We start from the raw sequence: 56,947 nt of genomic DNA, 5'->3' as shown, positions 1-56,947 counted from the left end.
CAGCCGGCACGGCGTGGTTGATGAGCCCCAGACGCGCCGCCTCTTCCGCGGTGAGGAGGTCACCCGTCAGGAGGTATTCCTTGGCCTTCGCGTAGCCGACGAGCTGCGGCCAGATCACCGCGCCGCCATCGCCCGCTACGAAGCCGACTTTCACGTGCGGATCGCCGATCTTCGCGTGATTGGCCGCGTAGCTCAGATCCGAGAACAACGCGATCGTCGCGCCCAGACCAATTGCATGACCATTGATCTTCGCGATGACCGGCTTCGGACAATCGAGCATCGAGAAGACGATTTTTTTGGCGCGCTGCATGCCTTCCAGAAACAACGCCGGGTTGTCGATGACCTGCTGCATGTGCTCGATATCACCGCCCGCGCTGAATGCGCGCCCAGCGCCCGTCAACACGACAACACGGGTCTCGCCGTCCTCCGCGACATCGAGAAAGAGCCGCGACATCTCAATGTCCATTTGCTCGTCAAACGCATTCAGCGTTTCGGGGCGGTTGAGCGTGACGGTCAGGACGCCGCCGTCGCGTTCGAGCAATAACGCCTTATAGTCCGAAATATTCATGGCTTACCTGTTCACAAAGAAGAGACAGCGCGGGACGACGGGTCGCGCCGCCGCGCAAACGCCGGATGCGATTCCCGCTGCACCGGCGCCCCGCGCGACTTCGATTACACCTGCAGCGGAATGAACCTGCGACCGTTGTCGTACATGATCTTGCGCGTGTCTTCTTCGGCAAGCCCATTGAGCGCTTCCGCAGCGAAGTCTTTCGGCTCCGGCACGCCTTCCGCGTGCGGATAGTCGGAGCCCATCAACAGAAAGTCCGACGATCCGGTTTGCGCGATGATCTGGCCGATGTCGTCCTCGGGATACGCGACCACAAACACGTTTTCCTTGAAGATCTGGCTCGGGCGCTTCTTTAGTTGACCGCACGGCCAGTAACCATTCTTCGCCATGCCCCGGCACTTGTCCATTTTCACGAGCAGCGACGGCACCCATTCGGCACCGTTTTCCGCGCTGCACAGCTTGACGCGCGGGAAACGCTCGAAGAAATTGTAGAAGATGAACGACGACAGCGTTTCCATCACCGGACGCTCGCCGTAACCGTGCATCCAGACAAAGGCGGTTTGACGCTGGCGCGACTGCTGCACCGGCTCGCCCCACACCGCCATGTGATCCTTCATGTAGATCGCTTCCGACACGTGGAACGTGACACGCACGCCCGCTTCGTTGAGGATCGACCAGAACGGATCGAAATACGGGTCCGCCGGCGCACGGCCATTGAACGGCCCCATCGGCATCAGGATTACGCGGACGCCGTTCGCGACCAGCCATTTTGCCTCGGCGACGGCGGCGTCGAGATCGTCGAGCGTGACGACCGGCGTCGTGTAGATCCGGTCCTTGTAGTTGAAGCCCCAGTCGTCGAGCATCCACTGGTTATACGCATGCAACACGGCATTTGCGGCGGCAGGCTCGTTGAGGTACGAAATGCACGCGACCATTTCGCCGATGTACATCGTGCAGGCTTCCACGCCGAATTCGTCCATCTTCTTCAGGCGGGCGTCGCGATTGAACATGTCCGGCGTCGGGGCGACACGCATGTCGACGTTGTCCTTGCCGTCCTTCATCGCGCGCAGCCATTCATGCAGCTTGCCCGGCGGCGGCACGTGCCCCTCGGCCGAGGTGTAGCCTTCGCTGATTTCCACCTTGCGGTCGCCGACATACATGCAGCGGTTGCCGTCGGCCGTGACACGGCTGGTGAACGACCAGTCCTTCTTGAACTTCTCGGGCAAGTGGCGGCTGTATGCGTCCTCGACTTCGTAGAAGTGCGTGTCCGCGTCGTAGATCTTCCCTTGGTACGCTTGCATGAACTCTCTCCTGATTGTGGGGGAGCGCTGCTCAACGTGCGCCCTTGAGAGAAGTATCGGCTCAAGCCATCAGCCCAAAAACTCTCATATCGAACACAGAAACGTCGATATCGAATTGATATCGATCGGCGCCCTCGCGATTTCCGAAGCTCGCACATGGCATCCTCCGGAAAACATCAATACGAACATCGTTCGCATATGAGTATACTCGAAACGATACATACAACCGGAGACGCTCATGCAAGTTGAAGTCCTCTCGCAGCAGGCACACCGAGCACAACCCGTAGCCGGTCCGCCGCGCGGGTTCACGATGGCGATCCTGCTGGCCGCAGTGGCCGCCTCGTCGGGAATCACCGTTATCTATACGGTGCTGGTCACACTCTACAAAGCCTTTCCCGCTTCGAACTCCGTGAGCTGGACGGTTACCGCATACTGGCTCGGCTCGGCCGTCTTTGCCGCGGTGAGCGGGCGGCTCGGTGACCTGCTGGGCTACCGTCGCATCCTGCTCGTGGTGATGTCGGTCGCTGCCGCCGGCGCGGTCGTCGCCGCCTGTGCAACCCATGTCGGCATGCTCGTCGCCGGGTGCGCGATGCAATCGATCGCGGCAGGCATTACACCGCTCTCCATCGGCCTGGTCCGCGAGAACCTGCCGCCAGCGAGGCTGCCTGGCGCGGTGGGCCTGATCAGTGCTGCAGGCATGGTATCCGCGGGGCTGGTCTACATTTGTGCGGGCGTCGTCGTGGATCACTATTCCTGGCAAGGCGGCTTTTGGTTCAAAGTCGCGCTTTGCATCGTGGCAGTCGCTGCCGTACGCGCATGGACGCCGCCGTCGCCACAGCATCCCAGCGTCCGGATCGACTACCTTCGAGGCCTTGCGTTCGCTCCAGCACTTTGCGCGATCCTCTTCGCGGTGCAACAGATCCGCGCGTGGGGGCTCGGGGATGCGCGGCTTTGGGGTTTGATCGGCGGCGGCGTGATCGTGCTGGGACTATGGGCGCGGCATCAGCTCAAGGCGCGTCATCCGCTCATCAACGTGCGTCTGCTGAAGACGCGCGAGGTCGTCCTGGCGAATGCCTGCATGGCATTCCTCGCGGCAGGCGCCATGCAACTGGGACAGGTTTTCTCGCTGCTCGCCCAGCAGCCTGCCGGCACGCACGCTGGATTCGGACTGAGTGCAACAGCAGCCGGATTACTGATGTTCAGCGTCAACATCGTCGCGATGGTCGCGAGCCCGTGGAGCGGCCGCGTTGCGGCCCGCTACAAGGCGCGTCGCGCCGCCTTGATCGGCATGGTCATCCTGGCCTTTGCCTGGGCCTCACTGATCGCGCTTCATCGCAGCCTGCTGCTCTTCGTTCCAGGCGCGGTCCTGTGCTCGTTCGGGCTCGCCTTCGCGAGCACGGCGCTGTACAACCAGATCGTGGAAACGACGCCTGCGCATCAGACAGGCGAGGCAACGGGCATGCTCTACGTCTTCTTCTCGTGCTTCTTCGCGGTAGGCGCCCAGGTGGTATTCGTGCTGTTACGCGGCGCGACGGGGGGACATGACGGTGCGTCGTTTCCCGCCGACAGTGGCTATGTTTCGGTGTTCGTCTACATCGCCTGCAGTTCGATTGCCGGACTGCTGATCGCTTGCATGCTGCCGAAGCGTCACGCCCGTTGATCGTCGTTGCGAACGACCTGTTACACGCCGGTCCGACGCTTCTTCGAATTCGCCATGCGTGCCGAGCATTGAAGCATGTGCTTCAATGCTCGGCACGCTGGCCGGTCACTCATCTTCGGCTTGACCCAATGCAGACGCACGCTGCGCCACCCTGATCATGTTCTGCTCGAGCTGCGGGCGTTCGCGATCGAAACGCTCGAGCGGCGCACCAATCGCCATCGCCGCAATCACGTTACCGTTCGGCCCGAAGATCGGTGACGACACACCCGCGGAGTCCGGCAGCAATTCGCCGCGGCTCACCGACAAACCGGTTTCGAGGATGTGATCGAGTTCGTCACGCAGCGCCTTCTTCGTCGCGACGGTTTGCGGCGTACGGCGCTCGAACTTGACCGTCTTCATGTAGTCGGTGACGAAAGCTTCCGGCGCATGAGCCAGCAGCACGCGCCCCGCAGCCGTGCAGTAGAGCGGACGGCGCAATCCGATGTGCATCGAATAGCGCACGGATTGTTCGCTCTCGATCACATCGACATAGGTGATCTCTTTGTGCTCGTGATCAAGGACGCCGATATAAACGGTTTCATTGGTGCTCTTCGAGAGATCCACCAGGAACGGGCGCAGCATCTTCGAGAAATTCCACGCGGCCATCACGCCGGCGGACAAGCGGAAGATCGAAGGCCCCAGGCGATAGCGGCCTGCGTCGTGCATCAAATACCCTTCCGCCACGAGAGGCCTCAGCAGATTGAGCAGGCTGCTCTTCGGCGACTCGAGGGCAACATTCAGTTCTGCCAGCGACATCCCTTCCGGAGACTTCGCCAGCACATCGAAAATTCCGAGGAGTCGGGTCAGCGAGCGCGGCCCGCTGACATCCCGGTCCGCCGGCGCTGAGGTCTCTTTCAACATGATTTTCCCCATGAATTGACTGTATCGATTATACGGGAACTATTCACATAGTTTTACAACGATCACAATTTGGCACACTTTTTCACCGCCTGAATTCGGGAATACGCCAGGGCGCCTCCGCATTCAGGTTAAGATATAGTTGAACGGCGTTCATAAAATTGCAATGCAGAAGCAACGCTTTCCGGACCATCCACGCGGCACGCTCGCGCGTCGAACTGCAGCATCAAACTTCACTTCTGGATCACACATGCACACGAAAAAACTGGCAGAAAAGGTCGTCATCGTGACCGGAGGCGGGCAAGGCGTTGGACTCGGCATTGCCCGCGCGCTTGCCACCCAGGGCGCGAGTCTGGTGCTGACTGGCCGCACGGAGAGCAAACTCAAGCACGCTGCTGACGAATTGAGTGCCCTCGGCTCGCAAGTGCTCGTCGTGCCTGGTAACACGCGCAATCGAGCCGACGCCGTGCGCACGGTCGAACTTGCCATTGAGCGTTTCGGACGCGTGGACGCGCTTATTGACAACGCACAAAGCAGCAGCCCGGGTGTGCCGCTCGAGTCCGTTACCGACGACGACTGGAGCGACACACTCGAGTCTGGCTTGTACGGCACGCTGTATTTCATGCAGGCCGTATTGCCGCACATGAAGGCACAGGGCCGCGGCACCATCGTCAACTTCGGCTCGCGCACAGGCATCGAAGGGCTCAAGGGATTCGGCGCGTACGCCGCAACCAAGGAGGGCATTCGTGGACTTTCACGTGTTGCCGCGCGCGAATGGGGTGCCTATGGCATCACCGTCAACGTCATTTGCCCGGCAGCGCTCACGCCAGCCGCTGAAGCCTACCTCGAAGCCAATCCCCAGGAACGCACGCGCTATCTCGGTGAAATCGCTCTTGGCCGCTTCGGCGATCCTGAGCTCGATATTGGACGAACAGTTGCATTTCTGTGTAGTGACGACGCTAATTTCATAACCGGGCAGACTATCAGTGTGGACGGCGGACAGTCAATGCTTTAGTGCGTCTTTTTGAACACAGTTGCAATATATGAAACGAGAAGTTGCATTTCTCAGCGGCGCAGAGAATTTAATTGAACTAACAGCTGCATTAACTGAGATACCTCGATCCGACGGCGAGTTCGCACGAGACGCCTACCAAGACGATCGAAAGTGGTCACATATTTCTCCTCCGGCACACTTCGCGAGAGCGTGTGGAGTTTGACCTTGGCTGCGGGACACCGAGCCAAGGTTTTTTTTGCGCCGTTGTGTCAGGCGATTTTCAACGGGGGCACCGCGACGTCGAGACCCACCCGAAACCGTAAAGCGATGAACGGATTTGGGCGACGGCGAAGAGGACGCTCACCACGACAGACCGAATCGGCCTGTGGAAATTGCGATCTCGATGCCGCTTTTCAAGAAAGCAATCAGTACCATTCCGATGTGAAGAACGGCAAGTGCACGTCCATCCAGTCGTATTCGCTGCGGCAGACCGCCCATGCCCACTGGGGTGACTTTCGACGGCCGTGGGCAGCGTCCGATCGTTGATGCAGGCGTGAATGATTTGAAGCACCCCCGCCCGCTTCGAGATACCCGACTTCGACCTCGGTTGTGCCTGCGATACCGCTATTGCTATTCTCAGTCGTCATGATTCGTCCTTTAGCTACCGCTTACTCCACCGCCTTCACCATCTCCTCGATCACCTTCTTCGCGTCGCCGAACACCATCATGGTTTTATCCATGTAGAAGAGTTCGTTGTCGAGGCCCGCGTAGCCGGCCGCCATCGAGCGCTTGTTCACGATGATCGTGCGCGCCTTGTACGCCTCGATGATCGGCATGCCCGCTATCGGCGACTTCGGATCGTTCTTCGCCGCCGGGTTCACCACGTCGTTCGCGCCGAGCACCAGCACCCGGCGCGATCCTCTCGTACATCATGTGCCACGCGATGAACCGCTCGTGTCTCCGGCGTCGCGGCCACGCGGGTTTCGTTCGCCCGAGTTTCTGCGGGTATTCCAATGTGCATCAAAGAACCCCTGATTGCAAAAGCGTGATGCGAAACAAGCCAGTTGGCCGCCGAGGGTTCGCGCAACCCCGCAACCATCCTCGAATGTCTCGCAACGACAGTGAAATTCGTTGTCCTGATTGATATGGATAGTCCGCAAGAGAGCGCAGCCCCGAAGGGCTGCGCTTCGCAAGATCGTACTTTCTAAATTACCTTCTTTTCGCGCAAGGTATCGATATCGGACTGCGACATACCCAGCACATCGTGCAGCACGGCGTCCGTGTGCTGCCCGAGCATCGGCGGCGCGCCGTACGAATCGATCGGCGTGCCCGACATCTTCACCGGATTGGCAACCATACGGACCGCCTCGTCGGTGAGCGGATGCGCGACTTCAACACACATCGCACGCGCCTGCACGTGGGGATCGGCGAACACTTGTTCCAGATTGTTGATCGGCCCCGCCGGCACCCCTGCCGCGTCGAGAGCCGCCAGCAGTTCATCGCTTTGCCATTCGGCGATCAGCGGTTCGAACACTTCGCCGAGCGCGCGGCGATTCTTCACTCGCAGTGCAATCTCGCTGAATCGCGGGTCGCTGGCGAGTTCGGGATGCCCGAGGACCTGGCACATCCGCGCGTATTGTTCGTTGTTGCCCGCAACGATCATGATGTCGCGATCGGCACAGCGGAACATGCGCGACGGCATGCCGCCGTTTCCCTCCGTACCGCGCCGGACCGGAACCTGCCCCGAAACGAGGTACTGGCTCGCATAGTGCGAGGTGGCGGCGATCATCGCGTCCAGCAGCGCCAGGTCGATGTACTGCCCCTCCCCACTGCCGCCTTGTGCCGCGTCGCGATGATAGAGCGCGGCGATGATCGCGGACGCCGCGTACTGTCCACAAAGGATGTCCGCGAGACTGGGCCCCGTTTTCATCGGTCCGCCGCCCGGCACGTCGTCGCCGTTGCCCGTGACGCTCATCAGACCGCCCATCGCCTGGAAAATCGAGTCATATCCGGGGCGGGGACTGTACGGCCCGGTTTGTCCGAACCCCGTTATCGAGCAGTAGATCAAGCGAGGATTGACGAGTTTGAGGCTCTCGTAGTCGAGCCCGTAGCGTTTCAGGTCGCCAACCTTATAGTTCTCGAGCAGCACGTCGCAATGCGCAGCCAGCGAGCGGATCAGCGTCTGGCCGTCGGGCGTCGAAATATCGCACGTGATCGACTTCTTGCCACGGTTCGCGCTGATAAAGAACGTCGATTCGCGCGTAACCTTGCCCTCCCGATCCATGAGAAACGGCGGGCCGAACTGCCGCGAATCGTCCCCTTTGCCCGGACGCTCGACCTTAATGACCTCCGCGCCGAGATCCGCCAGCATCTGCGCCCCCCAGGGCCCCGCGAGAATACGGCTCAGGTCGAGTACGCGAACTCCCGTCAACGCGCCTTTTGTCATATCAAACTGTCCCCTTGAATTCATACCCGCCGCGCCGCAAGCCATGCATCAGCGTCCGACGAACTTCGCCGTACGTTTTTCGATGAAGGACTGAACGCCTTCCTTTGCATCTTCCGTGTTGTAGAGAAACTGCTGCGTCGACTGAATCGTCGCGTAGGCGTCCTGCCAGCCTTGCCCCAGTGAAACACGCGCGTTCTGCATCGTGGCCTGCACGGCGAGCGGCGCCTGCGCGGCGATTCGCTCTGCGATAGCCAGCGCGCGGTCGAATTCCTGGCCCGCCGGCACGACGTCCTGAACGAAGTTCATGCGGCGCGCCTCCTCGGCAGTGAACTCGTCGCCGGTGAGCAGCACCTTCATCGCGTTGCCCCAGCCGGCACGCTGGACCATGCGGAACGTCGCACCACAACCTGCCATGATCCCCCGCTTCACTTCAAGTTGGGAGAAACGGCAGTTATCGGCGGCCACGGCCACTTCCGATGCGAGCATCAATTCGACCGCGACCGTAAAGCAGATTCCCTTGAGAGCGATGACGACCGGCTTGGTGCGCAGCGGCGCGCGCAAATTGAACGGATCGACCTCGCCCTCCGGAAGCAAGGGTTTGCCCTCACGGCGCAGCGGCGCGATCTTCGGCATGTCGAGCCCCGCCGTAAAGTGGTCGCCTTCGGCATAGACCAGACCGCAGAACAGATCGCTGCTGTTCTCCAGCCGCGTGTAAGCGGCGGCCAGTTCCCTGAACATCTTCGGGGTAAAGCCGTTGCGCTTTTCCGGCCGGTCGATGCCTATCAAAAGCAGGTTCCCGCGTTGTTCAACGCGAATCTGTCCGTCCTCGTGACGAGTCGTCATGCACTGTCTCCTCGCGGTGTTTTCCATTAGCGAATCTGACCATTGGCTCAATTGACAAAGCCGGGTCACACATTCAGAATCATAAACGTCGTTCACAAATTTGGCAACGCGCGGCACGACCTGACGCAGTCTGCACGGGGTGCCACAGCCAATACAAGCAAGGCCGGGCAGATACCGATGCTGGCTTAAGTGTTCACCCTGATTCCCGCAAGGAAAGACCATGGCCTACGAGACGATCATCGTCGAAATTCACGGCAAGACCGGCTTGATCAAGCTGAACCGTCCGCATGCCTATAACGCGCTGAACAACCAGTTGATGGACGAGCTGACGGCCGCACTCGACGGCCTCGAGGCCGATCCTGCCATCGGCGCGATCGTGCTCACCGGCAGTGAAAAAGCATTCGCCGCCGGAGCCGACATCAAGATGATGGGCGAATGGACGTACATGGACGTCTACAAGAACCAGTTCATCACTTCGAACTGGGAGCGCACCTCGCGTTGCCGTAAACCGGTCATCGCCGCCGTCGCCGGTCTCGCGTTGGGCGGAGGCTGCGAGCTGGCCATGATGTGCGACTTCATTCTGGCCGCCGACAACGCGCGTTTCGCCCTGCCCGAAATCACGCTCGCAACCATTCCCGGCGCCGGCGGCACGCAGCGCCTCACGCGGGTGCTCGGCAAATCGAAGGCGATGGAGATGATTCTCACCGGCCGCAAGATGGACGCTGTCGAAGCCGAACGATGCGGACTCGTGAGCCGCATCGTTCCTGTCGATACGCTCGTCGGCGAAGCGCTGAAAACAGCCGACGATATTGCCCGATTCTCGCAACCGGTCGTGGCGATGGCGAAAGAGTGCGTCAACCGTGCTTACGAATCGAGCCTCGCCGAAGGCATCCTGTTCGAGCGGCGCATGGCCTATTCGACCTTCGCCACCGAAGACCGCAAGGAAGGCATGGCGGCCTTCGCCGAAAAACGCAGGCCGCAGTTCCGCGATTGTTGAATCGCTGAAAAAGCCACTTCTGCCGTGGCTAACCGAGCACGCCAGGCCGCGCGCATCCAGCGCCCTCCTCTGGCACCCACACTCCCTCCCCAGACTACAGGCACGTGATGAAACCCTACGTCAACCGCATTACTGAATTACTCGGCATCCAATACCCCATCATTCAAGGCGGCATGCGCTGGGTGGCGCGCGCCGAACTGGCAGCGGCCGTAGGTAACGCGGGCGGTCTTGGGTTCATCTCCGCGCATACACATGCAAGCGCCGACGCGCTCGCGCGTGAAATCGACAAAGTGCGTTCGCTCACGGACAAGCCGTTCGGTGTGAATCTGACCGTACTCGGCGCGAATGCCGGTCTCGACTATGACGCGTATGTGCGCACCATCGTTTCGCAGGGTGTCAAGGTCGTGGAAACGGCAGGTAGCAATCCCGCGAAATACATTGCCGAATTCAAGGCGCAGGGCGTCAAGGTCGTCCACAAGTGCGTCACGGTCCGCCACGCGGTGAAGGCCGAATCGCTCGGCGCAGACGCCATCAGCATCGACGGGTTCGAATGCGCGGGGCACCCCGGTGAAGACGATATCCCGGGACTGATCCTGATTCCCGCCGCCGCCGACAAGCTGAAGGTGCCGATTCTCGCCTCCGGTGGTTTCGCCGATGGGCGCGGTCTGATGGCGGCTCTGGCGCTCGGTGCGGACGGCATCAATATGGGCACGCGCTTCATGCTCACGCAAGAATCGCAGGTCCACCCGGCGATCAAGCAACGTCTGCTGGAAGCGACGGAGCGCGATACGGTGGTGGTCGGCCGCTCGCTCGGCGATTCAAGCCGTGTGATCAAGAATAGCGTGAGCCTCGCCGCGCTCGAACTCGAGCGCAGCAGGCACGTGACGCATGCCGACCTCTACGCGCTGACCGGAGCCAAGCGTTGGATGGACGCATTCGGCACGGGAGAAGTCGAAGGCGGCGCGTTCCCCGCCGGGATCGTGACCGGTCTCATCCACGACCTGCCGACTTGTGCGGAACTGATCGAACGCATCGTGAAGGAGGCTGCCGCGATCGCGCAACGCCAGCTCGGCTTCGGAGCCGCTCTCGCATGAAACTCACCGGTCTTCGCGTCGTGGACCTGTCACAGTTCATGCCGGGTCCGTTCCTCGCCGCCAATCTCGCGGAACACGGGGCGCAGGTCATCAAGATCGAACCGGTCACCGGCGACCCCACACGCGGTGCACCGGGCACGGATGGCGCGTTCTTCGCCGCAATCAACCGCGGCAAGCGCAGCATCGCCCTCGACCTGAAGCATCCCGACGGACGCGAGGCGGCGCTCAAGCTGATGAACGAGGCCGACGTGGTGATCGAATCGTCACGGCCGGGAGTCGCCGCCCGCCTTGGGATCGACTACGACACGGTGAGCCGGACGAACCCGCGACTCGTTTATTGCGCGATGACCGCATTTGGACAGAATGGCCCGCTCTCTCAACTGCCCGCCCATGATCCGGTGATTCAAGCGCTCGCGGGCACGCTGCCGCGCGATAGCCGCGGGATGCCCGTTACCACGGGGCCGTCGCTCGCGGCGCTCGCCGGTTCGTTGACGGCGTTGTCCGCTGTGTTGATGGCACTCCTGCGCGCGCGGGAAACCGGGCGCGGCGACTATATCGACGTCTCGCTCTTCGATGCGGCGCTCACGGCGCAGCCGTATCTGAGTGGCCGCTTGCTCAACACGCCGGACGTTTCATCTCAGGAAACGCCAGACGACGACAGCGGTCTCGCACTGCTCAGCAGCTATGAGACCGCCGATTCGAAATGGCTCTGCCTCGGCGGCCGGGAGCGCAGTTTTGCCACTAACCTGCTTACGCCACTCGGCCGCCCGGATCTGGTCGGCGACGCCATCGGTCCGGCCGGCGACGGTCAGACGCGGGTGCGCGCATTCCTGACGCGTACCTTCCTGACCCGCACTCTCGATGAATGGCTCGACTGGTTCGAGGGCCGAAACATCAGCGTCGCGCCGGTGCTCTCGCTCGCCGAAGCGCTCGACCATCCGCATGCGCATGAGCGCGCGATGATTCAGAGCGATCCGTCCGGACGCAAACACGTTGCAAGCCCGATTCATTTCCGCATGGAGCCTGCAGCGCCGCCGCTCGCCGTTGCGCGCCTTGGCCAGCATACGGAAGACGTGCTGCGCAGCATCGGATACAGCGAAGAGCGGATCGCGGAAGTCATCGCGTCGGGCGCCGTGCGTGGGCAGCACGACGACACCTATGCCGTTGCGCCAATGACTCAAACTACGCACTGACGCGAACAACATCATGCCTTTACTGCTAGAGGCGGACTCCGTCGACTTCGCATCCATCGTTCGTCCCGGAGATACCGTCGCGTGGGGTCAGTCAAGCGCGGAGCCCCTCCCGCTCACGAGAAAGTTGCTAGAGCAACGGCACGGCATCGGCGCGTTTCGGATTTTTCTGGGCGCTAGTCGTTTCGACACGTGCCGGCCGGAGCACGCTGACTGCATCGATTTCGTTTCGTACTGCGGCACAGGCGCCAACCGCGCTTTGGCCAAGGCTGGCGCACTCGACATTCTTCCGTGCCACTACTCGCAGTTTCCCCAGATGATGGAGTCGGGCCAGTTTCCCATCGACGTCTTGCTGCTGCAGCTGGCGCCGCCCGATTCCCTGGGTCGCTACAGCCTCTCCATTGCGCATGAGTATCTGATTCCGGCACTGAAGCACGCGCGCGTCGTCGTCGCAGAGGTGAATGAGCAGGCGCCCTGGACGTACGGCGAGCGCTACCTTCGCGACGATGAGATCGACTTCATCCTGCCGACGTCGCGCGCTCTACCCGAAAGTTCGCCCAGCGCAGCAAGCGCAACGGATCTGGCGATCGCGCGGTACACGGCAAGTTTGATCGAAGACGGCGCCACGATTCAACTCGGTCTCGGCGCGATTCCAGAGGCGATCCTTGCGTGCCTCTCCGATCGTCGAAACCTCGGCATTCATTCTGGGACGATCGGAGACAAAGTCGCCGACCTCATGCAAACCGGCGTGATCAACAATGCGCGCAAATCCATCGACATGGGCAAGACCATCGCCGGCGTGATGATGGGCGGCCGCCGCATTCACGAGTTCGCGCATCGCAACGACGCCATCGAGTTTCGTTCGACCCGCTACACGCACGACCCGCATGTGCTCGCGAGCATCGATCGCTTCGTCGCCATCAACTCGGCGGTCGAAGTCGATCTGAGCGGACAGATCAACGCCGAAATCGCGGGGGGCGTGTACGTGGGCGCGGTGGGCGGCGCGCTGGACTTCCTGCGCGGCGCGCGACGCTCTCGTGGCGGCGTTCCCGTCATCGCACTGCCCTCCACGGCTGGCAAGGGCGCCACCCGCATTGTCGCGTCGTTGACCGGCCCGGTCAGCACGCCGCGCAGCGACGCCGGGATCGTGGTGACGGAATATGGCGTTGCCGATCTGCGCGGACTGACGCTGCGGCAACGGCGCGAGCGCATGCTTGCGATTGCCCATCCGGACCATCGTGGCGCTCTCGACCAGATGGCCGGCGCCCCGCCTTCCAATCGTTCCGGAAGTGCGACGCTCGTCGCCTGATTGCCATCGGGCCCGAATCAGAAACTCGAACCCTGCAAGGAACTGTCCCATGAAACGCGCAGCAATTGTGTCCCCCGTACGAACGCCCGTCGGCACCTTTGGCGGTAGCCTGCGCGGTGTCTCCGTCGAAGAACTCGGCGCACTCGTTGCGAACGAAACGATCTGGCGAGCGAGACTCGATCCCGCTCGCATCGACGACGTCGTGTTCGCACAATCGTACGCGAGCAGCGAAACGCCCTGCGTGGGCCGCTGGATCGCGCTGCAGGCGGGCCTGCCCGTGGAGGTGCCGGGCATGCAACTGGACCGTCGCTGCGGCGGCGGCCTGCAGGCGCTCGCCACCGCAGCGATGATGGTGCAGACCGGCGCCGCCGACGTGGTGCTGGCCGGCGGCGTAGAAAGCATGAGCAACATCGAGTACTACAGCACGGACATGCGCTGGGGCGCCCGTTCGGGCTCCGTTCAGTTTCACGACCGTCTCGCACGCGGCCGCGAGCGCTCGCAGCCCGAATCTCGCTTCGGCTATATCTCCGGAATGATCGAGACGGCGGAAAATCTCGCCACCGACTATGGCATCAGCCGCGAGGCCGCCGACGAATTCGCGTTACGCAGCCACCAGCGCGCGGCGGCGGCGTGGGAGTCGGGCCGCATGGCCGAGGAAGTCGTTGCGGTCAGCGTGCCCCAGAAGAAGGGCGAGCCGCTCCTTTTCTCCAGGGACGAAGGATTCCGGGAGGACGCCAGCATGGAAAGTCTCGGCAAGCTTCGCGCTTTGATGCCGGGCGGCACGGTGACCGCCGGCAATTCCAGCCAGCAGAATGACGCCGCGGCCGCCTGCCTCGTCGTCGCGGAAGACCGTCTCGAAGCGCTCGGGCTCGAACCCATCGCCTGGCTGACCGGCTGGGCCGCCGCCGGCTGCGAGCCTTCGCGTATGGGGATCGGACCCGTGCCTGCGGTCCAGAAGCTCATGGCGCGCACGGGCCTCTCGCTCGATCAGATGGATCTCGTCGAAGTGAACGAAGCGTTCGCATGCCAGGTGCTGGCAGTCCTCAAAGGCTGGAACTGGCACGATACCGACCGGCTCAACGTGAACGGCTCCGGCATATCGCTCGGCCACCCGATTGGCGCAACGGGCGTGCGGATCATGACGACGCTCCTGCACGAACTGACGCGTCGAAAGGGGCGTTATGCGCTCGAGACCATGTGCATCGGCGGCGGCCAGGGTATCGCCGCCGTCTTCGAGCGCGTTTGACACTGGGCGACGCAGCGCACGGCCTGGTGCCGTGCGCGTGCCCTCAGGCCTCCACCTCGACCATCACGAAGTCGGCCCTGGTCGCGCCGCACTCGGGGCATGCCCAGTCATCCGGGATGTCTTCCCAGCGGGTACCGGGCGCGATGCCCTCCGCCGGAAGTCCCACTGCTTCGTCGTAGTAAAACCCGCAAAAAATGCATTGCCACTTTTTCATGATCGTCTATGAGTCGTTGAGGTGGGGTTGTGTCAGGGCGCTACGTCCCAGGCGAGCGGCAGATAAAGCATGCCGTTGACCGAGCCCGAGCCGCATCGTGGCTTGTCGCCCTCGCGAATGCGGAAATCGGGAATGCGTTTGAGCCATTCCTGCAGGAACACCTTGATCTCCGTGCGCGCGAGAAACGAGCCCGGGCAGCGATGCGGTCCGTTGCCGAAAGCCGCGTGCATCACCGGCTTGCGCGTGAGGTCGACGGCAAGCGGGTTGCTGAACTTGCGGTCGTCGAGGCCGAACAGAGAGTTCGGCAACTGGATCTGGTCACCCTTTTTGAACTGGACGCCTTTGTATTCCATGTCCTGAGTGATGAGTCGCGCGGTATTCGCCACGCCAAAGCGCCGGATCAATTCGTCGACCGACGACACCATCAGTTCCGGATTCTCGATGAGCTGCCGCCGGTGCGCCGGATTCTCGGCGAGGAAACGCGCGATGAAACCCATCAACGAGGCGACGGTATCCAGACCGCCGAACAGCACGACGATAAACATCCCGAACATGCGCGCGGGGCTGATCGGCTTGCCATCGATCTGCGCGTTGACGATCAGGCTGACCAGGTCGCCACCCGCCTGGGCCTTGCGCTTTTCCACCCACGTGGCGATATAGCCGCCAAGACGGTGCTGGGATTCGATGCGTTCGTCGAGATTGCCGCGTACGGCCCACTCCGCCCATTCGAGCAGTTGCTCGCGATCGCTCAACGGAAGGTCTGCGAGACGCAGGAAAATCACGATCGGCAGGATCTTCGAAAACTCCGAGACGAACTCGCATTCGCCTCGCGGAGCGATCTTTTCGATCAACTCGATTGCGAGGCTGCGCACGTCGCTCTCGAGCGACGCGATTGCCTGCGGAAGAAAAGCGGGCGTGATCAGGTTGCGGTACGCAGTGTGCTCAGGCGGGTCGAGTTCGAGCGGCACCAGCCGCGACTCGTTGAGCGGCGGAATGTTGACGCTTTGATGCGAGAAGCGCGTATGGTCCTTCTGCATCGCGTCGATATCTTCGCCTCGCGTGGCGATCCAGTGGCCGCCATAGTAAGGGGACCATACGATGTCGGGCCCCGCGTGCAGCGACTTCCATGCCAGATGAACATCGTCTTGCGCGCCAGGCGGGTTCATATAGTCGAAATCGACCACGAGTTCTCGCGGAACATGGTCCGGCACGGTCCAGTCTTTCGTATGATTCATCTTGCGTCTCCTTTCATTTCGTCGTCTTCGAATGGATGAATCGCCACACTGCGCGTCAATGCGTCAGCGTTCATATTATGCAACGTCGTTCAGTTTTGCTATTATACCGAGGCGAGCTTTTCTACATCAACGCCTGTATCGAACGGAGACAAGAGTGAGCGATTTCGTCAAGGACAAGGTGGTAGTGGTAACGGGTGCGGGTGCCGGCATCGGGCGCGACTTCGCGCTGCAATTCGCGGCGAACGGCGCCAAGGTCGTCGTCAACGACCTCGGTCGTAACGCCGAAACCGGCGAATTCGCCGCACAGCGCGTTGTCGCGGAAATCAAGGAGGCCGGCGGACAAGCGGTTGCCTCGATGGACAGCGTCGCCGAATGGGATTCGGCGCAGAAGATCGTGCAGGCCGCGCTGGACACGTTCGGCCGCATCGACTGTGTGGTCAACAACGCCGGCATCGTGCGCGACCGCATGTTCTTCAACATGAGCCTCGACGAGTGGAAGGCCGTGGTCGACGTCCACCTGAACGGGTCGTTTTTCGTGGCGCGTGCTGCGGCTCCGCACTTCAAGGCCCAAAACGGCGGCAGCTTCGTTCATATGACCTCCACGTCGGGTCTGATCGGCAATATCGGGCAAGCCAACTACTCGGCCGCCAAGATGGGTGTCGTCGGTCTGTCGAAGTCGATCGCGCTCGACATGGCCAAATTCAACGTGCGCTCTAACTGCATCGCGCCGTGGGCATGGACTGCGATGACTGCCTCGATTCCCTCGGAAACGCCCGAGCAAAAGGCACGCGTCGAGATTCTCAAGCGCATGGAATCGCGCAAGATTGCGCCGCTCGCCGTGTACCTTGCCTCCGACCAGGCCACCAAGGTTTCGGGGCAGATCTTCGGTGTGCGCGCCAACGAAATCTACTTCTTCAACCAGATCCGCATGATCCGCTCGCTGCATCGCGACGGCGGCTGGACGCCCGAAGCGATTGCCGAGCAGGTCATGCCGGCGTTCGAATCGAGCTTCTTCCCGAACGTGCCCTCCATGGCGCTGACGCCGTGGGATCCGGTGTAAATTCAATCGGACCATGCCCGCGCCACATCATGCGGTGGCGGCGCGGGCGCCCCGCAGTTCTCCTTACGCTTCTGCCGAACCGCGCACGCTTTCGGTCTTTTCGGACAAACCGACTATGCGTCTTGCCTTGAGCAAGACCGGCAAGTCCACCATCCGTCCATCCATGGACACTGCCCCGCCTTCAGCGCGCTCGTACGCCTCGACGATTCGCCGCGCCTTGGCAATTTCATCTGCGCTCGGGCTGAACGCGGCATTGACCGCTTCAACCTGGCGTGGATGAATGCACAGCTTGCCGCCGAAACCCAGCGATCTTGCCTTCGATGAGTCCTCCGCAAGTTGCTGTTCGTCATTGATCGCCACGGTTACGCCATCCACCGGAGACTGAATTCCGGCTACACGCGAGGCCAGCACGATGCGCGAACGCGCGTGCAGCAACGCGTCCCATGAACCATCGCAATCGAGATCGAGTTCGAAGTCCACCGAGCCGAAAATGAGCCGCTCGACACCGGGCATGCGCGCCACTTCCAACGCGTTCCAGACGCCCTCGGCGGATTCGATGATCGGCCATATCGGCTTCTGCGTTGCCGTGGCGACAGCGGTCAGCGCTGCCGAATTCTCCGCCTTGGGCAGCACGATGCCATCGATACCGTCGAGCGCTGCAAGCGAGAGGTCATCCTCGAACCACTGAGTGCCTGCGCCGTTGATGCGCAGCAGCACGCGAACAGGCGCAGCCACAAATGTTCGCGCGGCATCGGCAACATGTGCCCGTGCTGACGCCTTATCCGCGTCAGCGACGGCGTCTTCGAGGTCCACGATCACTGCATCGGCGCCTGCCGCGAGCGCCTTGGCGAATCGCTCGGGTTTGCTCCCAGGCACAAAAAGAAACGAACGCATAAAACTCCAGTTCAGAGACCGGGCCGCGGAAGTTAAGACACGTTGGCGGACCGGATTCAACACATCAGGCGAGCACGGCCGATGCTTCCATGCGCAACGACCCATCGCTACCCGAAATCCACAACATCACCTTGCCGGGGTCCGATTCGTCCCGCTTCCCGCAGACGTAGAAAGGTGACGTGTCCACCACCGGCTTGATCGCGCGGAACGAAAACGATCGCACGCGCGCGCCCGGCAGCTCGGATCTCAGCGAGTCCATAAGTAGCGTGGCGAGCAGCGGGCCGTGCACGACGAGCCCCTCATATCCCTCTTCGCCGGTCGCGTATGGCCGATCGTAGTGAATACGATGACCATTCAAGGTGAGCGCCGAATAGCGAAACAGCAGCACGGGATCGGGAACGACCTCGCGCGCCCACTGAGCGCTCGCGGGCGCGGCCTGTGGCGCAGCCGGCTTTTCACTCCCCGCCGGATGATCGCGATAAACGATATCCTGGCGTTCGACGATCGCAACGCCGGCCACATCGCCAACCTCGTGCTTGACGTTGACGAACACCAGGTCGCCGGTGCGTCCCTGCTTGTGCGCAACGCTTTCGATGCGCGAAAGACGCGTAATCGCGCTTCCCGCCTTCAGCGGCCGCAGAAACTCGAGTTGACTGCCCGCCCACATACGCCGCGGCAAGTCGACAGGCGGCAGGAAACCTCCACGCTTTGGATGACCGTCCGACCCGACCATCGACTGACGATGAACCGGCAGAAAATAAAGCCAGTGCCACAACGGCGGCAAGTCATCGCCCGCCGCAGCAGACGGGTCGTCGCGGTCGAGCATGGCGCCGAGCGCCGCCATCGGCGTGAGAGTGACCTGGTCCCGCACTTCCTCGGTGCGTCCGGTCCATTGCTGCAAATACGTGATATCCATGACCATTGCGGTGATCACTCCAGATCGAGTGCTTCACGAATCGCAACAGCAATCGGGAGCAGTGGATCTTCTTCCGGCGTGGTCGGATTGAACAGCTTGTTGTGGCAGATTGCCACCGCGAGTCCCGTGTCCGGGTCCGCCCAGCCGATCGAATTGCCCTGCCCCGGATGACACAATGCGCGCGGCGAACGCGCCGCCGTTACCGGCGGATGATTGCCGCCGAACCAGAAGCCGCCGATCGTGATCGGAATCGGAAAGCCGAACATCACGGGGTCCGGCTCTTCGCTGTTGGCGCGGGGCGTATTCAGCGTGGCCACGCGTTCCTTCGAAAGGATCCTCACCCCGTCCAGCTCACCACCGCACGCAAGCATCGCCCAGAAACGCGCTTCACTACGCGCATTGAAGATCCCGCCCACGCCCGCCACCTCGGCGCGCCGTACGTCCGGGCGCTCGAACACATGCGGCGTCAGTGCGACCTGCTGCGGCATCGAGCGCAAGAACAGCGGCGGCAGGTATTCCGCGGGAACCGGCACCATTGCATCGGTAAGACGAGCAATGCGTGGCTCGACTTCATCAGGAATGCCAATCCAGAGATCGTGTATACCGAGCGGCTTCGCAATCTCCTCCTGAACGAAGCGGCCCAGCGAGCGCTTCTTCGGGTCGGCGCGTCGGACCAGTTCCCCAACGATCCAGCCGAAGGTCATCGAAAGATAAAGCGTCTTCGTGCCCGGCTCGGCGAGCGGCTCCAGGTTCGCGATGGCGCGCGTCATCCATTGCCAATCGCACATCAGTTCCGGCGTCACGCCGTCCGGCATCTGCGGCACGCAGGCGCGGTGAGTCAGCACATCGCGTACCGTCGTCTTGTCTTTCCCGTGCGCACCGTACTCCGGCCAATAGCGCGCGACCGGCGCGTCGTATTCGATGAGCCCGCGGTCTGCCAGAATGTGCAGCGCGGTTGCCGCGACTGCCTTCGTCACCGAATAGACGTTGAAGAGCGTATCGCCGTCAACGAGGCGGCCGGTGGCCGGATCGGCCACGCCGCTCCATGCGTCGATCACGAGTTTGCCATTGAGATAGGCCGCCACCTGCACGCCGATCTCGCCACCCTCCCGCGTCGCACGGTCGAGCGCCTTTTGAACGATCGCGTTTCGCCCGGTTAATGTATGCACTGCCAGGTCCATATCGTGTCTCCCATTCGTGAACATGTCGCTTTGACGGCTAGGTCTTGCCAGACTGCGCGGCAATACCGGCGATCCCTTCGAGCGCGAGTCCGTAGCCCAGTTCGTCGGCCATGCGGCGCTTGAACGGCTGAGCAAAGACCGCGCGGGTATAGCGCAGGGTTTCGATCGGCTTCGCCGCGAGGCTGCGGGCGATCTCGCAGGCGCGATCGAGCAGCGCTTCCTGCGTGACGACTTCGCCGACCACGCCAAGCTCCCACGCGCGTTGCGCCGTCATGCGCTCGCCGGTGAGCAGAAAGTGGCGTGCGCGGTTATGGCCGACCAACATCGGCCAGACGATCTGCACACCATCCGCCGGCACGACGCCGTGAACGAAGTGCGCCTGATCCGAGATTTCAGCGTGACTGGACGCGAGCACGATATCGGAGAGCACGAGCAACTCGGCGTGAATGAGCGCCGGGCCGTTGATCGCGCCGATAACGGGAACCGGAATGTCCAGCAGTTGCATGAGCAAGTCCTGCCCCTCGCGCTGAAGGCGCGGCCAGATTTGCGCAAGCGGTTCCGCCGGCAGCTCGGCGTAGTTCATGGCGTCGCAGAACGCATCGCCGGTGCCCGTCAGGATCACTACGCGATTTTCGAGGTCGCGTGCAATCTGATAGAACGCCTCGCCCAGCTGGCTGTGAATGCTGCCGTCGAGCGCGCCCCACTTGAGCGGGCCGCCGTTCGTGTGCAGGCGTACCAGAAGAACGCCATCGCGCCGCTCGAATTCGATGTTCGCAAAGCGCCTGCCGTAGTCCTCGAGGTGGCTCATCGCGCATCCTCGAGGATCAGGCCGGCGGCACGCCATGCCATCGCCATCATGGGGCCATTGGTGTTGCCGGAGATCATCGTGGGCGTCACGGAGAGATCCATCACGCGCAGGCCTTCAACGCCCCGCACCCGCAAGCGCGAATCGAGCACGGCAAGCGGACCGGAGCCCATCTTGCAGGTGCCGCAGGCGTGATAGCCGGACTGCCCCTCGCGCCGGTAGAGGTCGAGGATCTCGGCGTCGGTCTGAACGGCGGAACCTGGACGCGTTTCTCCTTCCAGCAGGCCGGCTAGCGGCTCGGCGGCCAGCACGTTGCGCATGAGCCGGAATGCGCTGACGGCCATCCGCTGGTCGTACGAATCGGCAAGGTAGTTCGCAACGACCTCGGGCGGCACACGGGGGTCCGCCGACTGAATCCTCACATGTCCTTCACTGCGCGGACGCAGTGGATAGCTGAAGAGCTGCATGCCAGGGAACCTCTCGAACGCGTAGCCGGCTGCGCCGAAATCCATCGAGTACGGCGCCATCATCAACTGAACGTCGGGGCGCTTCGCGTCGGGAGCAGTCTTGACGAAGCCGCCCACCTGATACGAGCCGAGCGACATCACGCCACGGCGGAACAGGAAATACTGCATCGCGTTGCGCCACAAGCGCAGGCCGCTGAACTGCCGGTTCTGCGAGTCGCGCCAATGCCGCAAACGCGCCTGCACCATATACAGATAGTGCTCGCGCATGTTCAGCCCGACACCCGGGATCGCTGCCACGATCGGGATGCCAAGCGACTGCAGATGACCGGGATCGCCAATGCCCGACAACTGCAAAAGCCGCGGCGACTCGATCGCTCCGGCCGACAGAATCAGTTCGCGGCGTGCACGATAGACGATCTGCTGCCCCGCGCTTTCGCATTGCACGCCTGTTGCGCGCGTGCCGTCAAAAACGATTCGCACAGCCTGCGTCGCAGTAACGACCGTGAGATTCTTGCGCGAACGAACGGGCTTCAGAAACGCTTCGGCCGAGCTTTGCCGCCGCCCGTTGCGTATCGTGTAGATCAGATAAGCCACGCCCTCGTGATCGAGCCGGTTGATATCCTCCACGCGCCGAATACCAAGCGACCGGCACGCCTCGAGAACAGCGTCGCCAATGCGGTTGCGCTGCGCATACGGCGAGACTTTCAGTGGGCCGCCCGATCCCCGCAGTTCGTCGGCGCCCAGCGCGTGATCTTCGATCTGCCTGAAGCACGGCGCCAGGTTTTGCCAGCTCCAGCCCTCCACGCCCAGTTCGCTCCATCCGTCGTAGTCCTCGGGATGTCCGCGCATGTACACCATGCCGTTGATGCTGCTCGAACCTCCGAGCATCTTGCCGCGTAGCCAGATTTCATTGCGGTGCCCGTTGCCGTCGTCGGGCTGCACGGGGATGAACCAGGCGTGAGCCGGATCGCCCAGCAGCTTTCCGAATCCCTTTGGCATCCGGATCAAGGGACTGCGGTCCTCGGGCCCTGCTTCAATGAGCAGCACCGTATGGCGCCCGCTTTGCGAAAGACGGTTGGCGAGCACGCAACCTGCGGCGCCCGCGCCAACCACGACATAGTCAAACTCCGTCATCAATGCGTTCTCCACCGTCGGTGCGCGCCGGGCAACTCAATATGCGAGCTGGCCAGCGGCACCTGTCTTGTCGGTCGGCCTCGTGAAAAACCCATGAGGCCGGCTTTGTTCTGATTAGCCGAAGACGACGGGAATCGAATGCGGAACGCGCATCATGATGCCGTTGATCTGCGGAGCCTGCGCGGCCGGATCGAGACGAAGATTGGGCAGTCGGTCGAGGATCGCGTTGAGCGCGCGCGTCATCTCCACACGCGCGAGATGTTGACCAATGCACACGTGCGGTCCATACGCAAACGCGAAATGGCGGTGAGCCGATTTGCGATAGATGTCGAACTTGTCCGGATCGGGGAAGCGGCTGGGATCGCGATTGGCGCTGCCCGCCAGCACGTCCAGAAATGCGCCCGCGGGAATCTCGACGCCACCGAGCGTGACGTCACGCGTCGCCATGCGCGACTGCATCAACACCGGACCGTCCCAGCGCAGAGCCTCTTCGATCGCCTGGGCGACCAGCGTACGATCCTGGCGCACCGCTTCGAGCTGTGCCGGATCGCGCAGCAGTGCGAGCAGCAGCACGCTGGTTGCGCGATAAGTGGTGTCGCCGCCCGCATTCACGAGTTGGCGCAGGAACGAAATGACGACCTCGTCCGGCAGCAATTCGCCATCGACTTCCGCGGTGGCCAGCGCGCTGACGAGATCGTCGCCTGGATTGCTGCGGCGCGCCTCGACGAGTTGCGCGAAATAAGCGCCCAGCTTCGTCGATGCCTCCACGCCGTGCGCCACGTCGATCGAAACCAGCGTTTGCGCGATCGCCAGCTTGTGGAAGATCTTCACGTCCTCCGGCGGCAATGCGAGCTGGCGGTAGATGATATTGAACGGATAGTGAAGCGTGAACTCGTTGACGAGATCCGCATGCCCGCGATCCACGAACTTCGACATCAGTTCGTTTACCACAGGATCGACCAATGTGTCGCCCCATGCCGCCACCGTGTGCGGCAAGAACGCTTTCTGGAAAATGCGGCGGTAGCGCGGGTGCTCTGGCGCATCCATCGTCGAAATGCTGCGTCCGAAGCTGATGCCGATATTGCGCTCGTAAGACTTGTTCGAGAACGTCGCCGGATCACCCAGCACCTGCGATACCTCGTCGTATCCGAATACGCAGTAGTGCGCGACATCGGACATCGTCAGGTCCGCGGCACCGCCCATCAGCACACGATAGTCCCCTTCCTGAACCATGCCTTTTTCGCGCAGCTCGGCAATGCGCGGATACGGGTTGGCATCGGCTCCGTAAGCGAGCGAATCCTCGAAAAAGGGGTTGAACGTCGGATCGTCGAAGTCTTCAAGTCGCAGCGCGCCAGCCATGGTTCCAGTCTCCATTAGTCGTTCGATTGCAGGTGCACGGCCTTGCCGTTTGTACCTATAGTTGAACTATGTTCGATTTTGCACGATTGTGCAAGAACGTTTTATCATTCGGTTGAAGGGGCCTCCGGCGTTTGACCGGGTTGCGCCTGTAATGAAAGGGAAACTATGTCGTCGAGGAATACCCAAGCCGCCAGCAGCCTGGCAGCCGATAACAAGGAGCCTCGCGCTTCGGCTCGCAGCGCAACGCCCGAGCGCATTCTCGATACGGCCGAAAGGCTGTTCGCGATGCATGGTTACTTCGGTACGTCGATTCGCGACATCATGCAGAGCTGCGGCATGGAGCTGAGCCTCGCGCGCTACCACTTCGGCAGCAAGGACGCCCTGTTCCAGCAGGCGATAGGCCGCCGCGCGGCCGTGATCAGCCAGCAGGTGATCGGATCGCTGGAAGCGGCGCTCGCGCCGCAACATGGCGAGCGCCCCGATGTGGAAGCCATCGTGACCGCGCTTTCCGCGCCGGCCTTCGCGCATCTGAAAAGCGGCGACCCGGGGTGGCGAAACTACCTGCGCCTGCTGACCCAGATCGGCTGCCTGCTGGAGCGCCCCGACCTCACGGCGCCGTTCTACGACCAATACGCGCCGGCCGCGGCGCGCTACCGCGACGCCTTCGCGAAGGCACTGCCCGGCACGACGCGGGAAACCGTCGAACTCGTGCAGCATTTCGTCGAGTCCGTGTTTCACCTGGTGCTCAACGAGCTGTACGCGAAAGAAGCCCGATCCGGAACGCGCGCACTGACGGCACCACATATCGAGCGCATGCGCACCTATTTGATCCGCTTTGCGGTTGGCGGCATAGAGGCGATGGTCGACTCCGCGCGGGACCAACGGGGTGCGTGAGCGGGGTTGATGAGCATTGACAGCCGCGGCGACCGTCGTTCACAATTTAGAACAATATTCAAAATTACTGAGGCCGCAGCGAGCGCGGCCGTGCGAGACGGAGTTCGCCTTATGACAGCTGTAGACGCAGAAAACACCGCGCTGATCGTTGGAGCGGGTCACGCTGCGGGAGAATGCGCGACCGCGATCCGCGAACAGGGTTGGACGGGACGCATCGTGATGGTGGGAGAAGAACCGCATTTGCCGTACCAGCGGCCACCGCTTTCGAAGGCATTCCTGTCGGGCGAATCGACCGCCGAGCAGCTCTACCTGAAACCGCTTTCGACTTACGACAAGGCACGCGTCGAGTTCGTTCCGAATACGCGCGCGGAGCGCATCGACCGTGAGGCGAAACGGGTCACACTCTCCAATGGCAGCGAGATCAGCTACGCGAAGCTCGTTCTGGCCACCGGCGGCCGCGCGCGGCGACTCGCGTTGCCGGGTATCGAAGCCATCGAGAAGCTGCAGAACTTTCACTACCTTCGCACGCTCGATCACGTCGCGCGCATTCGTAACCAGTTTCATGCGGGCTCGCGCCTCGTGATCATCGGCGGCGGATATGTGGGCCTCGAAGTGGCTGCCGTGGCCGTGAAGCGCGGCTTGCACGTCACCGTGCTCGAGGCATTGCCGCGTGTGCTCGCGCGCGTCACGGCGCCCGAGCTTTCCGCGTTCTACGAGAAAGTGCACCGCGAGGCCGGGGTCGACATCCGCACGAAAGCGATCGTGAGCGGATTCGAACTCGACGCGTCCCGCGACGCCGTCGCCGCAATCTGCTGCGCGGACGGCACGCGTGTCGCGGCGGATCTCGTCATCGTCGGCGTGGGACTGGAGCCCGCCACCGAACTCGCGCAGGCCGCGGGTCTCGCCGTCGACAACGGCATTGTGGTGGACGAGCATACGCGTACCTCCGATCCGGATATTTTCGCGGTCGGCGATTGCACCAATCATCCCAATCCCGCGCTCGGCCGGCGGCTGCGCCTGGAGTCGGTGCCGAACGCACTCGAGCAGGCCCGCACCGCCGCGGCGTCGCTGTGCGGCAAGGAGCGCGTCTATAACAGCGTGCCGTGGTTCTGGTCCGATCAATACGATCTGAAGCTCAAGATGGTCGGGCTGTCCCAGGGCTACGACGAACTCGTCTTGCGCGGCAGTCCCGAGAGCCGCTCGTTTTCGGCGTTTTATCTCAAGGACGGCGTGATGCTCGCAGCCGACACGGTGAGCCGCGCGCCCGAATTCATGCTGGCAAAGCGGTTCGTCGCCGAGAAAATTCCGGTTCGTGCGGCCGATCTCGCCGACGAGTCGATCCCGTTGAAAAGTCTGCTTCCCCAGTCCAACTAAATTTTCAGAGGTCCAGAAGCCATGCCGCTCATTCGATTCATCCAGCCGGACGGCAACGAAGCCAGTGTAAGCGCCAACGTTGGCGACTCGGTCATGCAAACCGCCGTGAACAACCAGGTCCCGGGCATTCTCGGAGATTGTGGCGGCAGTTGCAGCTGCGCGACCTGTCACGCCTACGTCGACGAAGCCTGGCGCGGCCACATGCCAGCGGCCGAGTCCTACGAAGTCGACATGCTCACCTGCGCGATGGACGTGCGCGAAAACAGCCGTCTGACGTGCCAGATCTTCATGACGCCGGAACTGGACGGCCTGGTGGTGCGTCTGCCCGGCTCGGCGGCTTGAGCGTCATGACCACGACTGCCCCACGCACGACGCTAATCACCGGCGCGGCATCCGGCATGGGCGCCGCCCTCGCCCGGCATTTGTCCGCACTCGGCGAACGGGTGATTGGCGTCGATCTGAACAATGCCGAAGTGTGTTCGGACCTCTCCGACCCGGCGGAACGTGCAGCGCTCGTCGCGCGCGTGCAGGAGATTGCGCCATCGATCGACGCGGTGGTCGCGTGCGCCGGCGTATCTCCCCCCGTCGTCGGCGATACGCTCGTGTCGGTCAACTACTTCGGCGTTGCGGACCTGCTGCCGCGCCTGTTGCCGCTCCTGCAGCGTGGAAAGCAGCCCCGCGTTGTGGTGATCTCTTCACTGGCCTCGCTTCATCCCGTCGATACGCGGCTCGTCGAGTTATGCCTCCACGGCGACGAAACCGCCGCGCGGGAACAGGCCGCGAAAATCGGCGCGCAATGCTATGCGTCGTCCAAACGCGCGCTGACCCAATGGATACGGCGCACGGCCGTGCTGCCTGGCTGGGCCGACCAAGGGGTGCTGCTGAACGGCATCGCGCCGGGCATTGTGAAAACGCCGATGGTCGCGCCGATGCTCGAAACCGCCGAGGGCCGCGAGGCGCTTGCAGCGGGTGTACCCACCGCCGTGCGGGACTATGCGAGCGCGGAGCAGATCGTTCCGCTCCTTGCGTTCCTCGCCGGTCCGGCCAACGCCTACATGGTGGGCCAGGTACCCTTCGCGGACGGTGGCGCCGACGTGCTCCTGCGCGGGGAAGCGGCGCTTTGATGCACTCGCCCGCGCACTAGCGCCGAAGGCGCAAACACGATTACGGCGGCGCTTACGGCGCCTTCGTCAATGCGTCGATGGCGTGTTGTTCGCTCTTGCTCCAGAACGCCGCCCACGTCGGAAAGCCCTGAGGAAGACGCGGCTGGTACCGGTCGCCCTCATATTTGCCAGGCCAGTTCTGGAAGCGCGGCGCGCCGGGACGTGCGAGCCAGTCCGTCGAATACCAGTGCTGCTCTTCGCGGCGCTCGAAATACCACTGCCCGTCGCGCCGCACATAGTGATCGAAGTAACAGATCGCCATCACCACCCACGAGCCGTTGTCCTCGTGCTCCGCGCGGCAATATACGGTACCCGTCGCATGGTCGGCGTCGATGAAATCGACTGCGTGGCCGCAAATCTGGTGGATACTGCGATAAAACCCGCGCAGGATATGTTCGGATCCGTAGAACGTTTTCAGCGCGGCGCGCCCCACGCCCCAGCGGCCGCAATCGACGTCCTCGGCGAACAGTTGCACGAGGCTGTCCAGATCGCGCGAATCGACCGCGAGCGCGTACCGCACCGGCAACTGCTGAATGGCGAGCTGCGCCTCGATGCGTTCGACACGCGCAAGAAGGCTGAGGTCCGTCGTCATGCCGCCCCCTTGGCCGCGATGGCCGCGTTGGCCGAGCGTGCGCGGATTTCATCGGCATAGTACGGCTGGTGCGAAAGCAGTCCACCGTCAACGTTGAATACCTGGCCCGTGACGAACGCGGCTTCATCCGAAGCGAGATACACGACCGCGTGCGCAATGTCTTCGGGCTGCCCAAGGCGAGGCGTGAGATGGTGGCTCAGCATCATTTCCCCGAGTTCGCCCACGTAGTAAGCCTCAGTCACCGGCGTGACGATCAGCCCGGGAGCAATCGCGTTGCACCGTATGCCCTCCTTGCCGTGCTGCGCGGCTAGGTAGCGCGTCAAATTCTCGATGCCTGCCTTGCAGACGCCATAGGCGCTGTACCCGAGCGCACCTGCCTGAGCCGAGCCCGAAGAGGTATTGATGATCGAACCGCCGCCGCGCGAGCGCATGAGCGGCAGCGCGCGCCGCGAAGCCAGCATCGTGCCGCGAAGATTGATGCGCATCGTGTCGTCCCACACCGCGACGTCGACCGCCTCGACCGCCGCATCGACCGTACTGGAAAGCGACGTGGCGGCGGCGTTGTTGTGCAGGATATCGAGGCCGCCCCACGTCTCGAGCGTGAGATCGAACAACGCCGCGATCGAGCTTTCGTCGCCGATATCGACACGTGCCGCAACCGCCTGGCCGCCCGACTCCTTGATACGGCGAACCTGCTCCTGCGCGCCTTCGAGATTCAGATCCGCCACCACCAGCAACGCGCCTTCCTGCGCGAGCCTCGCGGCACAGGCGGCGCCGATACCCGATGCGGCCCCGGTCACAATCGCAATCTTGTCTTTCACGCGTTGCACGATCTGCTCCTCCGGGCTCACACCGTTACCAGTGTGCGGTTACTTGCCGCAACGCGGTCGAGATGAAAGTCGATATCGCCGAACATCTTTTCCATCATCGCCATCTTGCGGAAGTAATGGCCGATCGGATATTCCTCGGTCAGCCCCATGCCGCCGTGCAACTGGATGCCCTGCGCGCAAACGAAGCGATTGGCACGCGCGGCAACGGCCTTGGCCGCCGAGATGGCCCGGCTGCGTTCGGCCGCCGGATGGTCCAGGTGCGCGATCCCGCAGTACAACATCGAGCGCGCTTCCTGCGTGGCGACGAACATCTCCGCCATGCGGTGCTGCAATGCCTGGAACTTGCCGAGGGGCTGGCCGAACTGCGATCGCCCCTTGATGTACTCCGAAGTGATGGCCATCACCGCCTCCATCATGCCGAGGCTCTCGGCCACGCTCGCCATGGCGGCGAGTTCCGTTGCCTGCGTGAGCACCTCCAGCGCGCGCTCCGGTCCGACGATCAGCGCATCGTCGCCGACCTCGACGTCGTGCAAGTCGAGATCCGCCGCGCGGGAGCCGTCGAGCAGGCGATACGACCGGCACGTGACGCCCGCAGCACGACGGTCGACAAGAAACACGGCCACGCCTTGCGATGCGGTTTCCACTCGCGCGGTCACGAGCAGTTGGTCTGCCGACTCACCGGCCACCACCAGCGTCTTCGCACCGCTGATCAGGTAACCCGAGGAGGTTTTACGAGCATGGGTTCGCCCATGGCAACCCACCTTGTAGCGGCTGCCCGCTTCACTATCCGCGAGCGAAAGCAGCAGCTTGCCTTCGATGACGGCGGGCAGCAGCGTTTCGCGCTGTGACTGCGCGTCGCCCCGCTCGATGATCGTGGCGCACAGCAGTGCCGTTTGCACGACCGGCTCGAGCGCCATGCCGCGGCCGAGCGCCTCCATCAGGATCGCCATTTCGACAAACGAACAACCCAGGCCGCCAACATCTTCCGGCATGGTCAGCCCAAGCCAGCCAAGCTCCGCGTATGCGCGCCAATGCTCGCGGCTGAAGCCCTCCTGCTGCGCCGCGATGTGCGTGCGCGCCTCGAATCCGTACTCCTGATGGACGTAGCGCTCGGCGCCATCCTTCAGCATCAATTGTTCTTCGGAGAAGTTGAAGTCCATGGCTACAGTCCGAATGCGAGTTTCGCAATGATGTTCTTCTGCACTTCGCGCGCACCGCCGTAAATGGTGGATGCGCGCGCGATGAGATAGCCCGACGTGCGGCCGCCCACGTAATCTGGCCAGTTTTCGTCGACCGCGGGATCGGCGTGCGCGACGCTGTGGTCGTCGAAGCGCATCACGCGAGGACCCAGCGCGTCCATCTGGAGTTGCGTCACGCGCTGCTGCATTTCCGACCCGCTGATCTTCAGCGCGGACACCACGGCGTCGAGGTTGCGCTCGCTCTTCTCTTCGGCGAGGATGCGTAGCACCGACCACTCGAGCGCCATGAGATCCGTTTCGATCTCCGCAACCTTGCGCGCGAACCCGGGCGTATCGATCAGCCGCACGCCGTCGACCATCTCCTGAGCAGCGATGTCCTTCGCGCGTTGCAACTCACGTTTGTTGAAGTACAGGAACGCGCTCGTCGTGCGCTCCTTCTCGAGCAGGTACTTCGCATAGGTCCAACCCATGCCCGCCTCACCCACGAGATGCGCCTTCGGCACACGGACGTTCTCGAGGAACACCTCGTTCAGTCCCCTGCCGCCTTCGATCGACACGATCGGACGCACGGTAATGCCCGGCGTGTCCATCTTGACGAGCAGGAACGAGATGCCACGCTGCGGCTTGACCGTCGTATCGGTCTTGACGAGAAAGAATCCCCAGTCGGCAATCGTGGCGTCGCTCGTCCAGATCTTCTGGCCGTTGATGACGTACTCGTCGCCGTCGAGTACCGCCGTGGTTCTCAGTCCGGCGAGGTCGGAGCCCGCGTTCGGTTCCGAGAATCCCTGGCACCAAAATTCGTCGCCACGCAGGAGCGGCTTCAGGAAGCGCTCCTTTTGCCAGGCCGAGCCGAACGCGATGATGACGGGCGCGACCATATGCGTGGACTGCCAGCTGTAGTCCATGGCATCGGCGTTGTACAGCTCTTCCATGAAGATATGCTTGCGAAACCCGCTCCAGTCGGTGCCGCCATGCTCGACCGGCAAATGGGGCGCGCCCCAGCCACGCTCGTACAGAATGCCCTGCCACTTGCGAATGTCGTCGCGCGCAGGCGGATGCACGCCAACGCGCCACCGGCGTGAAATATCGGCGGGTGCATGCTCCTTGAAGAACTGCATCACTTCCTGGCGAAACGCTTCGTCTTCCTTGCTATAAGCGAAATTCATGTTTCCCGACTCCTGAATCCTTTACGCACCCGTATATCAGACCGGCCGGGCTCGCCCTGCTCGTGGAGGAGCCCCATTTAGCGGCCACGGAAGGCAGGCGCTCGTTTTTCTCTCGCGGCCAGCCGGCCCTCCGCTGCGTCTTCTGAATTCACCGCGAGCGCTACCGCGTTCAGCTCCTGGGCCAGAAACTCTTCCATGCTTGCGGTGTTCAGCCGGAACAATTGCTTCGTCAGGCCAAGCGAAAAGGTCGGGCCGGCCGCCAGTTCGCCGGCCAGCTTCGCGGCTGCCGCGTCGAGTTCGCCGTCCTCGACGAAGTGGCTGGCAAGGCCCATATCGAGCGCTTCCTGGCCTGTCAGCCGGCGATTCAGATACATGATTTCCTTGGCGCGAAACTCGCCGCAATGACGCGCAAGCAGATGCACCATGCCGCCTTCGGGCAGCGTGGCGCGCATCAGGAACGCGGGAATGAACTGCGCCGTGTCGGAAACGACCAGCTGGTCCGCGCAGAGCGCGAAGCTCCACGCGATACCCACCGCAACGCCCCGCACAGCCGCGACCATCGGCTTGTTCAGGTTGTACAGCCTGAGCGCGATCTTCTGATAGACGGCCATCGAAGCACGAGCATGGGCAACGCTCATCTGCGGCGGCGCGGCGCCGCTGCCTTTGATATCGGCGCCCGCGCAGAAAGCGCGGCCTGCGCCGGTGAGAATGACCGCGCGAATCTCCGGGTCCTGCTCGATGCGATCGAGGTGGCCGAGAATCAGTTGCAGCATTTCCGGCGTCAGCGCATTGAGCTTCTCGGGGCGGTTCAGGCACAGCGTCGCAACCGCGCCGTTCAATGTGAGTTCAACGTCCATGATGTTCGGATCTTCGTTCGAGTTCGGTTCGTCAACTGCCACGAGCGTGCAGGCGGATCATCCCGTCGCCGAATGGCTCGTCGCGGCGCTTGAGCGCTTCCTTCAGCCCAACCGCTTCCATATCTGCCTTGAACTGCGCGCGGCGCGGTCCCTGGCTCTGGTGAGCCCGCGAGTCGTTCTCCACGGCGAGCCGCTGAAGCGTGCGCGAACCGGCCAGTTCCAAGCCGATGTTGACGATGCGCTTGTTGGCCGCCAGCAGATCGGCGTCGACGAAAGACAGACGGCGCGCCAGTTCGCCCACCTCCGCCTCGAGTTGCTCCGCCGGCACCGCGTCCATGACGAGGCCGATTTTCGCCGCGTCTCTTCCTGACAGCGAATCTCCGGAAAGCAGCAGACGTTTCGCCCACTGAGGGCCGACGTGATAGAACCACATATGCGCGGGGGGGGAGCCGTTGGCGCGCGTGGCGGGAAAACCGATTCTCGCGTTGTCGGCGGCGATCACCATGTCGCATGCAAGCGCGAGATCCGTTCCGCCTGCAAGACAGTTGCCGTGAACCTGCGCGATGATCGGCTTGTGGATCTCGGCCATCAGATTGACCGTCTCTGCCTGCCGCTCCATCGACCAGCAGTCGTCGTCGAAACTGCGGATCGTGCCACGATACTCACCCGGATCGATGGCTTCCGCCGCCCGGTCCGTATACGTCGTCACGAGGTCGTATCCCGCGCAGAAGTCACGGCCCGCCCCCGAAAGCACGATCACGTTGACCGACTTCAAATCGTCGGCTTCGAGCAGCGCCGCCTTGAGTTCATGCAACAGCGGATTGTTGATGGCATTGCGCTTGTCCGGGCGATTCAGCGTGATGCGTGCAACGCGCTCCGCGACTTCGAACTGTACGCACTCCGTACTTTTTAGCCATTTTGCCATGATCGGTTCTCTCTGAATGAAGCGATTGCCGGTTCAACTACGCAAACTGCTTGCGCAGAATCACCTTGCTGATCTTGCCTGTCGGCAACCTCGGTAGCTCGTCGACGAACGCAATGGCTTTCGGGCACTTGTAGCTCGCGATCAGGTCGCGACAAAATTCGATCAGCTCGGCTTCGCTGGCTTGTTCGCCCCGACGCAAAACGACGATCGCCTTGACACATTCGCCCCACTTCTCATGCGGAACCCCGATCACGGCCACGTCGACGACGGCGGGATGCTGCACCAGTGCGTCCTCGACTTCACGGCTGTAAATGTTCTCCCCGCCCGAAATGATCATGTCCTTCTTGCGGTCGACGAGGAAGATGTAGCCGTCCTTGTCCTGATAGCCCATGTCGCCGGATCGATACCAGCCGTCTCGCAGCGCTTCCACCGTCGCGACGCTGTTATTCCAGTAGCCGCTCAATTGCGTCTGCGAGCGCAGCCATACCTCGCCCGTCCGGCCTTGCGGCAAGTCGTTGCCGTGGTCGTCGACGATGCGTAGTTCGATGCCGGGACACGGGCGCCCGACCGATGCGAGGCGCCGAACCTGTTCCGGCGAGCCGTGCGGCTTGACCTCGTGAGAAGGCAACCAGCATGCGTTGCTCTCGGTCATGCCGTATTGGACCGAAAACACGGGGCCGAGCACCCGAATGCCACGCGAAAGCAGCGGCGCAGGCACGGGTGCCGCCGCGGTGACGATGTTCTCGATGCTCGATACGTCGTAGCTCGACAGTTCCGGCACGTCGAGCACCGCCTGAAGCATGGCGGCCACCATGAACGTGAAGGTGATACGCTCCTCGGCGATCGTTTCCAGCATCTGCTTCGGCTCGAAGCCGCGATGCACGACCGTCGTGCCGCCCATCCAGGCCACAGAATTGACGAAGCCAATGCCGCCGACATGGAACGCCGGAGTGGTTTGCAGCACGCGCGTGTTGCCGGAAAACTCCGTGACGAGCGCGCAACTTTCCGCGGTGACGCACATGGCGTGGTGCGTGCGAACGACGCCCTTGGGACGCCCCGTGGTGCCGCTGGTGTACATCAGGTAAGCGTAGTCTTCCGGGTTCGATCGGATCGGCGGCCCTTCCAGCGGGCCCTCGTCCATCACCGCTTCGAATGAAACGGCCCACTGCGGCGTGTCGCCGATGCAGATGTACTGCTCGATTTCCGGCAATTGCGAACGCAGCTCATCCACGACATCCGCGTACTGCGCCTCGAAGACAAGCGCCTTGGGGGCCGCATCCTTGAGGATATAAAGAATCTCCGCTGGCGCCAGCCGGAAGTTGACGGTTGCCAGAATGAAGCCTGCCCACTCGCATGCGCGGTAACTCTCGTAGTACTCCGCACAATTCATCGCGAGGATCGCAACCCGATCCTGACGCCGCAGGCCGCGCTCATAGAGCGCCCCAGAGAAGCGGCGCGCGCGCTCGGCCAACTGAGCGTGCGTCAAACGGCGCTCAGCGTACACGAGCGCCGTGTGGTCGGCATGCAAGCGAGCGTTTCGCTCAATCATCTCGCCAAGGGTTCTCATTTCAGTCCCGTCGTTGTTTGTCACTTCGTTCTTTTAGCCTGCGAGCGCCTGCGGATCGGCCAGCACGGTCCCGATGAATGCGGCGAAGCGCGCCGCATCGGCTCCGTTGATGACGCGATGGTCGTAGCTCAGCGAAAGGGGCAACATCTTGCGCCAGCTAATTCCGCCACCGCCGTCTTCTGCGGGTGCGGCCGCCAGCCGTGTTTTGGTCACGCCGAGAATCGCCACCTCCGGCGCATTGACGATAGGCGTGAAGCCGGTACCCCCAAAGCCGCCGAGCGAGCTGATCGAAAAGCAGCCGCCCGACATCTCCGCCATCGAAAGGCCCTTTTCGCGCGCCTTCAGGGAAATCGCCGCGAGTTCGGTTGCGAGTTCCTCGACGCTCTTCTTGTCGCAGTCACGCAGCACCGGCACGAGCAGTCCAAAGCGGGTGTCGACCGCGACCCCAATGTGGAAATACTTCTTGAGGACGATGTTCTTGCCATCCCCGTCGAGCGAAGCGTTGAATTGCGGAAACTCCTGCAAAGCGCGCACCACCGCCTTGATGAGAAACACGAGCGGTGTGAGCTTCACTGCCGCATTCGCCTCGTTGCGCGCCTTGCGCCAGGTTTCGAGCGATGTGATATCCGCGTCGTCGTGGTGCGTCACATGCGGAATCGTGAGCCAGTTGCGCGACAGGAAGGCCCCCGTGAGTTTCTGGATGCGCGAGACCGGCTTGATCTCCACCTCGCCGAATTCGGCGAAGTCGACCTGCGGCCAGGGCGGCAAATTGGCACCCAATGCAGGCGTTACGGGTTCGCCGGGTCCGGCATTCGCATTGGCCTGCGACCGGTTAGCAACGGATTCGACACTCATCGCGGATGCCTCTTCAAACGACCTTTGGGTACTTGACGGCGTGAAGCCGATCAGACGATTTCCGCCAGCAGCGTGCCGACGGGATACACCTCGCCAACCTGTGCGACGATGCGCAGCTTGCCCGACGCCGGCGACTCGACTTCCTGAATCGACTTGTCGCTCTCCAGCGCGTAGAGAATCTGGCCTTCGTTGACGGTCGCGCCGTCTTCGGCCAGCCATTCGGCCAGCGTGCCTTCGTTCATCGAAAAGCCCAGTTTGGGAAGCAGAACTTGTGTGGTCATGACATTGCTCTATTGATGATGAAAATCCTTGGGGTGCGCCGCTCTTATTTCAACGTGGCGCGAACCGCCGCTTCGATATCGGCCACGCCCGGAACGAAGGCGTCCTCAAGCGGCTTGGAGAACGGCACAGGGCAGAATTGCGCGCCCACGCGCTGCACCGGCGCCTTGAGTTCGCGGAAAAGGGCTTCGTAAATGCGCGAAGCGATTTCCGCGCCCACGCCGAACGGCCTGACCGCCTCGTGTACGACGACGGCACGTCCCGTTTTGGCAACCGAAGTCAATATCGTTTCGGTATCCAACGGAGAGACAGTGCGCAAATCGATCACTTCACACGCGATGCCATCTTTCGCGAGCGCCTCCGCGGCAACCATGACCTCTTGCATGCGGCGGCTGTAGCTGATCACCGTCACGTCGGTGCCTGCGCGCACCACGTTTGCCTTGCCAAGCGCAATCGCCACGCCGCGCTCCGGCGCATTGCCCGGATTCCAGTAGGACGGCATGTTCTCGATGAACAGGCAGGGGTCGTCGTCGCGGATGCAGGACAGCATCAGGCCATAGGCATCGGCCGGGTTGGAAGGCGCGACGACCTTGATGCCCGCAACGTGCGCGAACCATGCCTCCAGGTAATCGGCATGCTGTCCGCCCGTGCCGAACCCCGCGCCCGTCATGGTGCGAATGACGAGCGGCACGTTGGTCTGTCCGCCCGACATGAAGCGCAACTTCGCGGCGTGATTGACGATCATGTCCATCGCGACCGTCGTGAAGTTCATCAGCATGATTTCCGCAACGGGACGCATGCCGACCATCGACGCGCCGATCGCGGCGCCGATGATGGCCTGCTCCGAGATCGGCGTCGAACGCACGCGCGACGTGCCGTATTTCGAAGACAGTCCCTTCGTTACGCCGACAATGCCGCCCTCCTGGCCATCGGCAACGTCTTCACCCAGCACGATCACATTGGCGTCGGCCGCCATTGCGTCGTCGAGCGCGTAGTTGACGGCCTGGATAGTGTTGATGTTCGTGGGTGCCTGGCTCATGCGATCACCTCGTCCTTGAAGATGTCACGGCGAAGCTCCGCAACGTCGGGATATTCGCTCGACAACGTGAATTCGACAGCAGCATCGATCTGCGCCTCGTGATCGGATTCCATCGCGGCCAGTTGCTCTTCGGTTGCGTGCTTCGCTTCGATGAGCCACTGCCGGAAGAGCGGCACGGGATCCCTGGCCACCCAGGCGGCCTTTTCGTGCTTGTCCATGTACGCGTCCGGGTCGCCGAACACGTGCCCCTGAAAGCGGAAGGTATTCGCTTCGATGAGCGTCGGGCCGCCGCCGTTGCGAGCGCGTTCGACCGCCTCGTGTGCCGCCCTGTGCATCGCGATCGGATCGTTGCCGTTGACCGTGACGCCGGGCATCTGATACGCGACGGCACGCTGCGCGATATTCGCCACAGACGTGCCGTAAGCGTATTTCGTGTGCTCGGCGTAGCCGTTGTTCTGGCACACGAAGATCACCGGCAACTTCCAGACGGAAGCCATATTCAGAGACTCATGGAAAGCACCGATATTCGACGCGCCGTCGCCGAAATAAGCCACGGCCACCCGCGGCTCGCCACGAATCTGCGCGGCCAGCGCGAGTCCGTTTGCAATGGGCATGGAACTGCCCACGATGCCCGTCGTCACCATGACGCCGGATGCGGGATGGGTAACGTGCATCGGGCCGCCCTTGCCCTTGCAGGTGCCGGTCACGCGGCCGCCGAGCTCGGCCCACAATTCCTTGAGCGGCACACCCTTGGCGATCATGTCGTGAACGCCACGGTAGATCGTGCAGATGTAGTCGTCGTCGGTGAGGCACACCGACATCGCGGAGGGAATCACCTCCTGGCCGCGCGGCGAGTAGTACGGCATGACCAGCTTGCCGGACTTGATGACGGCACGAAAGCGCTCATCGTTCTGCTTGATGAGTGCCATGCGCCGGTAAATGTCGACCAGGACTTCACTGTTGGGCGGCTGATAGGCGTTCATTCGTATCTCTCCTGTCTCACCAGATTTTTGGCGCGCCGCTTGCATGGAGCGCCGCGATATAACCAAATACGAACGACGCGCCGATACTGCTGCCGGCACCGGGGTAGCAGCGGCCGACCACGGATGCCGTGCAGTTGCCGGTGGCGTACAGGCCGGCAATCTGCGAGCCGTCTTCCCTGAGCACGCGAGCGTATTCGTCGGTCACGAGGCCGCCCGCCGTGCCTACGTCGCCGGGGTACATGCGCACGGCGTAGAAGGGGCCCTCTTCGATCGGCCCGAGGTTCGGGTTCGGCTTGATGGTCGGGTCGCCATGACAGCGATCGAATGCGCGCGAACCACGCCCGTAGTCTTCGTCGACGCCCGTTTCGCAGAAGCCGTTGAAGCGCTCGATCGTTTTGAGCAGACCAGCGCGGTCGATATGGCATTTCGCGGCCAGTTCTTCGAGCGTATCGGCCTTGATCATGTAGCCGCTGTCGAGCCACTTCTCAGGAATCTGCCCCGGCATGGCGGTGCCCCATGGGTAATACTTGCGCTGCCGGCTGTCCATGACGACCCACGCGGGCACGGCCTTGCCGGTCTCCTTGTGGCGCTGGTACATGCGCTGGCCGATTTCCATGTAGGCGCCCGCTTCGTCGCAGAAGCGTTCGCCATCCTGATCAACCATGATGGAAAACGGCAGCGAGAGATCGAGGTGATGCATGAACGGCAGCGGTGAACCGTCCGGCGCGCGCGCGCCCTCGGGCAGTTCTTCGTTGGGGCCGAGCGACGTCACGACCCACCACGCCTCCTCCATGCAGTCCACGGCGCCGCCGAGCGCGATGGCGGCTTGCAGGATTTCGCCGGTATCGCCCGGATTCGCGTTCGTCCAAGCCGCCGATGAAGGCTGCGGCTGGTATTTGCGGCGCATTTCCGCGTTGTGCGAAAAGCCGCCGGTGTTGAGCAGCACGCCTTCGCGAGCCTGGATGCGCATTTCGCGGCCGCTGCGGACCGCAACGATGCCGGTCACGCGCCCGTCCTCGACAATGAGTTCGCGCACTGGCGTGTCGGTCCAGATCGGCACGTCCGCACGCAACGCCATCTGCAGCATGCGCCCCTGAATCGCCGCGCCGTTGGCAACCAGCTCTTTGCCCGTGATCTTCTGATACAGCATGCGGCCGCCAAGCTGCATCGCCTTGCGCTTGCCGCCCCACGTGCGCTTCATCAGAAAGAGTTGCGGATACTCGTCCGAATTGGCCGGCATCGAAGGGCCCTTGTAGCGCGACAGACGCGGCGCCCATTCGCCCAGCTCCTTCACGTCGAACAGCTTTGCCAGCAGCGAACGGCCACGCGGCTCGCCACCGGGCAGCGTGTCGTAGTAGTCGGACCAGCCGTCCGCGTACACGAACTGCATACCCTGCTGTTCGAGGAACTCGGCCATCTTCGGTCCGGTGCGCAGATACGCCTCGCGCCGCGCCTCCGATGTGCCCGGGCCTTGATAGGTCACCGCCGCGTCGAAGTACTGGCGCGCGCGTTCATACGAATCGCTCACGCCGTGACGCTTCATCACGTGATTGTTAGGCAACCACCACACCCCGCCCGAATAACCGGTCGAGCCGCCGACCTTCGGCAGCTTCTCGATGATGAGCGCATCCTTGCCCACCGACTTGCAGGCAAGCGCAGCGCACATCGAACCGCCACCGCTGCCGACCACCACGAAATCGTAGCTAGCGTCCCAGGTCCCCGACATCACTCCTCCTGCGCGATGAATTCGCGCAGCGCGCGATGGAAGTTCGACACCGACGTTTCCTGCAGCGGATTCGTGCGCGAACCCTTGAACCCGCGCGACTTCATGCCCTGCTGCACGTTGGCCATGTTCTGGAAGTCCTGCCACAGGATCAGGCCGAAGTTTTCCTGCGCGTTCTCTTTCCAGTCGTCCACGCCGTAATAGAACTCACGCTTCAACGGCGGCTCCGCACCCGGCGCGAAGCGCTGAAGCGACCAGATGTCGTAGATGCACGAATCGGGGTTGTCGCCGTCCGGCCGCGCACGATAGAACAGCGCGCCATCGGGGTACGGGAGAAACACGAGATTCGGAAACACGTGCCAGTCCGCACCCGCGCGACCGAGCTGCTCGAACGTAATCTCGGGCCAGCCCGCACCTTCTGCGATGGCCGCTTCGCGCTGGAACTCCATCGCCTTCCCCAAGACTTCGAACTGGTTGCCCGACGGCGACATTTCGTGCATCAAACGCTTCGCGGCTTCATAGTCGCGAGCCGTGTTGATCGCCTTGAGCGTTTCTTCCATGACGCGGAAGAAGTTCACAAGACCCTGGCGCACGTCTTCAGGCATGGGCTTGCCAGTGCGCGGCGACGGCGCGCCGATCATGCGCGTGGCCGTCGAGTACCCGAACATGCCGTGGCGGCCGTAGGCGAAGCTGCGCGTCACGTCGTCGCCTGCTACGTCGAGCAATTGCGGATGCGTTGCCGCAACGTGATAGCCTTCGTTGAACGCTTCGAGCGCGACCTTCCAGTTGCACGGCAGGCGAATCGACTTGTACCAGCGGTAGCGCATCTTCTCGAACTCAAAGCAGTTCGTGATCTCCGGCACCGGATCGAGGAATCTTGCGAGCGGTTCGGCGTTCGGATCCATGTTGATGAAAACGAAACCGCCCCACGTGTCCACCAGAACGTCGGTGAGACGCAGATCGCCATCGGCCATTTCCGGGCAGCCTTCCCAGTCTTGCCGGTCGAGCACGCGCGCCACGCTGCCGTCCAGATTCCACTGCCAGCCGTGATAGGCGCAGTGAAACTTCGCGGCCTTGCCGCAACCGTTGGTCAAGCGGCGCCCGCGATGCTGGCAGACGTTGAAAAAGGCCTTGATTTCTTCAGCCGACTTGCGCACGACGATGATCGACTCGCCCGCCACATCGAAAGTCACGTAGTCGCCGACGTTGGGAATCTCCTCCAGGCGGCAGGCAACCTGCCACACGCGCGGCCACAGGCGCTCGTTCTCCCGCTCGAGAAACTGCTTCGACAGGTAACTGTCCTTCGGGACGAAATCGAGTCTGACCGTGTGCGCACCCGAATCGGGACCTCTGTTACCCATGGATATCTCCTTGATGTGGCCGGCGTAGGCGCCGGTTCCGGCTTTTTATGTCGCGGCCGCTCGTTTTGCAGCCCGGTCGGTAACCAATATGCAACTATCGGTGCAATTTTCGTGAACGGCGTTCAGATGCTAGGCCTGCGCCCGGATTGCTGTCAATCCGGACGAACGTCAATCGAACTCAATCGAGCGCCGCGGTCAGTGCGGGTACCGCTTCGAACAGATCGGCGGTGAGACCGTAATCGGCCACCTGAAAAATCGGGGCCTCGCTGTCCTTGTTGATTGCGACGATGACTTTCGAGTCCTTCATGCCCGCAAGGTGCTGAATAGCGCCGGAGATGCCGACGGCGATATACAACCGGGGCGCGACGATCTTGCCGGTCTGCCCGACTTGATAGTCGTTCGGCACGAAACCGGCATCGACGGCCGCGCGCGAAGCGCCGACGGCCGCACCAAGCTTGTCCGCGAGCGCATCGAGCAGCTTGAAGTTATCGCCGTTCTGCATGCCGCGACCGCCCGAAACGACGATATTCGCCGCGGAAAGCTCCGGGCGGCTCGACTTCGTGAGTTCCTGACCGACAAAACGGGCCCTATCGAAGGCCTGTGCCGTGGCAATCGCGCGCGCGGGCGCGGTGCCCGAACCGGTGGCCGCCGCATCGAAAGCGGTCGGGCGGATCGTGATGACCTTGATGGCATCGGACGATTGCACCGTTGCGAGTGCATTGCCCGCGTAGATCGGACGCACGAATACATCGGGCGCCCTGACGGCGACGACATCGGAAATCTGCGCGCTGTCGAGCAACGCCGCCACGCGGGGCATGAAGTTCTTGCCCACGGCCGTCGAAGCGGCAATCACATGCGTATAGCCGCTGGCAAGTGAAACAACGAGAAAGGCGAGATTTTCCGGCAGCGCGTGCGCGTACTCGGGTGCGTCCGCCACCAGCACCTCGCCGACGCCGGCAATGCTGGCCGCTTGCTCCACCACGGCCGCGGCGCCGTGGCCCGCCACCAGCACATGAATGTCGCCGCCCGCTGCGCCCGCCGCCGTGACGGCGTTGAGCGTGGCCCGCTGCAGGGTTGCGTTGTCGTGTTCGGCGATTACGAGAATAGTCATGATCAGATCACCTTCGCTTCGTTGCGAAGCTTTTCAATCAGCGCTGCAACATCCGGAACCATTACGCCGCCTTTACGCGCCGGCGGCTCAGTCACTTCGAGAACCTTCAAACGAGGCGCGACGTCAACGTTCAGCGCTTCGGGACTCAGCGTCTCCAGCGGTTTCTTCTTCGCCTTCATGATGTTGGGGAGCGTCACATAGCGCGGGCTATTCAGGCGCAGATCGGTCGTGACCACCGCTGGCAGATCGAGCGCGACACGTTCAAGACCACCGTCGATCTCACGTGTAACGAGCAGTTGCCGCTCGTCTACTTCCGTCTTGAACGCGAATGTCGCTTGCGGCCAGCCGAGCAATGCGGCGAGCTTTTGACCGGTTTGACCAGCGTCGTTGTCGATGGCCTGCTTGCCGAGCAATACCAGCTGCGGGTTTTCCCGCGACGCAACGGCGCTCAGCAGTTTGGCGACTGCGAGAGGCTGCAGGTCGGCATCGCTTTCGACGAGCACTGCGCGATCCGCCCCCATGGCGAGCGCCGTGCGCAACACCTCCTGCGATTGCGCAGTTCCCGCCGATACCACGACGACTTCACTCGCAATACCCGCTTCCTTGAGGCGCACCGCCTCCTCCACCGCGATCTCGTCGAACGGGTTCATGGCCATTTTCACGTTGGCCAGATCGACGCCCGAACCATCGGCTTTCACCCGCGGTTTCACGTTGTAGTCGATCACGCGCTTCACCGCGACCAGTATCTTCAATTTGACGCTCCGAACGCTTTGTTGAACAATGTTCTATATTCTGAACTCATCTTTTTGCGGCTGTCAACGAGAAGAATGAACAAGGCGTCATTCGGCAACGAATTTGGCGCTCTCGTTCACCACCATGGAGACAACGAATGAAGCTCTATCGATGCGAACGTTTTGAGGGAATCTCAGGCTTGGCGCTACACGAGGAACCCGATCCACCGCAGCCTGGCGCGCATGAGGTGCTGGTGCAGGTCAACGCAAGTTCACTGAATTTTCGCGAGCTCTTGCTGATGAACGGCGCATTTCGCGACTGGATGGCGCCCAACTTCATTCCCGCCTCGGACGGCGCCGGCGTCGTGCTTGCAGTCGGTTCTGGCGTTCGGCGTTTCAAGCCCGGCGACCGGGTGATGGCGAATTTCGCGGAAAACTGGCATGGCGGCGCCCGCCCGCAACACGCGGATATGCTGGGCCGCGGCGCGATAGTCGAAGGCATGCTGCGCGACAAGGCGGTGCTGAACGAGGAGGAACTGGTTAGCGTTCCGGATCATCTCTCCGACGAGGAGGCTGCAACGCTGCCTTGCGCCGCCGTCACCGCATGGAACGCGTTGTGCGGGCATGCGCCCCTTCTGCCGGGCCAGAGCGTCCTCGTGCAAGGGACGGGCGGCGTATCGATTTTCGCGCTGCAGCTTGCGCGTCTGTTCGGCGCTCGCGTGATTGCCACGTCGTCGAGCGATGCGAAGCTCAAACGCCTCGCGCAATTAGGCGCCGACGCCACCATCAACTACCGCGAGACGCCGCAATGGGACGACGCCGTGCTGCGCTTGACCGATGGACTGGGCGTCGACGTCGTCGTCGAGGTGGGAGGCGCGCAAACGTTCGGCAAGTCCGTTGCCGCCACACGGGATGGCGGCCGGATCAGCGTCGTGGGGCTGCTAACCGGCGCCCCCTCTGCGGGCGAGGGATTCTTCACGCGCGGCCTGTCGATCGCGCCGATCCGCGTCGGTTCCCGTCAGGATTTCGAAGCGATGAATCGCGCGATCGGACTGCACAAACTGCGGCCCGTAATCGACTCGGTTTATGACTTTGCACATGTACCGGATGCGCTGCGGCACCTCGAAAGCCAGCAGCATTTCGGCAAGATCGTCATTCGCCACCCGCAAGCAGCCACTGCATGATCGATGGGAGTCAGACTATGAAACTGTTTTCACTGGAAGGGCAGATTGCGCTCGTCACCGGAGCGTCACGCGGCCTCGGCTTCGCCATGGCAAGTGCGTTGGCGTCGGCGGGTGCGACCGTCATTCTTTGCGCGCGATCGCGCGAGAGTCTGGAAACTGCCGCGGAATCGATCAGGAAGACGGGCGGTAGCGTCGACGTGGAACCGTTCGATCTCACGGATCAAGACGCGATCAGAAGCGGCGTACGCAACGTCCTTGCGCGTCATGGACGCATCGACGTCCTGCTCAACAATGCCGGCATTTGCGAATGGAGCGATTTTCTTCAGTCGAACGTTGAAATGTGGCAAAGGACGATGGATACCAACGTCACGGCCGCGTATCTGCTCGCGCAGGAAGTCGCTCGTCCCATGATCGAACGCGGGCACGGACGCATCATCAACGTGGGTTCCTACGTTTCGGTGCTCGGCCGGGAGAAGCTCCAGGCATACGTGGCCAGCAAGCACGCGGTCGCCGGGCTCACGAAATCGCTCGGCGCGGAGTTGGGCCGCCACGGCATTCGTTGCAACGGTATCTGTCCCGGCTATTTCCTCACCGATATGGCCGAGCCCGTTACATCGAATCCGCAAATGAAGGAGATCGTCCGCTCGCATATCTCGGTTGGACGCTGGGGGAACCCGGAAGAACTCGGCGGCGTAGCCGTGTTTCTCGCCTCCGAGGCCAGCTCCTACATGAATGGCCAGATGCTGATGGTGGACGGCGGCGTCTCGGAGATCCTGAGCTTCTCGATGTCCGTGGTGTAGGCCTGCCCAGCACCGTCCGCCCCGACGTTTCCTGACTTGCACGCAATTCGGCCGCGATCTTCGCAGATGGCGGCCCGCCACATTCTTTCTGCAGGCAGTGCCGCGTAACGCGGCACATGCGACACGGTCACGACCGCAGGGTCACCTCGGCACTGCGGGCTTCGACCTGCGACGAACCCTTCGCCGCGGCTTTCGCCACTGCCTTGCGGGTAATCCCTTGCAACAGGAAATGCGACAGCGCCGGGATCAGGATCAGCGCACCGATCATGTTCCACAGGAACATGAACGTGAGCAGGATGCCCATATCGGCCTGAAACTTGATCGGCGAGAACGCCCACGTCACCACCCCCGCGGCCAGTGTCACACCCACCAGCGCCACCACCTTGCCCGTGAACTGCACCGCGTGGCGGTAGGCCACCTTCAGCGGCTGCCCTGTGCGCTGGTACGCGAGCTGCACGCTCAGCAGGTACAGCGCGTAGTCCACCCCGATCCCGACCCCCAGCGCAATCACCGGCAGCGTCGCCACCTTCACGCCAATACCCAGCTTGACCATGAGCGCCTCGCACAGCACCGACGTAATGCCGAGCGGAACGACCGCCACCACCACCGCGCGCCAGCTGCGGAACGTGATGAAGCACAGCAGGATCACCGCCGCGTACACCATGAACAGCATCGTGCGGTTCGCCTTCGCAACGACCACGTTCGTCACCGCGTCAATACCCGCCGAGCCCGCCGCCATCAGGAACTGGTGGTCCGCGTCACTGTGCGCCTTCGCGAACTCCTCGGCCACCTCCATCACACGCGAGAGCGTTGCCGCCTTGTGGTCCGTCAGATACGCAATGACCGGCGCCGTACCGCACGTCTGGCTGATCAGGTCCGGATGGTCCAGCAGGATCTGCCAGACCGTCTTGTTGATGATCGACGGCACACGATCGATCGTGTACCACTTCGGATAGCCCTCGTAGAAGCCCGAGGTCATCCAGCGCGTCAGGCCGCCCACCGAGGTCGTCGTCTGCACGCCGGGAACGCCGCGCAGTGCGGTCTCGAGGCGGTCCGCCTCCAGCACGAGCGGGAAGTTGTTCGCGTCGCAGGTGCCGTGCGACGACTTGCCGATCACCACGAACAGGTCGCTCGACAGCCCGAAGTGCGCGTTGATGTACGCGTTGTCGAGGTTGTAGCGCGAGTTCGGGCGCAGCTCCGGTGCGCCGCTATCCAGGTCGCCGATCTGCAGGTGCTGGCTGATCGACCAGCCGACTGCCGTGAGCGCCGCCGCGCACACGATCGCGCCCACCGCCCAGCGGCGCTCGGTAAACCGGTCCAGCAGGTTCCAGAGCGCACCCGCGGACGAGGTGCCGCGTTCGTCGTTCTGCTCGCCACGCACACTGCGACGTGCCGCCGACGGACTCACACCCACATACGAGAGCAGCACCGGCAGGAGCAGCAGATTCGTGAAGACAAGCACGCCCACGCCCACGCTCGCCGTGAAGGCCAGGTCCTTGATCACCGGAATGTCGATCACCATCAGCACGGCGAAGCCGACGACGTCCGCGAGCAGTGCCGTGAGTCCGGCCAGGAAGAGCCGCCGGAACGTATAGCGCGCAGCCACGTAGCGGTGCGTGCCGCGCCCGATGTCCTGCGTGATGCCGTTCATCTTCTGCGCGCCATGCGACACGCCGATCGCGAACACGAGGAACGGCACCAGCACCGAATACGGATCAAGCACGTAGCCGAGCGTGCTGATGATGCCCAGCTGCCAGACCACGGCGATGAGCGAGCAGGCCACCACCAGCAGCGTGCTGCGATAGCAGCGGGTGTACAGAAAGATCACGGTGAGCGCAATCGCCGCGGCGATACCAAAGTACATCGCCACCTGCTTCAGACCCGCGATCAGGTCTCCGATCAGCCTGGCGAAGCCCACCACGTGCACGCGCACCTCGCCCCGGCCTTCGGTCTTGATGACCTCGTCGATCTGGCGCGAGAGCTTTGCGTAGTCAAGCGCCTTGCCCGTATCGGCGTAGTGGTCCAGCAGCGGCAGCTGGATCATGCTCGAATGCAGGTCGTTGGATACGAGGCTGCCAACGATATTGGCGCGCGCCACGTTCGTACGCAGCTGTGTAATCGCCTGAGTCGAACTGTCGAAGCCGTCCGGCATGACGGGACCGCCCGCGAAGCCCTTCTCGGTCACCACATTCCAGCGCACGATCGGCATCCACAGCGATTTCACACCCGGGCGATCAACGCCTGGAATCAGGAACAGGGCATCGTTGATGCGACGCAGTGCCGCCAGGTACTTCGGATCGTAGATGTCGCCGGAAGGATTCTCGACGACGATACGCAGCGAGTTGCCGAGTCCCTTCAGGTCCGCCTTGTTGGCAAGATAGTTCTTGATGTACGGATGCGAGAGCGGAATCATCTTCTCGAAACTCGCATTGACATCGAGCCGCGTCGCCTGAAACCCGAGCACCGCGGTGATGATCGCGCAGATGATCATCAGCCAGGGACGCCGGTTGAAGATCAGCCGCTCGAGCGCATTGCCAGAACGCGAATCGAACTGGGCAAGATCCGCCACGACGGGCATCTTGTCGAATTGGGCATTGTTGCCGCCAGCCATGTCTGCTCCCCCTTATTGCGACTTCGCCAATGTGACGCGCGTCAGGCCTGCTGCGCCGGCCAGCACCGCGGTGTCGTCGCGCAGCGCCATGGCGAAGACCCCGCCCGGCTGGCTCGCGCCCAGTGTGTGGAACGTTGCGCCCTGATCGGTGCTCTCGAGCAGTTCGCCGGCCTGCGTGGCCAGCAGCAGACGACCATTCGGGAGCTCGGCTGAGGCGAGGATGCTCGCGCCGGTCGGCAGCGTGATCTTGCTCCAGGTGGCGCCGCCATCGGTGGAGCGGTAAGCGTTGCCGAGCAGGCCGTACACGACCATCGCGTTGCCCGCCGCGGCGAGTCCGAAGAGGCTGCCCTTCGACGGCGAGGACATCGCAACGAAGCGCTGCCTGTCGGGGTCGAGTTTGAGCAGCAGCCCCTGCTCGCCCACGATATAGAGCGTCCCGTTAATACGCCGCATCGCATGCAGGTTCAGGGCGTCCGGGTTGTCGACGCGGTCAAACCATGGAACCCAGTTCTTGCCGCCGTCTTCGGTATGGAAAATGATGTTGAACGAACCGATGACCCAGCCCGAGCGCTCGTCGTCGAACCAGACGTCGAGGAAAGGACGTCCGCCCTGGTCGGCCACGAAGCGCTGGGCCTCCTCGCGCGAGGCCTTCAAGTCCGGCGAATCGCCCCGCTGCTGCGCGTAATAGTCGGTCATCAGCTTCGCGGCCTGCTCGCCGTCAAGCTGGCGCGTCCAGGTATTGCCGCCATCGGCCGTGTGGAGCACTTCCCCATCGTGTCCGACCGCCCAGCCCAGCGTCGAGGACTTGAAGGTCACCGCAACAAGATCGGCGCTCACTGGCACGTTCACCTGGCGCCAGTGCGCCGCGTCGTCGTCCGAGACGAGAATGACGCCGCGTGGCCCCACCGCGACCAGTCGCTGGCCGGCCTGGGCAACGGCCATCACGGGTTCGTGTGCAGCGCGTGGGTTGGTGATTGCCGGCGAGTGCATCGGGTCGGCAAACCCCGCATAAACCGCACTGCTCGCGAGGCCTGCTGCCGCCACCAGGGCGAGCCAACGAAACATGGTATTGCGCATTGCGTCTCCTTCACAGTTACTGCCGATCGACTCCGCGAACTGTCCTGGGCTTTATGTAATTTTGGCGTGCAGTGCCGGGTCGAACCGGCACTGCAAGTTTGCTGCGCTTACTGCTTTACCGCCTGCTACCGGATACCGCTTGACTGCATGTGCTCCGGCGTAAAGAAGTCATGCGAAAAGCTGCTATTGAAGAAGACGCCCGGCGATTCGGCCGGATGGCTTCCGAAGATATACACACCGCTATTGAAGTCGTAGAACCAGTTGCCCAGCGAATACGGCACTTTGTAATCGTAGGCAGGCACCGTGGTCTGGAAGCCCCCACGATAGAGCTTGCCCGACTGGTCGTACGCGTCCATCATTCCGCCGCCGCCGTCCTCGTCGAAGTACATCGTCTTCTTGCTGTAGATGTGGCGCGAGCCCGGCTTGAGCGTCAATTCCACAACCCACACCCGGTGCAGTTCCCAACGCACATCGTCGGGATTCACGAAGTGCGGCGTCAGGATCTTGCTCGCAGGCGTCTCGTACTGTTGCTTGTAGTCGTTGTACGGGATGTACATCTCCTTCTTGCCGATCAGCTTCGCATTCCAGCGATCGATCTTCCCGTAGAACAACTGAATGTCGTCCATCGTGATCGCGCCCGAGTAGCCGGGGTTCGGAGTGTCATAGGCCAGGTCTGGCGCGACTCGTACGCGACGCTGACCGGGGTTGTACTCCCACGATTGCTGGTCGTGATCCGCAGTGTCCGTGAAGAACCAGTAAAGCGTGGTATCACCAATCATTCGCGCCGGCGCTACGAAATCATTGTTGATGTACTGCCAGACGGCAGTGCCACCCTTCTTCTTGAATGCATCTTCCTGCTTGAGGTCGAAATACGGGTAGTAAATCGAACTCTTGAATTGCGCCGCGAGGATCGGCGTGCCGCTGGTGTCAACGAGCCACGTCTTTACGTTGTTGCGCTGCGCCGTACCGACGTAGCGCAGTTCCCAGTCCCACATCGCTTCCTGCCCATTGCTTGGCACAGGAAACGGTTTTCCGCCGAATGCATCTGCCACGAACAGACCGTTCTTTTCGAGCTTCGCACTCTGCGCATTCTTTTCCGAGTTCGCCAGATACCAGTCCGGGTACGAGACGGAACGGTGCGTCGGGTAAACATCCATGCGGTACGTCGGGTAGCGCTTGAACAGCTCGAGCGAACTGGCACTCAATTTGTCGGCGTATTGCTGGTAGTTTTGCGCCGTTATCTGCATCGTCGGCTTCTCACCGGCAAACGGATCCGCCCACTTTCCCGAGTCGGGCTTAAAACCCGCCGGCGCCTGCGTAATTCCGCCCGTGTACGCAGGAATCGTCCCGTCCTTGCTGCCGGCAATTTGCGCGCCGAATGGCGTCATCCCGTTCTCGAGCGCGCCAGCCATCGGCGCCATGCAAACAGCCGCCGCAAATGCGAGCGCCTTCATCAACATCAGGTGCTTCTTCAAAGCCTTCACCATCCCTTTCCTGATTAACTCAGAACCAAAAGCAACAACGCTACTTTCGATACCCAACACCCATGTAGAACTTCGTTGCCGAAGCGTCCTGCCCGGCGGGGCCACGCAGGACGCTACTAATTACCTCACTCCTGCATCGGCAGGCAATTAGCGCACACCCGCAGACTGCATGCGTTCCGGTGTGTAGTAGTCGGACGGGAAGCTCACGTTAAAGAGAATCCCCGGCGTCTCGGCAGGGTGACTGCCGAAGATGTAAATGCCGCTATTGAAGTCGTAAAACCAGTTGCCGAGCGAATACGGAACCTTGTAGTCGTAGGCGGGCACCGTCGTCTCGAATCCACCGCGATAGAGCTTGCCCGACTGGTCGTAGGCGTCCATCATCCCGCCACCGCCATCTTCATCCAGGTAGAGCATCTTGCGGCCGTAGACGTGGCGCGCACCCGACTTGAGCTTCAGGTCAACGACCCACACACGGTGAAGCTCCCAGCGTACGTGATCCGGATTGACGAAATGCGGTGTGAGGATCTTGCTCGCCGGCGTTTCATACTGCTGCTTGTAGTCGTTGTACGGGATGTACATCTCCTTCTTGCCCACGAGCTTGGCGTCCCAGCGATCGATCCGTCCATAGAACAACTGGATGTCATCCATCGTGATTGCCCCCGAATACCCGGGGTTCGGCGTATCGTAGGCTAGGTCCGGCGCCACCCGCACACGACGCTGCCCCGGGTTGTATTCCCAGGACTGCTGATCATGATCCGCCGTATCCATGAAGTACCAGAAGAGGGTCGTATCGCCAATCAAGCGCGCCGGTGCCGCGTAGTCGTTGTACACGTAATACCAGTTTGCGAGGCCCGCTTTTTTCCGGAATTCATCCTCCTTCTTGATATCGAAGTACGGGTAATAGAGCGAGCTCTTGAATTGCGCCGCAAGGATCGGCGTACCACTCGAGTCCACCAACCACGTTTTCACGTTATTGCGTTGGAGCGTACCGACGTAACGCAACTCCCAGTCCCACAACGCTTCCTGCCCATTCTTCGGCACCGGAAACGGTTTTCCGCCAAATGCTCCAGATAGGTAAAGGCCGTTCTTTTCAAGCTTCGCGGTTTGAGCGTTCTTGGTGGAGTTCTCCAAATACCAGTCGGGATACGAAACGCTGCGGTGAGTCGGATAGACATCCATCCTGTAAGTCGGATAGCGCTTGAATAATTCGATTTCCGACGCACTTAATTTGTCCGCGTATTGCTCGTAGTTTTGTGCCGTGATCTGGAGAATGGGTTTTTCACCGGGAAACGGATCCGCCCATTTTCCTGAGTCCGGTTTGAATGCGGCCGGAGCCTGCGTGATGCCCCCGGTATAGGCAGGAATTGTCCCGTCCTTGTTTCCTGCGATCTCGGCGCCAAACGGCGTCAATCCGCTATCGGCGGCTAGCGTGTATGGCGAAGCCCAGATTGCCGCAAGAACCGCAAGCGCCTTAAGAAGCTTTGGGAATCTTTTCACAGCTGTCTCCATTATCAAAACGTCGTCTGATACGTGATGCCGAGCCACGACTTGTCGCTGTACGGCGCGCCGAGAGCGGTTGCGGCGCCCGCCGTCGAGTACCCCTTCTTGTTCATGTAATAGGTGTAGGTGATGTCCACCTCGTGCTTGTTGTAGATTGTGAAGTCGAGCCCGACCACGAACGTATTCTGGCCTTGTGCCTCGGCGGCCGGCGAGATAACGGACGAGTAGCCCTTCAGGTTCAGATTGACGAACAGCGGCATCGTCAGGTCGACCCCAGGGAATACCTGATACCACTGCGGGCTCGCACCGATCCCGAGACCGGCCCAGAAGCGCGTCGAGCAGTTATTGAATGCAGAATTGCCCGATGCCGAACACTGGCCGGTGGTGTCATAGCTGGAATTCGCAAAATTTCCCGCATTCGACTGCACGCTCAACAACTGATTGAACGAGAATTCCGCCTGCAGGAACATGTTGTCCCACAACGGCGACTTGCCGAACGACTGCGTAACGTTCAAAAGACCATGCAGCGTACGGCCGGTCGGCGCGTCGTTGACCGTCGTCGTGTTGACTGCATTGAGCGGCATGTTCCAGCGGTACGAGACTTCGCCAGCCACGGCGGCATTGCCGATAGCACTATTAAAGCCCAGACCGATCAGGTTGACGTCGTTGCCGTATTTCGCCGTGACGCCCGGCAGATTGGTGCCCGGGAAGAGTTGCGGCCCCGCGCCCGGCACGAGCACGGCCGCCCAAGGCATCTTCATGGCGAAGTGGCGATACGTCAGTTCGTAGGTGGTTGCCAGCGAATCAACACGCCACTTGCCGTCAAGACCGATATCACCGATCTGACCTTTGGTCGGCGGTACACGCGGAATCGCGAACGTGCCCAGTCCGGGAATCGTCGTGTAACTGGCCACCGGCGGCCCATAGAGAATCGGATCCGCACCGCCGAAATAGGTGCCGCCTTCTGGCAGGCGATCGTGGTTCCACTCGAAGGTGTATTGCGCCCCGAGGGTGATCGTATCCGTAATGTTCGTCGTCACGTCAGCCTGAGCCGTCGGCAACACGATTTCCTTCAGCGATGCGCTCGGGCTCTGCGTCAGCTTCATCAGGTCCAGCGGCGCCTGGCCAATCGCCACCGAGTTGGCGCCGCCCAGCGTAGCAAACGCCGACTGCCCCCAGGTTACCGCCGTACGGCCTAGCTTGACGTTGACAGAATGCCCGCCGAGGTCAAAGGTGTTGAACACGAAGGCATCACGCAACTCGGCGCTCGGTCCCTGGTAATACTTCTTGATGTAGCTTGTGTACTCGTTGTTGGGATAGTTCGGCGGAAATGCAGGATTGCTCGTGTTGTGATTCTTGAACGTCGGGTCGTACCACGCATCCATACTGATGCGGAAGCCCGACGTCTCCTTGTACTTGAAATCGAACTCGCTATAGAGGTTCAGCATCGCCTGGATCGTGCTGAACCTCGGCGTCGACAGATCACCTTCGTCGTAGGTCGGACTGTTCGTGTAGAAGTGATCCGGGTTCTGAAGCCGAATGTCGTAATCCGCACGCACCGTGTTATCCCATTCCATGTCGATGTCCGGGTTCGGCACATCGAAGTGAAATGCATTGGCGTTCGCGCTCCACAACCCGCAAGCCGCCGCGATACAGGTTGCATGCACGCCAAGGCTGATCGCACTTGGCTTCAGGCTCTTCATTTTCATGCGTCTCCTCTTTTCTTTGTCGAACTGCCGCAGAAAAGGCCAAGGCCGTTGGACTGCCGCAGACTTTTAGCTATGAAGCGAAACCGGCCTCCCTACCTCGTCAGCATCGCGTCTCGGGGTCCCCCAAGCGCATCACCAGAATGCGAATGCTGTTCGCAAAGATAAACGCTCGAAACCTGACTGTCAACGCTCGCTCACCCCTATGCGGTACATTTTCTCGAACGCCGTTCACAAACCTGGGTAAACGAGGGTTCGATTTTTGTCATCGGCTTAACTCGGTACATGCATGCCTCGGCCAAGTGGCGCCGACTGCATACGGCGCGCGCGCGTTGTGCCCACGCGTGTTGGCGGCGCTCGCATTTGCGGGGCATTCGCCTCGCCTGTGCGGGTTGGCGATGCGATCTATGGGAGCTTTCGCTGCAACAACCCGGCGGCGGTTCATCAATCGACATGCAGGCCGGACGCGGCCAGGTACCGCCGACCCAAAGCGGTACGCGGTACCGGTCATGGAAGAGGCGGCGTTTAGTCTGTCGATTCAATGGTGAACGGAGGAAGAATTGCACGAGCGACCGAAGCGCTTACGGGACCAGGCCGTCTTCCTTGGCAGTCCTTCCATATATGCCGGCTGTCGGCCGCGACTTTCGTGATCCGCTACCCCGTTCCTGCGCGAGAGTGCATTGCTGGTTTTCGGGGAGCAGGAGGGAACACGCGCCAGGCCCCATCGTCATGCCGAAAGAAGAAGATCGAAAGCCCCCCCTCCGAGGCGGATGACCGTGCGAGCACACACCTCGTCTGGCTCGAATTCGCGAAGTTATATCGGGTCACGTGCACCGGGGTGGTCGCAGAGGGCGCGAACCATTTTTCGATGAGCGCACGCAAAGAACTTTCTCCAAGTTTCATGCCCTGCTCCTTCAACCGCTCTGTGCGCGCCTCTGACGATCACACTCACGAGTGCAAATGGAGGCACTCACCAGTCAGCCCAGACACCCGGATTCCTCGTGCTCCGGTTGCCGTCGCGAAAGGATCCGTGTGATTGGACGCAAATGTGTCTACTGACTAAATATTAGTAGTCAGCAGACCCATTATCAAGATTCAACCGTACCAGGGGAAATGCCGGTATGGACAAGTCCACCCTATTTTCTAGTAGCATGGGTGATGCTACGGGGCGAGAGCCGCATGTGATCTGGAATCAATTAGTCGTCGGACTACCGTTTATTCGTCGCCTGACTAGCAGTATCATCAGATCAAACTTGCCGCCGTCCGAGCCGAATCGGAAGACGTACCTATCGGGGGCGGGAACAGTTGCCAGTCTTGTTCGTCTCGCCCTTACAACGCGCGCGAGAGGGACAGGAAACGCCAAGGAGAGCACAACAGATGAAAGACCTGACCATCTCATCGGCAGACCTCGACAAGCCGGCAGCAGACGCGCCTCGGCGGCGAGGGAACAGATCTACACGTGTGCCAGCCATCATTGAAGTGGCGATCGAAGTCTTCGCATCGGAAGGCAACGCTGGATTCACGCAACGCCGCATCGCCAGCGACGCAGGCATCCGGCTGAGGACCCTGCAGCACTATTTCAGCACCCGCGAAGAACTATTGCGGGCCACGATAGAGGCATTCACGAATCGCTATTTCGAACACTATCAGGCGATCACGCAGGACAAACACCGGCCACCGGAGGCCCGGCTGGACATGATCGTCGAAGAGGCATTCTCTGTGCTGACGGCACCCGGCGGCAATCGCGTTAGCGCCTTTGTGCTGGAAACCTGGAGCCTGGCTGAACACGAACCGTATCTCCATGCCCTGATGGCCAAATCCACTGCGGATTTCCAGGTTCTTCTCGCGGAACTGATCGCGGAAATCAACCCAACCTTGGCGTCGGCGGAATGTACGCTGCGTGGCGCCCTGCTTCTTTCCCATCTGCAAGGTCTGGTCGTCTTTCTTCGCCGGTCGGGGACGAATACACCCGAGCGGGATTCATTCCGTCACGCCATGAAGGTCGTCTGGCGTGCGCTGAGCAAAGCGTCTCCATGAATCTGAAGTTCAGGTGCGCGCAGCACGGGTAGCGGTCTGCGCGCACCGCCTTCTGCAGATGTGGACGCTCAGCCGGCGACTTTCCACACAAGAGGCAAGTGGTACAGCGTGCCGTTCACCCCTCCGTGGACACCCGCCTTCTCACCTGGCTTGATCTGGAAGTCAGGAATACGCTTAAGCCATTCCTGGAGGAAAACCTTCAGTTCCACGCGCGCAAGGAACGAGCCGGGACAACGATGCGCACCATTGCCGAACGTCGAATGAATCGGCGTGGGCCGGGTAAAATCGACGGTAAGCGGATCGTCGAATTTTCTCTCGTCGAGGCCATGCAGCGTGGTCGGCATGATGATCATGTCTCCCTCTTTGAGCCGCACGCCCTTATATTCGAAATCGTGAGTGATCCGCCGACCCTGGTTGACCACCGGGAAACGCCGTAATAGCTCGTCAACGGCCTTTTGGGTCAGTTCGGGATTGTCGATGAGCTGCTTGCGGTGCGCGGGACTGCCGGCCAGAAAACTGGCGATGAATCCCATTGCGGACGCAACGGTATCGAGGCCGCCGATCAGCACGAGTCCGCACAGACCGCGAACCTCCTCGTCGGTCAAGGCTCGCCCGTCGATTTTTGAATTCACGATCTTGCTGATGAGATCGTCTCCCGGATTCGCGCGCCGTTCGGCGATCTTCACGCCCAGGTACTGGAAGATTGCGCCTAGCGCGCCGAGCTTCTCCCTGGCGTCCACCGGGCGCACCATCTTGTCGGCGAGACTCAGGAGGTACTCGCGATCCTCGGCGGGCAGCGCCACCATGTTCATGAAAATGCCGATCGGCAGATGCTGCGCGAACCCAGAGACGAATTGCACTTCGCCCTTCGGGTAAAAGTCTTCGATCAACTCGATCGCCATTTCGCGCGCTTTTTCTTCGAGCTTGCTGATCGCCTGCGGCATGAACGCGGGCGCGATCAACGCACGATACGCCGTATGCTGCGGAGGATCGAAGAAGATCGGCGGCAACGGCTGATGCTCGACCAGGGGAACGGTGAGCTGCTTCGACGAGAAGTTCTCGTAGTCCTTCAGGATGTGATAGATGTCGTCGCCGCGCGTGGCGATCCAGTGCCCGCCGTTGCGAGGCGTCCAGAAAATGTCGGGAATCCCTTCGGCGTGCAGCTTCTTGAGCGAGAGATGGTAGTCGTCTTCTGCGCCGGGCGGGTGATAGATATCGATATCGAATACCCGTTCCGGCGAAACGTGCGCGGGTACCGGCGCCAGCTCCGGAGTCACGCCATGGCCAGTTGCTGACATAAGGTTGTCTCCTTTCTTCGAATTGACCGCTCTACGCGGTCGAATGAATCGTTCTTGTTGCCGTCGAGCCGCGGTTACAGGAACGCGCCGTATAACTCGATATGGTGCTCGGTGTTTCCCCACGTCATGTCGATGCAGGTGAGGCGCTTTACATACCAACCCACCGCCAGCTCGTCCGTCATGCCCATCCCACCGTGAAGCTGCACTGCCTGCTGCGCGACGAAGCGCGCGCTGCGCCCGATCAGCGCTTTCGCGGCGGTCACAGCGCGATGAGCGGCAACGTCATCGTCTTCGCCGAGCCTGGCGGCCGCAAAATAGACGATCGATTTCGCCTGCTCCACCGCGGTCAAAATATCGGCGGCGCGGTGCTGCAGCGCCTGGAACTTGCCGATGGGCGAGCCAAACTGCTTGCGTGTGCGCAGATACTCGAAAGTCAGTTCGCTCAGCCGCGACATCGCGCCCACGGCTTCGGCGCACAGCGCGAATATGCCCTGATCGACAGCCCATTCGAGCAACGGGTAGCCTCGATCGATCGCGCCGATCACCGCCTGTTGGTCGACTCGCACCCCGTTCAGCACCACTTCCGCGACACGCTGGCCATCCAGTGCAGGAAACCCCTTGACGCTCACACCTTGCGCGCGCGCATCGACAGCGAAAAGCGTGATGCCGTGCTTGTCCGCCTGCTCGCCTGCCGTGCGCGCCGAGACCAGCAGAATGTCCGCGCAGTCGCCGTGCAGCACGACGCCCTTGCGGCCATCGAGGACGAACCCGTCGCGCGTTGCCTCGGCCCT

General features: G+C 62.0%; 50 protein-coding genes and 1 pseudogene (2 of these 51 running past the window's edge). 15 read left to right on the top strand and 36 right to left on the bottom strand.

The window, feature by feature from the left end; genetic code table 11:
- Positions 1-568, bottom strand: partial view of an enoyl-CoA hydratase/isomerase family protein gene (locus AB3X99_RS13890; protein WP_069268774.1) — the 5' portion only. Its footprint begins 227 nt before the window's first position; 568 of the gene's 795 nt are visible here — the first part of the coding sequence; its start codon is at positions 566-568; its stop codon lies beyond the left edge, outside the window.
- A 104-nt stretch (positions 569-672) separates the two neighbouring features.
- Complete coding sequence (locus AB3X99_RS13885; RefSeq protein WP_069268775.1) at positions 673-1,869, bottom strand: amidohydrolase family protein; 1,197 nt, start codon at positions 1,867-1,869, stop codon at positions 673-675.
- Between the two features lie 238 nt (positions 1,870-2,107).
- On the opposite strand from AB3X99_RS13885, the gene AB3X99_RS13880 reads away from it, so the two are divergent.
- The gene (locus AB3X99_RS13880; protein ID WP_368617229.1) at positions 2,108-3,529 is read left to right on the top strand and encodes an MFS transporter; all 1,422 of its coding nucleotides are present in this window, start codon (positions 2,108-2,110) and stop codon (positions 3,527-3,529) included.
- Positions 3,530-3,634: 105 nt separating this feature from the next.
- Here the strand turns inward: AB3X99_RS13880 and AB3X99_RS13875 are convergent, their stop codons facing one another.
- Positions 3,635-4,429, bottom strand: a complete 795-nt coding sequence (locus AB3X99_RS13875; RefSeq protein WP_368617228.1) for an IclR family transcriptional regulator — start codon at positions 4,427-4,429, stop codon at positions 3,635-3,637.
- Positions 4,430-4,676: 247 nt separating this feature from the next.
- On the opposite strand from AB3X99_RS13875, the gene AB3X99_RS13870 reads away from it, so the two are divergent.
- Complete coding sequence (locus tag AB3X99_RS13870) at positions 4,677-5,441, top strand: SDR family NAD(P)-dependent oxidoreductase (protein WP_368617227.1); 765 nt, start codon at positions 4,677-4,679, stop codon at positions 5,439-5,441.
- Positions 5,442-6,088: 647 nt separating this feature from the next.
- On the opposite strand, the pseudogene AB3X99_RS13865 reads toward AB3X99_RS13870, so the two are convergent.
- The 3 genes and pseudogenes from AB3X99_RS13865 to AB3X99_RS13855 form a co-directional block, all read right to left on the bottom strand.
- A pseudogene (locus AB3X99_RS13865) lies at positions 6,089-6,328 on the bottom strand (NAD(P)(+) transhydrogenase (Re/Si-specific) subunit beta); the annotation flags it as partial.
- A 296-nt stretch (positions 6,329-6,624) separates the two neighbouring features.
- Entirely contained in the window at positions 6,625-7,866 is a 1,242-nt protein-coding gene (locus tag AB3X99_RS13860; protein WP_069268778.1) for a CaiB/BaiF CoA-transferase family protein, read from the bottom strand.
- A gap of 48 nt (positions 7,867-7,914) precedes the next feature.
- Complete coding sequence (locus tag AB3X99_RS13855) at positions 7,915-8,709, bottom strand: crotonase/enoyl-CoA hydratase family protein (RefSeq protein WP_069268779.1); 795 nt, start codon at positions 8,707-8,709, stop codon at positions 7,915-7,917.
- Between the two features lie 220 nt (positions 8,710-8,929).
- Here AB3X99_RS13855 and AB3X99_RS13850 point away from each other — a divergent pair, with 220 nt between their 5' ends.
- The 5 genes from AB3X99_RS13850 to AB3X99_RS13830 all read left to right on the top strand — a co-directional run bounded on the left by AB3X99_RS13850 (position 8,930) and on the right by AB3X99_RS13830 (position 14,545).
- On the top strand, positions 8,930-9,706 hold the full coding sequence (locus tag AB3X99_RS13850) for an enoyl-CoA hydratase (protein WP_368617226.1): 777 nt from the start codon (positions 8,930-8,932) through the stop codon (positions 9,704-9,706).
- A 107-nt stretch (positions 9,707-9,813) separates the two neighbouring features.
- Positions 9,814-10,800, top strand: coding sequence for an NAD(P)H-dependent flavin oxidoreductase (locus tag AB3X99_RS13845; RefSeq protein ID WP_368617225.1), 987 nt, complete (start codon positions 9,814-9,816; stop codon positions 10,798-10,800).
- Complete coding sequence (locus AB3X99_RS13840) at positions 10,797-11,993, top strand: CaiB/BaiF CoA-transferase family protein (protein ID WP_342947397.1); 1,197 nt, start codon at positions 10,797-10,799, stop codon at positions 11,991-11,993. The genes AB3X99_RS13845 and AB3X99_RS13840 overlap by 4 nt, the downstream gene beginning before the upstream one ends.
- A gap of 13 nt (positions 11,994-12,006) precedes the next feature.
- Positions 12,007-13,299: an acetyl-CoA hydrolase/transferase C-terminal domain-containing protein gene (locus tag AB3X99_RS13835; protein WP_342947396.1), complete on the top strand. Its 1,293-nt coding sequence runs from the start codon at positions 12,007-12,009 to the stop codon at positions 13,297-13,299.
- A gap of 49 nt (positions 13,300-13,348) precedes the next feature.
- Positions 13,349-14,545: an acetyl-CoA C-acetyltransferase gene (locus AB3X99_RS13830; protein WP_368617224.1), complete on the top strand. Its 1,197-nt coding sequence runs from the start codon at positions 13,349-13,351 to the stop codon at positions 14,543-14,545.
- Between the two features lie 43 nt (positions 14,546-14,588).
- Here the strand turns inward: AB3X99_RS13830 and AB3X99_RS13825 are convergent, their stop codons facing one another.
- Both AB3X99_RS13825 and AB3X99_RS13820 read right to left on the bottom strand, forming a co-directional pair.
- A complete protein-coding gene (locus tag AB3X99_RS13825; protein ID WP_069268785.1) occupies positions 14,589-14,759 on the bottom strand; it encodes a rubredoxin in 171 nt (56 codons plus the stop codon).
- A gap of 32 nt (positions 14,760-14,791) precedes the next feature.
- Positions 14,792-15,994, bottom strand: coding sequence for a cytochrome P450 (locus tag AB3X99_RS13820; protein ID WP_368617223.1), 1,203 nt, complete (start codon positions 15,992-15,994; stop codon positions 14,792-14,794).
- Positions 15,995-16,148: 154 nt separating this feature from the next.
- On the opposite strand from AB3X99_RS13820, the gene AB3X99_RS13815 reads away from it, so the two are divergent.
- Positions 16,149-17,054, top strand: coding sequence for an SDR family NAD(P)-dependent oxidoreductase (locus tag AB3X99_RS13815; protein ID WP_069268787.1), 906 nt, complete (start codon positions 16,149-16,151; stop codon positions 17,052-17,054).
- 63 nt (positions 17,055-17,117) lie between these two features.
- Here the strand turns inward: AB3X99_RS13815 and AB3X99_RS13810 are convergent, their stop codons facing one another.
- The 6 genes from AB3X99_RS13810 to AB3X99_RS13785 form a co-directional block, all read right to left on the bottom strand.
- Positions 17,118-17,948 carry a CoA ester lyase gene (locus tag AB3X99_RS13810; RefSeq protein WP_368617342.1) on the bottom strand — a complete coding sequence of 277 codons (831 nt, stop codon included), beginning with the start codon at positions 17,946-17,948 and terminating at the stop codon, positions 17,118-17,120.
- A gap of 64 nt (positions 17,949-18,012) precedes the next feature.
- Positions 18,013-18,870, bottom strand: a complete 858-nt coding sequence (locus tag AB3X99_RS13805; protein ID WP_342947393.1) for a MaoC family dehydratase N-terminal domain-containing protein — start codon at positions 18,868-18,870, stop codon at positions 18,013-18,015.
- Positions 18,871-18,878: 8 nt separating this feature from the next.
- On the bottom strand, positions 18,879-20,033 hold the full coding sequence (locus AB3X99_RS13800; RefSeq protein WP_368617222.1) for a serine hydrolase domain-containing protein: 1,155 nt from the start codon (positions 20,031-20,033) through the stop codon (positions 18,879-18,881).
- A gap of 49 nt (positions 20,034-20,082) precedes the next feature.
- Entirely contained in the window at positions 20,083-20,853 is a 771-nt protein-coding gene (locus tag AB3X99_RS13795) for an enoyl-CoA hydratase/isomerase family protein (RefSeq protein ID WP_368617221.1), read from the bottom strand.
- Complete coding sequence (locus AB3X99_RS13790) at positions 20,850-22,451, bottom strand: GMC family oxidoreductase (RefSeq protein WP_368617220.1); 1,602 nt, start codon at positions 22,449-22,451, stop codon at positions 20,850-20,852. Before AB3X99_RS13790 ends, AB3X99_RS13795 begins: the two co-directional genes overlap by 4 nt.
- Before the next feature lie 114 nt (positions 22,452-22,565).
- Positions 22,566-23,810, bottom strand: a complete 1,245-nt coding sequence (locus tag AB3X99_RS13785) for a cytochrome P450 (protein WP_368617341.1) — start codon at positions 23,808-23,810, stop codon at positions 22,566-22,568.
- A gap of 165 nt (positions 23,811-23,975) precedes the next feature.
- On the opposite strand from AB3X99_RS13785, the gene AB3X99_RS13780 reads away from it, so the two are divergent.
- From AB3X99_RS13780 to AB3X99_RS13765, 4 genes are all read left to right on the top strand, one after another.
- Positions 23,976-24,704, top strand: coding sequence for a TetR/AcrR family transcriptional regulator (locus tag AB3X99_RS13780; protein ID WP_368617219.1), 729 nt, complete (start codon positions 23,976-23,978; stop codon positions 24,702-24,704).
- A 111-nt stretch (positions 24,705-24,815) separates the two neighbouring features.
- Positions 24,816-26,078 carry an NAD(P)/FAD-dependent oxidoreductase gene (locus tag AB3X99_RS13775; RefSeq protein ID WP_368617218.1) on the top strand — a complete coding sequence of 421 codons (1,263 nt, stop codon included), beginning with the start codon at positions 24,816-24,818 and terminating at the stop codon, positions 26,076-26,078.
- A gap of 21 nt (positions 26,079-26,099) precedes the next feature.
- Positions 26,100-26,420 (top strand): 2Fe-2S iron-sulfur cluster-binding protein, encoded by a 321-nt coding sequence (locus AB3X99_RS13770; RefSeq protein ID WP_368617217.1) that lies wholly within the window; start codon positions 26,100-26,102, stop codon positions 26,418-26,420.
- A gap of 5 nt (positions 26,421-26,425) precedes the next feature.
- Positions 26,426-27,202 carry an SDR family NAD(P)-dependent oxidoreductase gene (locus AB3X99_RS13765; protein ID WP_368617216.1) on the top strand — a complete coding sequence of 259 codons (777 nt, stop codon included), beginning with the start codon at positions 26,426-26,428 and terminating at the stop codon, positions 27,200-27,202.
- A gap of 52 nt (positions 27,203-27,254) precedes the next feature.
- On the opposite strand, the gene AB3X99_RS13760 is transcribed toward AB3X99_RS13765, so the two are convergent.
- The 15 genes from AB3X99_RS13760 to AB3X99_RS13690 form a co-directional block, all read right to left on the bottom strand.
- Positions 27,255-27,833 (bottom strand): nuclear transport factor 2 family protein, encoded by a 579-nt coding sequence (locus AB3X99_RS13760; protein ID WP_368617215.1) that lies wholly within the window; start codon positions 27,831-27,833, stop codon positions 27,255-27,257.
- Complete coding sequence (locus tag AB3X99_RS13755) at positions 27,830-28,663, bottom strand: SDR family oxidoreductase (protein ID WP_368617214.1); 834 nt, start codon at positions 28,661-28,663, stop codon at positions 27,830-27,832. Before AB3X99_RS13755 ends, AB3X99_RS13760 begins: the two co-directional genes overlap by 4 nt.
- A 17-nt stretch (positions 28,664-28,680) precedes the next feature.
- On the bottom strand, positions 28,681-29,823 hold the full coding sequence (locus tag AB3X99_RS13750) for an acyl-CoA dehydrogenase family protein (RefSeq protein ID WP_368617213.1): 1,143 nt from the start codon (positions 29,821-29,823) through the stop codon (positions 28,681-28,683).
- Between the two features lie 2 nt (positions 29,824-29,825).
- Entirely contained in the window at positions 29,826-31,028 is a 1,203-nt protein-coding gene (locus AB3X99_RS13745) for an acyl-CoA dehydrogenase family protein (RefSeq protein WP_069268800.1), read from the bottom strand.
- A gap of 77 nt (positions 31,029-31,105) precedes the next feature.
- Positions 31,106-31,885 carry an enoyl-CoA hydratase/isomerase family protein gene (locus AB3X99_RS13740; protein WP_368617212.1) on the bottom strand — a complete coding sequence of 260 codons (780 nt, stop codon included), beginning with the start codon at positions 31,883-31,885 and terminating at the stop codon, positions 31,106-31,108.
- Positions 31,886-31,916: 31 nt separating this feature from the next.
- A complete protein-coding gene (locus AB3X99_RS13735; RefSeq protein WP_368617211.1) occupies positions 31,917-32,810 on the bottom strand; it encodes a crotonase/enoyl-CoA hydratase family protein in 894 nt (297 codons plus the stop codon).
- A gap of 37 nt (positions 32,811-32,847) precedes the next feature.
- Positions 32,848-34,377: a class I adenylate-forming enzyme family protein gene (locus AB3X99_RS13730; RefSeq protein ID WP_069268802.1), complete on the bottom strand. Its 1,530-nt coding sequence runs from the start codon at positions 34,375-34,377 to the stop codon at positions 32,848-32,850.
- 33 nt (positions 34,378-34,410) lie between these two features.
- Entirely contained in the window at positions 34,411-35,232 is an 822-nt protein-coding gene (locus AB3X99_RS13725; protein WP_083245640.1) for a 2-oxo acid dehydrogenase subunit E2, read from the bottom strand.
- A gap of 50 nt (positions 35,233-35,282) precedes the next feature.
- Positions 35,283-35,513, bottom strand: a complete 231-nt coding sequence (locus AB3X99_RS13720; RefSeq protein WP_069268804.1) for a biotin/lipoyl-containing protein — start codon at positions 35,511-35,513, stop codon at positions 35,283-35,285.
- A 44-nt stretch (positions 35,514-35,557) separates the two neighbouring features.
- Positions 35,558-36,550: an alpha-ketoacid dehydrogenase subunit beta gene (locus AB3X99_RS13715; RefSeq protein ID WP_342947379.1), complete on the bottom strand. Its 993-nt coding sequence runs from the start codon at positions 36,548-36,550 to the stop codon at positions 35,558-35,560.
- The gene (locus AB3X99_RS13710) at positions 36,547-37,533 is read right to left on the bottom strand and encodes a thiamine pyrophosphate-dependent dehydrogenase E1 component subunit alpha (RefSeq protein WP_368617210.1); all 987 of its coding nucleotides are present in this window, start codon (positions 37,531-37,533) and stop codon (positions 36,547-36,549) included. Before AB3X99_RS13710 ends, AB3X99_RS13715 begins: the two co-directional genes overlap by 4 nt.
- A 16-nt stretch (positions 37,534-37,549) precedes the next feature.
- Positions 37,550-39,259 (bottom strand): FAD-binding protein, encoded by a 1,710-nt coding sequence (locus AB3X99_RS13705; RefSeq protein ID WP_368617209.1) that lies wholly within the window; start codon positions 39,257-39,259, stop codon positions 37,550-37,552.
- Positions 39,259-40,617 carry an SRPBCC family protein gene (locus AB3X99_RS13700; RefSeq protein WP_368617208.1) on the bottom strand — a complete coding sequence of 453 codons (1,359 nt, stop codon included), beginning with the start codon at positions 40,615-40,617 and terminating at the stop codon, positions 39,259-39,261. Before AB3X99_RS13700 ends, AB3X99_RS13705 begins: the two co-directional genes overlap by 1 nt.
- 178 nt (positions 40,618-40,795) lie before the next feature.
- The gene (locus AB3X99_RS13695) at positions 40,796-41,728 is read right to left on the bottom strand and encodes an electron transfer flavoprotein subunit alpha/FixB family protein (protein WP_368617207.1); all 933 of its coding nucleotides are present in this window, start codon (positions 41,726-41,728) and stop codon (positions 40,796-40,798) included.
- Positions 41,729-41,730: 2 nt separating this feature from the next.
- Entirely contained in the window at positions 41,731-42,480 is a 750-nt protein-coding gene (locus tag AB3X99_RS13690; RefSeq protein ID WP_069268810.1) for an electron transfer flavoprotein subunit beta/FixA family protein, read from the bottom strand.
- 137 nt (positions 42,481-42,617) lie between these two features.
- Here AB3X99_RS13690 and AB3X99_RS13685 point away from each other — a divergent pair, with 137 nt between their 5' ends.
- Both AB3X99_RS13685 and AB3X99_RS13680 read left to right on the top strand, forming a co-directional pair.
- A complete protein-coding gene (locus AB3X99_RS13685) occupies positions 42,618-43,643 on the top strand; it encodes an NAD(P)-dependent alcohol dehydrogenase (protein ID WP_368617206.1) in 1,026 nt (341 codons plus the stop codon).
- Positions 43,644-43,660: 17 nt separating this feature from the next.
- Entirely contained in the window at positions 43,661-44,443 is a 783-nt protein-coding gene (locus tag AB3X99_RS13680) for an SDR family oxidoreductase (protein WP_342947375.1), read from the top strand.
- Positions 44,444-44,570: 127 nt separating this feature from the next.
- On the opposite strand, the gene AB3X99_RS13675 is transcribed toward AB3X99_RS13680, so the two are convergent.
- The 5 genes from AB3X99_RS13675 to AB3X99_RS13655 all read right to left on the bottom strand — a co-directional run bounded on the left by AB3X99_RS13675 (position 44,571) and on the right by AB3X99_RS13655 (position 52,824).
- On the bottom strand, positions 44,571-47,054 hold the full coding sequence (locus AB3X99_RS13675) for an RND family transporter (protein ID WP_368617205.1): 2,484 nt from the start codon (positions 47,052-47,054) through the stop codon (positions 44,571-44,573).
- Between the two features lie 12 nt (positions 47,055-47,066).
- On the bottom strand, positions 47,067-48,131 hold the full coding sequence (locus tag AB3X99_RS13670; protein ID WP_342947373.1) for a YCF48-related protein: 1,065 nt from the start codon (positions 48,129-48,131) through the stop codon (positions 47,067-47,069).
- A gap of 125 nt (positions 48,132-48,256) precedes the next feature.
- A complete protein-coding gene (locus AB3X99_RS13665; RefSeq protein WP_176732938.1) occupies positions 48,257-49,618 on the bottom strand; it encodes a DUF1329 domain-containing protein in 1,362 nt (453 codons plus the stop codon).
- A gap of 144 nt (positions 49,619-49,762) precedes the next feature.
- Complete coding sequence (locus tag AB3X99_RS13660) at positions 49,763-51,112, bottom strand: DUF1329 domain-containing protein (protein WP_069266532.1); 1,350 nt, start codon at positions 51,110-51,112, stop codon at positions 49,763-49,765.
- A 14-nt stretch (positions 51,113-51,126) separates the two neighbouring features.
- Positions 51,127-52,824: a DUF1302 domain-containing protein gene (locus tag AB3X99_RS13655; RefSeq protein WP_256094873.1), complete on the bottom strand. Its 1,698-nt coding sequence runs from the start codon at positions 52,822-52,824 to the stop codon at positions 51,127-51,129.
- 1,374 nt (positions 52,825-54,198) lie between these two features.
- Between AB3X99_RS13655 and AB3X99_RS13650 the strand changes: the two genes are divergently transcribed.
- Entirely contained in the window at positions 54,199-54,858 is a 660-nt protein-coding gene (locus tag AB3X99_RS13650; protein ID WP_069266531.1) for a TetR/AcrR family transcriptional regulator, read from the top strand.
- A gap of 68 nt (positions 54,859-54,926) precedes the next feature.
- Here the strand turns inward: AB3X99_RS13650 and AB3X99_RS13645 are convergent, their stop codons facing one another.
- Together AB3X99_RS13645 and AB3X99_RS13640 are read right to left on the bottom strand one after the other, a co-directional pair.
- On the bottom strand, positions 54,927-56,156 hold the full coding sequence (locus AB3X99_RS13645; protein WP_368617204.1) for a cytochrome P450: 1,230 nt from the start codon (positions 56,154-56,156) through the stop codon (positions 54,927-54,929).
- 74 nt (positions 56,157-56,230) lie between these two features.
- Positions 56,231-56,947, bottom strand: the 3' portion of a protein-coding gene (locus AB3X99_RS13640; RefSeq protein WP_368617203.1) for an acyl-CoA dehydrogenase family protein. The gene runs 417 nt beyond the window's last position; 717 of the gene's 1,134 nt are visible here — the last part of the coding sequence; its start codon lies beyond the right edge, outside the window; it ends in the stop codon at positions 56,231-56,233.

It is taken from the genome of Paraburkholderia sp. BR10882 (genome assembly GCF_040948855.1).
GTDB lineage: Bacteria > Pseudomonadota > Gammaproteobacteria > Burkholderiales > Burkholderiaceae > Paraburkholderia > Paraburkholderia nodosa_A.
The sequence above is the reverse complement of the archived record's forward strand: the minus strand, read 5'-3'. Positions and strand labels throughout refer to the sequence as shown.

Excerpts from the sequence above, each read along its gene's own strand:
- AB3X99_RS13685 (WP_368617206.1), top strand. The coding sequence starts at position 42,618 with ATGAAGCTCTATCGATGCGAACGTTTTGAGGGAATCTCAGGCTTGGCG.
- AB3X99_RS13680 (WP_342947375.1), top strand. The coding sequence starts at position 43,661 with ATGAAACTGTTTTCACTGGAAGGGCAGATTGCGCTCGTCACCGGAGCG.
- AB3X99_RS13880 (WP_368617229.1), top strand. The coding sequence starts at position 2,108 with ATGCAAGTTGAAGTCCTCTCGCAGCAGGCACACCGAGCACAACCCGTA.
- AB3X99_RS13730 (WP_069268802.1), bottom strand. The coding sequence starts at position 34,377 with ATGAGAACCCTTGGCGAGATGATTGAGCGAAACGCTCGCTTGCATGCC.
- AB3X99_RS13670 (WP_342947373.1), bottom strand. The coding sequence starts at position 48,131 with ATGCGCAATACCATGTTTCGTTGGCTCGCCCTGGTGGCGGCAGCAGGC.
- AB3X99_RS13870 (WP_368617227.1), top strand. The coding sequence starts at position 4,677 with ATGCACACGAAAAAACTGGCAGAAAAGGTCGTCATCGTGACCGGAGGC.
- AB3X99_RS13825 (WP_069268785.1), bottom strand. The coding sequence starts at position 14,759 with ATGAAAAAGTGGCAATGCATTTTTTGCGGGTTTTACTACGACGAAGCA.
- AB3X99_RS13785 (WP_368617341.1), bottom strand. The coding sequence starts at position 23,810 with ATGGCTGGCGCGCTGCGACTTGAAGACTTCGACGATCCGACGTTCAAC.
- AB3X99_RS13840 (WP_342947397.1), top strand. The coding sequence starts at position 10,797 with ATGAAACTCACCGGTCTTCGCGTCGTGGACCTGTCACAGTTCATGCCG.
- AB3X99_RS13805 (WP_342947393.1), bottom strand. The coding sequence starts at position 18,870 with ATGGTCATGGATATCACGTATTTGCAGCAATGGACCGGACGCACCGAG.
- AB3X99_RS13850 (WP_368617226.1), top strand. The coding sequence starts at position 8,930 with ATGGCCTACGAGACGATCATCGTCGAAATTCACGGCAAGACCGGCTTG.
- AB3X99_RS13845 (WP_368617225.1), top strand. The coding sequence starts at position 9,814 with ATGAAACCCTACGTCAACCGCATTACTGAATTACTCGGCATCCAATAC.
- AB3X99_RS13820 (WP_368617223.1), bottom strand. The coding sequence starts at position 15,994 with ATGAATCATACGAAAGACTGGACCGTGCCGGACCATGTTCCGCGAGAA.
- AB3X99_RS13700 (WP_368617208.1), bottom strand. The coding sequence starts at position 40,617 with ATGGGTAACAGAGGTCCCGATTCGGGTGCGCACACGGTCAGACTCGAT.
- AB3X99_RS13770 (WP_368617217.1), top strand. The coding sequence starts at position 26,100 with ATGCCGCTCATTCGATTCATCCAGCCGGACGGCAACGAAGCCAGTGTA.
- AB3X99_RS13735 (WP_368617211.1), bottom strand. The coding sequence starts at position 32,810 with ATGGCAAAATGGCTAAAAAGTACGGAGTGCGTACAGTTCGAAGTCGCG.
- AB3X99_RS13665 (WP_176732938.1), bottom strand. The coding sequence starts at position 49,618 with ATGGTGAAGGCTTTGAAGAAGCACCTGATGTTGATGAAGGCGCTCGCA.
- AB3X99_RS13705 (WP_368617209.1), bottom strand. The coding sequence starts at position 39,259 with ATGTCGGGGACCTGGGACGCTAGCTACGATTTCGTGGTGGTCGGCAGC.
- AB3X99_RS13745 (WP_069268800.1), bottom strand. The coding sequence starts at position 31,028 with ATGAATTTCGCTTATAGCAAGGAAGACGAAGCGTTTCGCCAGGAAGTG.
- AB3X99_RS13645 (WP_368617204.1), bottom strand. The coding sequence starts at position 56,156 with ATGTCAGCAACTGGCCATGGCGTGACTCCGGAGCTGGCGCCGGTACCC.
- AB3X99_RS13835 (WP_342947396.1), top strand. The coding sequence starts at position 12,007 with ATGCCTTTACTGCTAGAGGCGGACTCCGTCGACTTCGCATCCATCGTT.
- AB3X99_RS13830 (WP_368617224.1), top strand. The coding sequence starts at position 13,349 with ATGAAACGCGCAGCAATTGTGTCCCCCGTACGAACGCCCGTCGGCACC.
- AB3X99_RS13740 (WP_368617212.1), bottom strand. The coding sequence starts at position 31,885 with ATGGACGTTGAACTCACATTGAACGGCGCGGTTGCGACGCTGTGCCTG.
- AB3X99_RS13710 (WP_368617210.1), bottom strand. The coding sequence starts at position 37,533 with ATGAACGCCTATCAGCCGCCCAACAGTGAAGTCCTGGTCGACATTTAC.
- AB3X99_RS13760 (WP_368617215.1), bottom strand. The coding sequence starts at position 27,833 with ATGACGACGGACCTCAGCCTTCTTGCGCGTGTCGAACGCATCGAGGCG.
- AB3X99_RS13675 (WP_368617205.1), bottom strand. The coding sequence starts at position 47,054 with ATGGCTGGCGGCAACAATGCCCAATTCGACAAGATGCCCGTCGTGGCG.
- AB3X99_RS13655 (WP_256094873.1), bottom strand. The coding sequence starts at position 52,824 with ATGAAAATGAAGAGCCTGAAGCCAAGTGCGATCAGCCTTGGCGTGCAT.
- AB3X99_RS13775 (WP_368617218.1), top strand. The coding sequence starts at position 24,816 with ATGACAGCTGTAGACGCAGAAAACACCGCGCTGATCGTTGGAGCGGGT.
- AB3X99_RS13650 (WP_069266531.1), top strand. The coding sequence starts at position 54,199 with ATGAAAGACCTGACCATCTCATCGGCAGACCTCGACAAGCCGGCAGCA.
- AB3X99_RS13765 (WP_368617216.1), top strand. The coding sequence starts at position 26,426 with ATGACCACGACTGCCCCACGCACGACGCTAATCACCGGCGCGGCATCC.
- AB3X99_RS13750 (WP_368617213.1), bottom strand. The coding sequence starts at position 29,823 with ATGGACTTCAACTTCTCCGAAGAACAATTGATGCTGAAGGATGGCGCC.
- AB3X99_RS13855 (WP_069268779.1), bottom strand. The coding sequence starts at position 8,709 with ATGACGACTCGTCACGAGGACGGACAGATTCGCGTTGAACAACGCGGG.
- AB3X99_RS13725 (WP_083245640.1), bottom strand. The coding sequence starts at position 35,232 with ATGAGTGTCGAATCCGTTGCTAACCGGTCGCAGGCCAATGCGAATGCC.
- AB3X99_RS13695 (WP_368617207.1), bottom strand. The coding sequence starts at position 41,728 with ATGACTATTCTCGTAATCGCCGAACACGACAACGCAACCCTGCAGCGG.
- AB3X99_RS13795 (WP_368617221.1), bottom strand. The coding sequence starts at position 20,853 with ATGAGCCACCTCGAGGACTACGGCAGGCGCTTTGCGAACATCGAATTC.
- AB3X99_RS13720 (WP_069268804.1), bottom strand. The coding sequence starts at position 35,513 with ATGACCACACAAGTTCTGCTTCCCAAACTGGGCTTTTCGATGAACGAA.
- AB3X99_RS13885 (WP_069268775.1), bottom strand. The coding sequence starts at position 1,869 with ATGCAAGCGTACCAAGGGAAGATCTACGACGCGGACACGCACTTCTAC.
- AB3X99_RS13810 (WP_368617342.1), bottom strand. The coding sequence starts at position 17,948 with ATGCGTTCGTTTCTTTTTGTGCCTGGGAGCAAACCCGAGCGATTCGCC.
- AB3X99_RS13715 (WP_342947379.1), bottom strand. The coding sequence starts at position 36,550 with ATGAGCCAGGCACCCACGAACATCAACACTATCCAGGCCGTCAACTAC.
- AB3X99_RS13860 (WP_069268778.1), bottom strand. The coding sequence starts at position 7,866 with ATGACAAAAGGCGCGTTGACGGGAGTTCGCGTACTCGACCTGAGCCGT.
- AB3X99_RS13790 (WP_368617220.1), bottom strand. The coding sequence starts at position 22,451 with ATGACGGAGTTTGACTATGTCGTGGTTGGCGCGGGCGCCGCAGGTTGC.
- AB3X99_RS13780 (WP_368617219.1), top strand. The coding sequence starts at position 23,976 with ATGTCGTCGAGGAATACCCAAGCCGCCAGCAGCCTGGCAGCCGATAAC.
- AB3X99_RS13875 (WP_368617228.1), bottom strand. The coding sequence starts at position 4,429 with ATGTTGAAAGAGACCTCAGCGCCGGCGGACCGGGATGTCAGCGGGCCG.